Annotated in this window: 46 protein-coding genes, 1 tRNA gene, 1 riboswitch and 1 other annotated feature (1 of these 49 only partly in view); of the genes, 11 read left to right on the top strand and 36 right to left on the bottom strand. The window is 37.0% G+C overall.

Going from position 1 to position 43,741, the window contains the following annotated elements:
- Positions 1-32 precede the first annotated feature (32 nt).
- The 3 genes from ATZ35_RS08940 to ATZ35_RS08930 all read right to left on the bottom strand — a co-directional run bounded on the left by ATZ35_RS08940 (position 33) and on the right by ATZ35_RS08930 (position 1,442).
- A complete protein-coding gene (locus ATZ35_RS08940) occupies positions 33-179 on the bottom strand; it encodes a hypothetical protein (protein WP_208926945.1) in 147 nt (48 codons plus the stop codon).
- A gap of 233 nt (positions 180-412) precedes the next feature.
- A complete protein-coding gene (locus ATZ35_RS08935; protein WP_086280063.1) occupies positions 413-817 on the bottom strand; it encodes a pyridoxamine 5'-phosphate oxidase family protein in 405 nt (134 codons plus the stop codon).
- Between the two features lie 148 nt (positions 818-965).
- Complete coding sequence (locus tag ATZ35_RS08930; RefSeq protein ID WP_208926944.1) at positions 966-1,442, bottom strand: DUF2798 domain-containing protein; 477 nt, start codon at positions 1,440-1,442, stop codon at positions 966-968.
- 221 nt (positions 1,443-1,663) lie between these two features.
- On the opposite strand from ATZ35_RS08930, the gene ATZ35_RS08925 reads away from it, so the two are divergent.
- Positions 1,664-1,918, top strand: a complete 255-nt coding sequence (locus ATZ35_RS08925) for a hypothetical protein (protein ID WP_244148136.1) — start codon at positions 1,664-1,666, stop codon at positions 1,916-1,918.
- A gap of 81 nt (positions 1,919-1,999) precedes the next feature.
- Here ATZ35_RS08925 and rpmA read toward each other — a convergent pair whose 3' ends face one another.
- Genes rpmA through rplU form a run of 3 tightly spaced genes read right to left on the bottom strand, consistent with a single transcriptional unit; the run spans position 2,000 to position 2,986 of the window.
- A complete protein-coding gene (rpmA, locus tag ATZ35_RS08920) occupies positions 2,000-2,287 on the bottom strand; it encodes a 50S ribosomal protein L27 (RefSeq protein ID WP_010764016.1) in 288 nt (95 codons plus the stop codon).
- Between the two features lie 12 nt (positions 2,288-2,299).
- Complete coding sequence (locus ATZ35_RS08915; protein ID WP_208926943.1) at positions 2,300-2,644, bottom strand: ribosomal-processing cysteine protease Prp; 345 nt, start codon at positions 2,642-2,644, stop codon at positions 2,300-2,302.
- A 33-nt stretch (positions 2,645-2,677) separates the two neighbouring features.
- Positions 2,678-2,986 (bottom strand): 50S ribosomal protein L21, encoded by a 309-nt coding sequence (gene rplU, locus ATZ35_RS08910; RefSeq protein ID WP_010762829.1) that lies wholly within the window; start codon positions 2,984-2,986, stop codon positions 2,678-2,680.
- A 19-nt stretch (positions 2,987-3,005) separates the two neighbouring features.
- Positions 3,006-3,085 (bottom strand) — a sequence feature (ribosomal protein L21 leader region).
- 171 nt (positions 3,086-3,256) lie between these two features.
- On the opposite strand from rplU, the gene ATZ35_RS08905 reads away from it, so the two are divergent.
- A tRNA-Arg gene (locus tag ATZ35_RS08905) sits at positions 3,257-3,330 on the top strand.
- Between the two features lie 83 nt (positions 3,331-3,413).
- On the opposite strand, the gene ATZ35_RS08900 is transcribed toward ATZ35_RS08905, so the two are convergent.
- The 14 genes from ATZ35_RS08900 to ATZ35_RS08835 form a co-directional block, all read right to left on the bottom strand.
- On the bottom strand, positions 3,414-5,300 hold the full coding sequence (locus ATZ35_RS08900; RefSeq protein ID WP_208926942.1) for an ABC transporter ATP-binding protein: 1,887 nt from the start codon (positions 5,298-5,300) through the stop codon (positions 3,414-3,416).
- Complete coding sequence (locus ATZ35_RS08895) at positions 5,293-7,029, bottom strand: ABC transporter ATP-binding protein (RefSeq protein WP_208926941.1); 1,737 nt, start codon at positions 7,027-7,029, stop codon at positions 5,293-5,295. The genes ATZ35_RS08900 and ATZ35_RS08895 overlap by 8 nt, the downstream gene beginning before the upstream one ends.
- Positions 7,026-7,490: a MarR family winged helix-turn-helix transcriptional regulator gene (locus ATZ35_RS08890; protein ID WP_208926940.1), complete on the bottom strand. Its 465-nt coding sequence runs from the start codon at positions 7,488-7,490 to the stop codon at positions 7,026-7,028. The genes ATZ35_RS08895 and ATZ35_RS08890 overlap by 4 nt, the downstream gene beginning before the upstream one ends.
- Before the next feature lie 162 nt (positions 7,491-7,652).
- Positions 7,653-8,219 carry a hypothetical protein gene (locus ATZ35_RS08885; protein WP_010762825.1) on the bottom strand — a complete coding sequence of 189 codons (567 nt, stop codon included), beginning with the start codon at positions 8,217-8,219 and terminating at the stop codon, positions 7,653-7,655.
- Complete coding sequence (locus ATZ35_RS08880) at positions 8,219-8,548, bottom strand: collagen-like protein (protein ID WP_208926939.1); 330 nt, start codon at positions 8,546-8,548, stop codon at positions 8,219-8,221. The genes ATZ35_RS08885 and ATZ35_RS08880 overlap by 1 nt, the downstream gene beginning before the upstream one ends.
- On the bottom strand, positions 8,545-8,775 hold the full coding sequence (locus ATZ35_RS08875) for a hypothetical protein (RefSeq protein ID WP_208926938.1): 231 nt from the start codon (positions 8,773-8,775) through the stop codon (positions 8,545-8,547). The genes ATZ35_RS08880 and ATZ35_RS08875 overlap by 4 nt, the downstream gene beginning before the upstream one ends.
- Positions 8,775-9,650: a phage baseplate upper protein gene (locus ATZ35_RS08870; protein ID WP_208926937.1), complete on the bottom strand. Its 876-nt coding sequence runs from the start codon at positions 9,648-9,650 to the stop codon at positions 8,775-8,777. Before ATZ35_RS08870 ends, ATZ35_RS08875 begins: the two co-directional genes overlap by 1 nt.
- Positions 9,651-9,675: 25 nt before the next feature.
- On the bottom strand, positions 9,676-12,444 hold the full coding sequence (locus ATZ35_RS08865; protein WP_208926936.1) for a phage tail spike protein: 2,769 nt from the start codon (positions 12,442-12,444) through the stop codon (positions 9,676-9,678).
- Positions 12,441-13,208: a distal tail protein Dit gene (locus tag ATZ35_RS08860; protein WP_208926935.1), complete on the bottom strand. Its 768-nt coding sequence runs from the start codon at positions 13,206-13,208 to the stop codon at positions 12,441-12,443. The genes ATZ35_RS08865 and ATZ35_RS08860 overlap by 4 nt, the downstream gene beginning before the upstream one ends.
- A gap of 13 nt (positions 13,209-13,221) precedes the next feature.
- The gene (locus tag ATZ35_RS08855; RefSeq protein WP_208926934.1) at positions 13,222-15,399 is read right to left on the bottom strand and encodes a phage tail protein; all 2,178 of its coding nucleotides are present in this window, start codon (positions 15,397-15,399) and stop codon (positions 13,222-13,224) included.
- Positions 15,400-15,414: 15 nt separating this feature from the next.
- Positions 15,415-15,699: a hypothetical protein gene (locus ATZ35_RS08850; protein ID WP_086444995.1), complete on the bottom strand. Its 285-nt coding sequence runs from the start codon at positions 15,697-15,699 to the stop codon at positions 15,415-15,417.
- Positions 15,700-15,755: 56 nt separating this feature from the next.
- On the bottom strand, positions 15,756-16,097 hold the full coding sequence (locus ATZ35_RS08845; protein WP_208926933.1) for a tail assembly chaperone: 342 nt from the start codon (positions 16,095-16,097) through the stop codon (positions 15,756-15,758).
- A gap of 386 nt (positions 16,098-16,483) precedes the next feature.
- The gene (locus ATZ35_RS08840; protein ID WP_086280013.1) at positions 16,484-16,993 is read right to left on the bottom strand and encodes a phage major tail protein, TP901-1 family; all 510 of its coding nucleotides are present in this window, start codon (positions 16,991-16,993) and stop codon (positions 16,484-16,486) included.
- Between the two features lie 22 nt (positions 16,994-17,015).
- Positions 17,016-17,189, bottom strand: a complete 174-nt coding sequence (locus ATZ35_RS08835; protein WP_244148135.1) for a hypothetical protein — start codon at positions 17,187-17,189, stop codon at positions 17,016-17,018.
- Between the two features lie 244 nt (positions 17,190-17,433).
- On the opposite strand from ATZ35_RS08835, the gene ATZ35_RS08830 reads away from it, so the two are divergent.
- The 4 genes from ATZ35_RS08830 (at position 17,434) to ATZ35_RS08815 (ending at position 20,042) form a co-directional block, all read left to right on the top strand.
- Entirely contained in the window at positions 17,434-17,787 is a 354-nt protein-coding gene (locus ATZ35_RS08830; protein ID WP_244148134.1) for a hypothetical protein, read from the top strand.
- A gap of 128 nt (positions 17,788-17,915) precedes the next feature.
- A complete protein-coding gene (locus tag ATZ35_RS08825; protein WP_208926931.1) occupies positions 17,916-18,437 on the top strand; it encodes a GNAT family N-acetyltransferase in 522 nt (173 codons plus the stop codon).
- Between the two features lie 18 nt (positions 18,438-18,455).
- Entirely contained in the window at positions 18,456-19,250 is a 795-nt protein-coding gene (locus ATZ35_RS08820) for an alpha/beta fold hydrolase (RefSeq protein ID WP_208926930.1), read from the top strand.
- Between the two features lie 39 nt (positions 19,251-19,289).
- Positions 19,290-20,042: a MurR/RpiR family transcriptional regulator gene (locus ATZ35_RS08815; RefSeq protein ID WP_208930452.1), complete on the top strand. Its 753-nt coding sequence runs from the start codon at positions 19,290-19,292 to the stop codon at positions 20,040-20,042.
- Positions 20,043-20,067: 25 nt separating this feature from the next.
- Here ATZ35_RS08815 and ATZ35_RS08810 read toward each other — a convergent pair whose 3' ends face one another.
- The 5 genes from ATZ35_RS08810 to ATZ35_RS08790 form a co-directional block, all read right to left on the bottom strand.
- Positions 20,068-21,396 (bottom strand): 6-phospho-beta-glucosidase, encoded by a 1,329-nt coding sequence (locus tag ATZ35_RS08810; protein ID WP_208926929.1) that lies wholly within the window; start codon positions 21,394-21,396, stop codon positions 20,068-20,070.
- Positions 21,397-21,572: 176 nt separating this feature from the next.
- The gene (locus ATZ35_RS08805) at positions 21,573-22,094 is read right to left on the bottom strand and encodes a GNAT family N-acetyltransferase (protein ID WP_208926928.1); all 522 of its coding nucleotides are present in this window, start codon (positions 22,092-22,094) and stop codon (positions 21,573-21,575) included.
- Positions 22,091-22,564, bottom strand: a complete 474-nt coding sequence (gene tsaE / locus ATZ35_RS08800) for a tRNA (adenosine(37)-N6)-threonylcarbamoyltransferase complex ATPase subunit type 1 TsaE (protein ID WP_208926927.1) — start codon at positions 22,562-22,564, stop codon at positions 22,091-22,093. Before tsaE ends, ATZ35_RS08805 begins: the two co-directional genes overlap by 4 nt.
- A 125-nt stretch (positions 22,565-22,689) precedes the next feature.
- Positions 22,690-23,670, bottom strand: a complete 981-nt coding sequence (gene pta / locus ATZ35_RS08795) for a phosphate acetyltransferase (RefSeq protein ID WP_208926926.1) — start codon at positions 23,668-23,670, stop codon at positions 22,690-22,692.
- A gap of 153 nt (positions 23,671-23,823) precedes the next feature.
- Complete coding sequence (locus ATZ35_RS08790; RefSeq protein WP_208926925.1) at positions 23,824-24,507, bottom strand: uracil-DNA glycosylase; 684 nt, start codon at positions 24,505-24,507, stop codon at positions 23,824-23,826.
- A gap of 196 nt (positions 24,508-24,703) precedes the next feature.
- Between ATZ35_RS08790 and ATZ35_RS08785 the strand changes: the two genes are divergently transcribed.
- Positions 24,704-25,573 carry a Cof-type HAD-IIB family hydrolase gene (locus ATZ35_RS08785; protein ID WP_208926924.1) on the top strand — a complete coding sequence of 290 codons (870 nt, stop codon included), beginning with the start codon at positions 24,704-24,706 and terminating at the stop codon, positions 25,571-25,573.
- 40 nt (positions 25,574-25,613) lie between these two features.
- Positions 25,614-26,132: an LURP-one-related/scramblase family protein gene (locus tag ATZ35_RS08780; protein ID WP_208930451.1), complete on the top strand. Its 519-nt coding sequence runs from the start codon at positions 25,614-25,616 to the stop codon at positions 26,130-26,132.
- A gap of 24 nt (positions 26,133-26,156) precedes the next feature.
- On the opposite strand, the gene ATZ35_RS08775 is transcribed toward ATZ35_RS08780, so the two are convergent.
- From ATZ35_RS08775 to ATZ35_RS08765, 3 genes are all read right to left on the bottom strand, one after another.
- A complete protein-coding gene (locus ATZ35_RS08775) occupies positions 26,157-26,726 on the bottom strand; it encodes a GNAT family N-acetyltransferase (protein ID WP_208926923.1) in 570 nt (189 codons plus the stop codon).
- A gap of 147 nt (positions 26,727-26,873) precedes the next feature.
- Positions 26,874-28,049 (bottom strand): 3D domain-containing protein, encoded by a 1,176-nt coding sequence (locus ATZ35_RS08770; protein ID WP_244148133.1) that lies wholly within the window; start codon positions 28,047-28,049, stop codon positions 26,874-26,876.
- Positions 28,050-28,277: 228 nt separating this feature from the next.
- Positions 28,278-29,123 carry a putative ABC transporter permease gene (locus tag ATZ35_RS08765; protein ID WP_208926921.1) on the bottom strand — a complete coding sequence of 282 codons (846 nt, stop codon included), beginning with the start codon at positions 29,121-29,123 and terminating at the stop codon, positions 28,278-28,280.
- Positions 29,124-29,905: 782 nt separating this feature from the next.
- Here ATZ35_RS08765 and ATZ35_RS08760 point away from each other — a divergent pair.
- Positions 29,906-31,630: an ABC transporter ATP-binding protein gene (locus tag ATZ35_RS08760; RefSeq protein WP_208926920.1), complete on the top strand. Its 1,725-nt coding sequence runs from the start codon at positions 29,906-29,908 to the stop codon at positions 31,628-31,630.
- On the top strand, positions 31,627-33,390 hold the full coding sequence (locus tag ATZ35_RS08755) for an ABC transporter ATP-binding protein (protein WP_208926919.1): 1,764 nt from the start codon (positions 31,627-31,629) through the stop codon (positions 33,388-33,390). Before ATZ35_RS08760 ends, ATZ35_RS08755 begins: the two co-directional genes overlap by 4 nt.
- A 53-nt stretch (positions 33,391-33,443) precedes the next feature.
- Here ATZ35_RS08755 and ATZ35_RS08750 read toward each other — a convergent pair whose 3' ends face one another.
- Both ATZ35_RS08750 and mgsA read right to left on the bottom strand, forming a co-directional pair.
- A complete protein-coding gene (locus ATZ35_RS08750; protein WP_208926918.1) occupies positions 33,444-33,980 on the bottom strand; it encodes a folate family ECF transporter S component in 537 nt (178 codons plus the stop codon).
- 37 nt (positions 33,981-34,017) lie between these two features.
- A riboswitch (THF riboswitch) is annotated at positions 34,018-34,159 on the bottom strand.
- A 72-nt stretch (positions 34,160-34,231) separates the two neighbouring features.
- Complete coding sequence (mgsA, locus tag ATZ35_RS08745) at positions 34,232-34,654, bottom strand: methylglyoxal synthase (RefSeq protein ID WP_086279968.1); 423 nt, start codon at positions 34,652-34,654, stop codon at positions 34,232-34,234.
- 188 nt (positions 34,655-34,842) lie between these two features.
- Between mgsA and ATZ35_RS08740 the strand changes: the two genes are divergently transcribed.
- The gene (locus tag ATZ35_RS08740; protein ID WP_086279964.1) at positions 34,843-35,952 is read left to right on the top strand and encodes an ABC transporter ATP-binding protein; all 1,110 of its coding nucleotides are present in this window, start codon (positions 34,843-34,845) and stop codon (positions 35,950-35,952) included.
- Positions 35,953-35,996: 44 nt separating this feature from the next.
- Here the strand turns inward: ATZ35_RS08740 and ATZ35_RS08735 are convergent, their stop codons facing one another.
- From ATZ35_RS08735 to gcvPA, 6 genes are all read right to left on the bottom strand, one after another.
- On the bottom strand, positions 35,997-36,629 hold the full coding sequence (locus ATZ35_RS08735) for a hypothetical protein (protein ID WP_208926917.1): 633 nt from the start codon (positions 36,627-36,629) through the stop codon (positions 35,997-35,999).
- Between the two features lie 100 nt (positions 36,630-36,729).
- Complete coding sequence (locus tag ATZ35_RS08730; RefSeq protein WP_208926916.1) at positions 36,730-38,394, bottom strand: formate--tetrahydrofolate ligase; 1,665 nt, start codon at positions 38,392-38,394, stop codon at positions 36,730-36,732.
- 35 nt (positions 38,395-38,429) lie between these two features.
- On the bottom strand, positions 38,430-39,617 hold the full coding sequence (locus tag ATZ35_RS08725) for a M20 metallopeptidase family protein (RefSeq protein WP_208926915.1): 1,188 nt from the start codon (positions 39,615-39,617) through the stop codon (positions 38,430-38,432).
- Positions 39,618-39,785: 168 nt separating this feature from the next.
- On the bottom strand, positions 39,786-41,168 hold the full coding sequence (gene lpdA / locus ATZ35_RS08720; protein WP_208926914.1) for a dihydrolipoyl dehydrogenase: 1,383 nt from the start codon (positions 41,166-41,168) through the stop codon (positions 39,786-39,788).
- A gap of 188 nt (positions 41,169-41,356) precedes the next feature.
- Positions 41,357-42,802, bottom strand: a complete 1,446-nt coding sequence (gcvPB, locus tag ATZ35_RS08715; RefSeq protein ID WP_208926913.1) for an aminomethyl-transferring glycine dehydrogenase subunit GcvPB — start codon at positions 42,800-42,802, stop codon at positions 41,357-41,359.
- Positions 42,802-43,741: the 3' portion of an aminomethyl-transferring glycine dehydrogenase subunit GcvPA gene (gcvPA, locus tag ATZ35_RS08710; protein ID WP_208926912.1), read on the bottom strand. The gene runs 374 nt beyond the window's last position; only the last 940 of its 1,314 coding nucleotides appear in the window; the start codon falls outside the window, past its right edge; its stop codon occupies positions 42,802-42,804. The genes gcvPB and gcvPA overlap by 1 nt, the downstream gene beginning before the upstream one ends.

Here is a 43,741-nt window from a genome sequence, read left to right as displayed (position 1 = left end):
AAACTCTACTCGTTTCCTGTTATTGTCTTCATTTAGCTAAGTATTTTTACTCGACCGCCGATTTTATCGGCAAATTTTTCTGCATAATGTTTATTTGGAAAGATTCGAACACGATTTTTATCCCTTGTACGTTGCCCGTCCTTACCAATATATCCATGTAATACTTTTACAGCGTACATGACCATTCCCCCTTTGCTTTATTATTAAGTGATGATAAAACTATACCCAAAAGAACTTAACTCAAACATAAAAATCTGCGAAGAATGTATGAAGATGTATTAAGAAAAAGCGAAGAACCTCTATATTTGTTTAAGAAGGACGCTTGCACTGGAACAATAGAAAAAGAGTTGAGCTATTACTCCTCTCAACTCTCTATATAGCTTATTATGTTAGACCTGCTCTTTTTCATTCTTTAAACGATAATGTCTTTTGTTTTTTTATCCATATGTATCCTAGCTGTCCATGTTTCAAAATTGACCAGTACAGGTTTTACATGATTCAATTCTTTCTGATATGCTGACAACTTGGGTTCGATTTCGTCTAATGACTCAATCTCTTCAATTATAAATTTCCCTTTTAAAAGCAAGCTTTCATGTTCAATTTCTTCATAGCAACAGACAGAGCCGTTTGGATTACATCGAATATTTTTAACTGTTTCACCATTTCCATCCAAATAAAATTGTAGCTTTAATAGCCCTTCTCTCCATAACGGTTCAGAAACAGTAATCACCGTTGGAAAATCACGCTGATCAATTGTTGAAATCAAAAATACTGTACTTGAATTTAATAACCTGACAATTCTCTCATGTATTTCCATTGCTGAGGTCCTCCTATTGATCAAGATTCTACTAATTATAACAATATTATTGCTTTATTGGAAAATTATACCCTTTTCCTTCTGATTTTTTCTTTTAAAACTCAAAAAGCAGAACAAAACGAAGTTCCATTCTGTCCTACTTATTAATTTAGTCATTCAATTCATTGCTCTCTTGTAACCAATTACTTTGGCGACTTACACTTAAAATCATTCTACAAACCGGTCCAACTACAAGTAGTTGTAAAGGTAAAGCCATAATCAAATTTTTAGCAAACGCACCAAGATAATAATTCAAGAAATTTTCTGTAAAGCCAAACTGCATAAGGACACCATACATTGACATAAAAAAGACCATTCCTAAAACCATACAGCTAGAAACAGCAATGATCAGATGGATTTTTTTCTCTTTATTAACAGGTAAAGCAAACGCAATTTTCTTCGCAGGTGATGAAACGACTAAAACATCTAATAGAAATGCTACGATAAATCCTGGCACTAATCCACCGAATAAATTACTTAACGAAAATTGACCATGTAATAAAAGATTGTAAGCACTCATTATAATCACCATAGAAAAACAGACAATCGTCGTGAAAAATAATCCTTCTTTTTTGTTTTGCGGCATAAAACACTCTCCTTTAATTTTTGTAGCAGAGTTTATGCTATCATAAAAAAAAAATTCTCGTAAGTTAAATTTTTTTAATTTTAGAGAAAAATCCAAAAATAATTTTTGAAGAAGACGAAATAGAGAACAAATGAACTATTCCAATCTATTAAAAACCATTATCCTTGATTTATTCCAGCTATTTTGTGATAAAATAAAGTTAAAATGATTGGAGAATAAAAATGATGTATGTAGGTTTTACTTTTATAAATGATATGCGTTTACAACAAGGACTTATTATGGAAATAGTATTGATTGCAGTTTTAATTTTAGTATTATTTTCAATTTTTGGTGGTAGGTCTAAAAAAGCGACTTATAGTTGGGAAAAGAAAAAAGGAGCAACTGTTTTCCCACTTATACTATCGCTGATTTTAATTGTGATTCTGATGGTTTATGTCTTTATTTCAATGTTCAATGGTTCTGTTATATCTTTTTGATTATATTTTAAGCATTTTTTATATGAAATAAAAAAGCTCTATCTCTTGTTTAACAAGAGATAGAGCTATTAAGTTCAATTATTATTGAGCTACTGGGTAAACAGACACTTGTTTTTTGTCGCGGCCTTTACGTTCGAAACGTACTACACCGTCAACTTTAGCAAATAAAGTGTCGTCTCCGCCGATACCTACGTTTGCTCCTGGGTAAATTTTAGTTCCGCGTTGACGGTATAAAATTGATCCACCAGTAACAGTTTGTCCATCAGCACTTTTAGCGCCTAGGCGTTTAGATTCTGAATCACGTCCGTTGGAAGTAGAACCTCCACCTTTTTTGTGGGCGAATAATTGTAAATTCATAGTTAATAACATAGTCTGCACCTCCTATTTTTCATTTATGGTTTTGACTTGAATAAATTCAAGACTTTCTTGCTCGATCGCTTGTAAACCTAATAAAAGATTTTCCAAGAGAATTTGGGCAATGTTGGTTTGTTCCTGATTGGCATTTGAAATCATTTCAACATAAAGGTAACCACCTTCATCTTCGTTAGTTTCAACAATCGGTTCAAATCCAGCTAGCGCATCAATTCCATTGACAGTACTGATCGTTAAAGCAGACACAGCTGCACAAACGATATCACTGCCATATGGACCAGATTCTGCATGCCCTGAGACTTCAAAAGAAACGATTTGACCTGCGTCATTTCGCTTAAAAGAACTTTTAATCATTGATAGGCCTCTTTCCTATGCAACTTAAAAGAATTATGCGTTGATTGCGTTGATTACAACTTTTGTATATGGTTGACGGTGACCTTGTTTGCGGTGAGTGTGTTTTTTAGGTTTGTATTTGAAAGTTACGACTTTCTTTTGTTTGCCGTGTTTTTCTACAGTTCCTTCGACAGTTGCACCTGCTACAGTTGGAGCTCCTACTTTCGTAGATTCGCCACCCACTAAGATAACTTCGTCAAAAACAACTTTTTCGCCAGCTTCTACGTCTAATTTTTCAACGTAAATTGCTTGACCTACCTCAACTTTTACTTGTTTACCACCAGTTTTGATAATTGCGTACATGCTATACAGCACCTCCTTCTTCTAGACTTAGACTCGCCATCCCAAGTGACAACAAGATTGTCATGCTTAAAAACTTGTTCTGTGCGGTTGTAGCTGTGGAGTCCACAATTACAACATTAATATTGTATCAAAATAAGAATACTGAGTCAATGAAAACTTGACTTTTCTCTTCTATAAACTTCTTTTCAAATTTTTTTGTTGTTATTTCTAATTTATGATTGACTTTGTTATGTATGTTCATTATAATAAATTCTGTTGCGTTAACATTTTGCGCCAATAGCTCAGCTGGATAGAGCACTCGCCTTCTAAGCGAGCGGTCGGGAGTTCGAATCTCTCTTGGCGTATTATTTTAAACGTTTATATCAAGAAAACACCAACTATTAGAATTTTTCTAACAGTTGGTGTTTTTTTATTTTCTACTTTCAAGCTATGAAAGCTCTACTTTGCCTGTATAGAGTTGATGGTAAATGCCTTTTTCTTCAAGTAAATCTTCATGACTGCCCCGTTCAATAATCCGGCCATGATCCATCACCATAATCGCATCTGAATTTTGAATCGTCGATAAGCGATGAGCGATAACAAATACGGTTCTGCCTTTCATCAAACGGTCCATTCCAGCTTGCACATGCTTTTCTGTTCTAGTATCAATACTAGATGTTGCTTCATCCAAAATCATAACAGGTGGATCTGCAATAGCTGCTCGTGCGATAGACAATAACTGGCGTTGCCCTTGTGACAAACCTTCGCCATCACCCGTGATCACCGTATCGTATTTATTCGGTAGATTATTAATGAAATCCTCGGCATTGGCCAGTTGTGCTGCGTTAATCACATCACTATCTGATGCATCTAGCTTACCATAACGAATATTTTCCCGAATCGTTCCGGTAAATAAATGAGTGTCCTGCAAAACAATCCCTAACGACCTTCTCAACGAGCTCTTTTTAATCTTTTTCACATTGATTCCATCATAGCGAATTTTGCCTTCTTGAATATCATAAAAGCGATTGATCAAGTTGGTGATTGTCGTTTTACCTGCCCCGGTAGCCCCAACAAAGGCGACTTTTTGTCCTGGTTCTGCATAAAGATTGATATCTTTTAAGACACGATTTTTTTCTGTGTAACCAAAAGAAACATCTTCAAACCGCACATCTCCAGTTAATTCAGTATAGGTGACAGTACCGTCTGCATGAGGATGCTTCCAAGCCCAGATTCCTGTTCTCGCTTCACTTTCAACAAGATCTCCAGCTTCTCGCGTTACATTCACCAATGTTACATAGCCATCATCTACTTCTGGTTTTTCATCAATTAAACTAAAGATACGATCGGCTCCTGCTAAAGCCATGATCACAAAATTGATTTGTTGAGAAACTTGACTGATCGGCATATTCAATGAACGACTTAATTGAAGAAAAGACGCAATCATCCCAATGGTTAGACCTGAAACACCGTATACTGAAAAAATTCCGCCAACAACTGCTAAAAGTACATACTGTATATTTAGCAAGTTCATCATGATCGGCATTAAACTATTCGCGTATTTATTCGCTTTAGTCGCACTTTGCCGTAATTCTTCATTGATTTCTTTAAATTGTTTGATCGTTTGTGGCTCATGATTAAATATTTTCACTACTTTTTGACCATGCATGATTTCTTCAATATAACCATTAACACTGCCGAGATCTCTTTGTTGTTTGCCAAAATAACGGCTACTACGTCCGGCAATCATCCGAATTGTCACGATCATGATCGAAACAGAAACAATCACAACCAAAGTCAAGGGAACACTGATCGTAAACATCGCAATAAATACACTGACAAAACTAACCACGGCCATCACTAAATTCGGAATACTTTGAGAAATCATCTGCCGTAAGGTATCTGTATCATTCGTGAAATGACTCATGATATCACCATCAGAATTTGAATCAAAATAACCAATCGGCAAGGTTTCAAGATGGGTAAACATTTCATCTCGAATCGTTTTTTGGGTCCCTTCACTGATCCGCACCATGATCAAATTAGAGCATAGATTCGATATGATCCCAACAACATAAATCAGCGCCATCGTTGTGATTGCTTTTAACAATCCAGAGAAATTGGGGTTACTTTGTCCAAGTAGCGGAGTAATGTAATCATCGATCACTACTTGTAAAAATAAAGAACCTCGAACATTGGCAAACGTGCTTAAAAAAATGAGTAGCAGCACTAGTACCAGAAGAAACTTATTTTGTCTAAACATGTAGGCAAATAAGCGTTTCAACGTTTTCAAAGGATTTTGATTTTTACGAATTCCTTGTTGTTCATCACGCATCCTCTTCACCAAATCCTTTCGCTTGAGATTCATAAACTTCTTGATAAATCTGATTATTCGCTAATAATTCATCATGCGTTCCAATTTCATTGATCAAGCCTTTATCCATCACAATGATCCGATCAGAATCTTGAACAGACGACACTCGTTGTCCGATGATAAACGTTGTTGTCCCTGGAATCTCTTGACGCATTCCTTCACGGATCAACCGATCTGTTTTAGTATCAACCGCACTTGTTGAATCATCTAAAATCAAAATTTTGGGTTTCTTCAATAAGGCTCTGGCAATACATAAACGTTGCTTTTGTCCACCAGAAACGTTATTTCCTCCTTGCGAAATCAACGTATCATATTTATCAGGAAATTCTTGGATAAAACTATCCGCTTGCGCAATCTTACAGACTCTGATTAAATCTTCATCTGTAGCATCTTCATTTCCCCAACGTAAATTTTCTTTGATCGTTCCTGTAAATAGCACATTATTTTGCAACACCATGCTGACTTGATCACGCAATGATTTCAGATCATAATGCCGTACATCGTGTCCGCCAACTTCGACTGATCCTTGAGTAACATCATATAGTCTTGGGATCAGCTGAACCAATGTTGATTTAGAACTCCCCGTTCCACCAACGATTCCGATAACTTCACCCGATTTGATTTCCATATTCGCATGCATCAAGGCTAGTTTTTCAAGATCATTGGCATAGCTAAAACAAACATCATGAAAGCGAACCGAACCATCTGGAATTTCATAAAGTGGGTTTTCATTATTTTTTAAATCACTTTCTTCAGATAAAACTTCTGTGATTCGCTCAGCTGAAGTTCGTGCGATAAGAACAATCACAAAAACCATTGATAACATGTTTAAACTCATTAAAATCTGCATTGTATACGTAAACATGCTGACCAATTCACCAGTAGTCAACGTACTGCCAACGACAAATTTTGCTCCCAACCAAGAAATCAACAACATACAGGTATATACGGCAAACTGTAAAATCGGATTATTGAAGGCAACAATACTTTGGGCTTTTGAGAAGGTTTTGTAAATATCTTTAGAAACCGTTTTGAATTTCTCGTCTTCATGGTCTTCTCTTACATAAGATTTAACGACCCGAATTCCTTGCAAGTTTTCTTGAACTACGTTATTTAATTTATCGTAAATACGAAAAACTTTATTGAAATTAGGATGAGCAAAATAAATAACGAGCGCTAAACCGATCATCAAAAACGGTACAACACCTAAATAAATCAAAGACAGATCCTTGTTGATACTATACGCCATCGCTAATGAAAAAATCATGATCAATGGACTACGGACTAAAAGTCGAATAATCATTTGATACGCGTTTTGGACATTCGTCACGTCTGTTGTCATTCGTGTGATCAAACTTGAGGTAGAAAAACGATCAATGTTTGAAAAGGAAAAACCTTGGATTCGAACAAACAATTGATCTCGTAAATTTTTCGCAAATCCAGCCGAAGCAACAGCCGCATAACGACCTGACATCGCACCAAAAAATAACGCAATAATTGCACAAATAAATAAAATCGCTCCATACATTAAAATCGCTTTGGTGTCCCCTTTTTCAATCCCACTATCGATCATCATTGCCATGACTAAAGGGATAATGATGTCTAAAATAACTTCCCCAGTTACGTACAATGGCGTAATGATACTTTCTTTCTTGTAAACGCCTATATTGGCGATCAGTTTTTTTATCACGTAATCAACTCGCCTTCTTTTGATATTTTTTTACTGTTCTCAGAAAGTTTGTCCAATAATTTAAAAAAGATTACCAGTTCTTCTTCTGGGATCCCTTGAACGAGTAACTCATCGAATTTATGTAGCTTCACGATGTTTTCTTTGACCTTTTGTTGACCGAGTTCAGTCAATATGATTGTTTTGTAGCGATTGTCTTCTTTGCAACTGCTTCTTTCGATAAATAAGCGTTTTTCCATTGTTTGTAAAACGCCTGTAGCAGTGGAGCGCCGAATGTCAAATTCTTGTTCTATGTCTTTTTGGTAGACCGGTACTTGTTGGCTGTTGCGACGGTGGATAAAATTGAGGATGCGCATTTGGATGCTTGAGGATGCTTCGCCATCGTCTTCTTTTAAAATTTCTGCTGCTTTTCGGTTAAGTTCGTTGGCTAATATTCTGATTTTTAGACCGATTTTTCTGTCCATGATTTACCTCCTTTTTTAATAGTTCGGTTCCTAACTATAGTACGACAGGTATCGTGAAGTGGTCAAGAAAAATTTTTATAAAAAATATTCTAAGAAACACCATTCTTTACTAAAAAAAATGACCCAACTATTAGATTTCATCTAATAGTTGGGTCGCCTCATTTATACAAACTTATCATCAATCGGGTACGGATCATTTGTAATCCAAGTTGCTTCAACGTAAGAATTTCCGGTATTTACATCTCCAGTAAAAAATCGTAAACCGCTATCACCTTTATTCCATTCGACAAATCCCCAAAGTTTAGAACGGCTAACTGTATTCCACATTATACAACTACATGGCGTAATATAAAAATTTTCTGCATGTTGATCTATCATTTTGTATCCTTTAGGTAGTTTGTAAATCATTTGCCCATCATTGTTATTGCTTATCAAATTAATTCTTAGTTGTAATTTGACTAAATTGCCTACTCTATAAATATTACCGTATAAATTACCAAACGAAGCTGCATTACCTGTTCTATCAGCATTAGTAATTTCTTTAAAATAAGTTTTATTAACTATCTCACGGTTATTCACTTGTATACCATCTTTAAAATTCTTAACTCCTGCAATATCTTCATTCCCAGTCTTTTTCACCACTGTCTCATCAAAACCATCAATCGCACTTGTATGCGTCTTCGGGTAAAGTAAATTTCCTTTTTCTTCTAATTGTACAATATCTGCCATTATACTGCTCCCACCTTACTAAATGTTATTGTTGGTAATGTATCTAATTTTTTCTTATCCGCGGCACTCATTAGTCCATTGACTGTTTGTGTTGCTGCAGCTGTTGTTGTTGCGTTTGTTCCAGCTGGACCTTGAGGACCTGTAGCTCCAGTAGCACCTTTTAAACCTTGTGGACCAACCGCTCCTGTTGCTCCAACTGCACCTTGTGGCCCTGCAGGACCTGTATCTCCTTTTTCACCTTTGATTGTTGTGATCCCTTCAACTGCACTGACGTGTGTTTTAGGATAAACAACAGCTCCATCACTTTTTAATTCAACGATATCTGTCATACTGTTCCCACCTTATCTATTGTGATATTTGTGCCTTTAACTCCTAAATCCTTGGCCGTTAATGTAATATCGCCCGTTTTTCCGTTGATCGACGTTACGCCGGCTCCTACTGTTTCGATTTTATCTAAACCGAGGATTGCACTAACATGCGTCTCGGGAAATACTTGACGTTGTACGCCTGCTTCATCTGTTTCCATGACTTTTTTGATCTCTACTTCATGAGCCATTATACTGATCCCACCTTTCGAATAAAGAACGTATTTTGCTTTTGACTGTCGATCTCAGCTATAACCAAAGCCGATGTTTCTTTTTTATGAGTAACGGTTCTTACTTTAGTTACAGTATGATTCAAGCTAAACTTATCATCGCGAATTGTTCTAAGAACACCTGTCTCTCCACTTTTCAACGTAAAATGCGCTTGTTTTAGCTCTTCAATCAAATTCAAAAGGTTTCCTGCAACATTTTCGTCTAAAATCCCTTTGATTGTAGCAAACCATTGATCAAATGTAGCTCGTTGAACTTCCGTCCATTGATCATAGCGCTGTTGACTGGTTGTGATCCATGTCTGAAACTCTGCAATGATGCGCTGTAGCTCTTCTTGTGCGACTAGATACCAGTCATCATAAATCTCTTGGCAGGTTTTCACCCATTCTGTGAAATAGCGTAAAATCTCTTCAAATGTCCAAATGTAGTTACTGTCTTTGATCCCCTCATCGTAAATACTTTCTTTAACTTGGTAAGCAAAATCTCGAGTGGAAAATTGTTGTCGCCAACTGAGGTCTTTTTGAAGTTCCCTAAAACTGAAGTAGGCTGTATTTTCTCCTGTATTTTGCATATCATAATTGGTTAATGTGTATTGTAGTTTACCTTTTTTTGCATCAATGATTTTCGTGACTTTTTGCTCAGACAAACCAAGTCCGGCATGGTGTCCTTGTTTGACGCAGAAAAATGGGGTTAAATTTGAAATGTCTTTTGGTTTACCGTGTTCCGTGATCGTCACATCCAAGACTTGCGTTCCTTCGTCAAATTGGCGAATCATGATTGATGGAATATTGTCGTTTGGTTGTGTGATCGATAAAAAAATTGGATATATAATTGACATTTACTCACTCCTTTCTAAAAATTGCTTATTTTGGCGGGATGACGATCGAACTGATTTCGCTTGCCCCGATCCATGGACGTTCGTATTTTCCAACGACTTGCCCTAATCCTATATTTTGTTCATAAGTTTGAAAGCCTTCATTTGTTATCCCACGAATAACACCTGTATGACCATACCTACTGTCGACTGTAAAACCTCCGATATTTCCGCCGCGTCGCCAATTGATGATTGCTCCTGTTACTAATTGTTGATGTGTTGGGTTAAAAATAACTTTCCAACCAACTGCACCCCAAGCATAGCCACTACCAATTTCTGCAGCTGCTTCGGTATCACCAATTACATGACTTAATGGGTAGCCAGTGTTAGCACCTAAGCCACAACCACCTAAAAATCCAGAATACTCTGCGGATACAGCGTAACATTGCCCATTGCCCAATGGTTGTTTGTATAACGTTTCTAAATGAGCTAAACCAGCAGCACCTGTAGTTGATCCTGGTTTTAAGTTTCTTAATTTGTCATACCAGTATTGGGCTTGCTGCGCTCTAATTGGTTGATTTGGGTATTTAGGATGTTCATAAAATGCAATAAAATATTCTGCTGCTAGTCTAACATCTGACAATTTTGTAAAGTCTCTAAATGATATAGTTGATAAATCTGGACGTTCATAATTTGGAAACCATTGTTGATTATTTTCCATTTCCCATTGAATTCGTCGGCATTGAGTATCAAGCGTTCGATGGTCCAATCCATGTTCATTACACCAATTAACAAGCTTAGATTTAGGTGTCCATTGTGTCAGACCATAGCCACCGCCACCACTCAATTCATCAATATCAGGTATAATTCCCGATTCTGATTGGATATTCCCAAGCATTCCAGCGATAGATTGCTCCGTCCAGCCTTTATTTTTAAAGAATTGCCAAATACCCCAAGCATTTTTTTCTTGATCTGTTGTCAGTTCGGGTGGTATGCCACCGCCACCACCAGAGCCACCACTACCGTTTCCTGTGATTTCTTTGCCATTGAGGAATAGTTTTCCATTTATATTTAGCTCGCCTTTTAGGGCAACTTTTCCATAAATTTCTAACTTAGGATTAGCTGCTGTGCTATCTGGTGGAATACTAATTACATTGGCATGATTTTTTGCATCTGTTGATTGAGTCGCAATATTGATTGAATAGCCAGATTTTTGGATAATGGTGTATCCTTCTAATTTTCCATTTGAAAATGCTGGACTGATTGCGCCTAGTTCTTTGCCTGTCTTTGAATCAAGAAACCGAATCTTGCCATCAATGATATGAACTTTAAATCCATTACTATCTGACTCAAATTGAGAACCGTAAATATTAACACCTCTGATATCAATTGCCCTCAATGTTCCTGTGTTGATATAATCTGCATTAAACTTACCATCAATCGTCCAAGCAGTTTTAGGTTTGTTACTAAACTTATCTTTAACAAAGCCAATTCCTTCAGAATTCATTACTAAAAAATGCTTACTATTTTCCAATGAGTTTCCATCCATGAATACTTGTTGGTATGGCTCACGACTATTAGATTTTCCAGTTTCAATCCCGTTCATCAGCTTTATCGAACCACCTTTAGCACCACGAATAATGTCATCTTGCCATTTAGAAATTTCCTCTGAATCATAAAAAGTCATCTTTTTCTCTTCTAAAGAATCAACATTTCCTTTTAAATCAGAAGTCGCTTTTGAAATGCTTTTCGTGATATTATCGCCTAGTCCTGTTTCAACTTTTCCTGTTAAACGATCGATTTTGACTTTGAAAATACGGGTTTGATAATGATAATTTCGATCATGTCGATGAATCGTTACGGTATTCCCGATCGTATCACCACCTAAAACCTCTGTTTTAAATTGAACAAGTGGACGAGAATACTCGACAAGTGAGTCATAGGTTTTTTGTAGGAGTTTTGCTGGATCTTCTTCATCATCAAATGTAATAACTTTTTCCCGTCTCCGCATCCCACCATTTTTTAGCGGAATACCATATTGTTTGGTCATCTCGGGAAATTCTAGCCAATTTTGTCCTTTGGGTTTATTCAAAGGCTTGCCATTCGCTTTTTTCCACTCTACATTCGTGAATTCGATCCGTTTGCCATTACCATCACCAACTTCTTCGCCGCGGCCACGTCCAATCAAACTTGTATAAACTTGATTCCGATCTTGTTCTTTCACAATACTTAACGCTTTTTCACCATACGTAAAGCGTTGCTTGCTTTGTTCCCCAATTTCACGATAGACTTCTAGCCATTTATCGGTAATGCCGATACCGTCAATCTTATATTTGAACAAGATTTCGCAACCTTGTGCTTGAATATTTTTTAAGGCATCCCGCACAGACAGAGAACGAAAATCTTCTGTTAGTAACGGTAAATTGGACTCAATTTTCCCCAAGCGCCATTCGGTTTCTGTCAACAATTTTTGAATCGTATTTTTGATCGATTCATTTTTAACTTGGACATTTTTAACCACGTAGGAATCTAACTCATCAGGTGCAAAGCTAATTCCCACAAAAGATAACAAGTTTTCCTCTTCACTATCTAAAATAATTCTATATAAACTATATGAAGCGGATTCTTCCTTCACAGCCATATAAGCTGCTTGCTTTAATTCTTCGTCATAGATGGTTGATACATTCAGCGTATCATTCATCAATTCAGCTTTATTTGAAGTAATTTCTTTTTCCTGAATCACTTCGACTAATTCATTTTCTTTAACGATTCGAAGCAAATGTTGCCGCTCATCAAAAAAATAAACGCTCTTGTTCATAGTTGTACCTCCCGATAAGAAAGAATCATTTTACCGTTATTACAGTGAACGGATTGACCTTCTTTAATCCTAAAGTTTTCAAAGTCACTTTCTAAATCGAGTAAAAAAGTTTGATCCAATTCATTTACAAAAACTTTTCCTTTTAAGAAATCAAACACAACTTGATCACCTGCGCTTAAATTGTAACTAGTGATTTTGATTGTTTGGTCGCCGTTTGTAATCTTTAAAGGACCAAAAGCGGCAATCCTTACTGTGATTTTTTCTGGTGTCGTTTGATAGGGTAAATAGGTTGTGATGGCTTCATCGGTTTGCAACAAAATAGAGTATTTTTTCGGATCTGTGCACAGAATTTCAAAGCTTGCAATAATACTATTGGTATCTCCTCGCACCTCATCTGTCGTCATATATTGTCCATAATAGTGATAATCCAATTCATCTTTAAAACGAATCTCAATCGCAGACTCTTTATAAAGTAAACGCATCAATTGATGGTATTTTTTCTGAACATCTTTAGCGTCTTTTCCAATCAATTGATAGGTTACTTTAAGCGTTCTGGCAGGTAATTTTTGATTTAGTTTGATACTTCCAACCTGGGTTTCTTGCGTGTCTACCGTAAGTGACAGCATTTCTCTACCTGTTACCGCTAAAGTACGATAACCATCGATCATTTTTTCGAGATAAACACCGTCATACATCATCGCAGAAGAAGGAAGGATCAAATCATCTTTATGGACTTTTTTAGTTGTGTCTTCAAAATAATACATTTTTTCCCTCCTTCTAAAATGCTAGATTGATAGCAGAATCTTGTCCCATTGCTTCTGAAATATCGGAAACAAAGGCTTTGAATTGTTGATTGCCGAGTTTGATGTTGAAGGTTGCAGGTTGTTTGCTCTGGATCATCATTTGTTTACTACTTGATTGAATCGATACATCTTGAACTGTTTCTAACTGTTGATCTAAACTGTCTAAGCTTGGCAGCATGATTTGAGAAGCTAATTTATCCATTGGTTGGTCAACTACATGAGCATTTCTTTCAATACCAATAGCTAGACCGGCGGGTAACATCGCTCCGATTTCATCTCGCATCCAACGTGATGGTGAATGGATTTTGAAAAGACCTTTAAATGCATCTCCAATACTTTTACCAATGTTCATAACTGCGTCCAATGCATCTTTAGCCATACCTTTAATACCGTCAATCAGTCCTTTAATCATATTTTCTCCAGCTTTATACAATTCTACAGGAGCCTTTATCAATGCTCCCAAGATTTCACCTATAATTTGTCCTCCAGCGACTACAATTTTAGGTAAATTCGTTACAATTCCTTTAACAATTTCAAATATTAATGACGCAGCTGCCGCTAAAATTTGCGGTAAGTTAGCCAATAATCCTTCACAAAGCTTACCTACGATTTCAACTGCTGCATCTAGCAATTTCGGTAAATTTTCAGAAAGTGTTTGAACTAGGGTAGTGATTGCCTTTAGTGCCACTGGTACTAAAGCTGGTAGTACTGAAGCAATTCCTTCTGCAAATTTTGTTAAAATTTCAATTCCCTTCTCAATGATCATCGGTAAGTTATTCGTAATGTTTGTCGTAAATGCTTCAATTATATTGGTGACCGTATCAATTATTTGATCTTTATTTGCTAAAATACCGTCTACTAATGCTAGTAGTAAATCTAACCCTGTATTCAACAATTGAGGTGCAGCTTCTAACAAACTAATCGCCAATGATTCAATAATCATTAGTGCAGAGCTAATTAATGTTGGTAAATTCTCAATTACACCTTGAACCAAAGTATTGATTAAATCAACAGCACTTTGCATAATCACAGGTAAATTCACAGCAATTGCTTCTGCAAATCCTGCTATCAATTGTGTGCCTGATGCCATTAAATCAGGCAATTTTGAAATAATTCCATTTACAAAACCAGTAATGATTTCTGGACCTTTTTCAATTGCAGTAGTAATCATCCCCTGTAGCTCGTCGCCAAATTGGCTATTAGCTAGTCCAAGTCCTGCTAAGGCAAGCCCAATTATTGTTGCAGGTGCTAACGCTTTTATGGCAACACCCATAACAGAAGTCAGTCCCTGAACCATACCTCCTAATGCCTTTGTTCCCACATTAAACGACGCTCCCAAGTGATCACCAACACCACTACCAACTTTTACAATTGTTCCTAAAGCCGTTTCTGAATTTTGAGCTGCATCTAACACTTTATTACCAAATGTTTCAACAATCGGAACTTTGTCCATAAACGCTAATCCAAAAACGTTCATTTTCTCTTTAGCATCTGAAACAAAAGCACCATATTTTTCCTTTGTACCAGCAATGTTTTCAACAAATCCCTGCATCCCGTCATCAAGTTTTTTGAATGCCGAATCATCAACTTCCATTTTTCCTGCCATCACTTGTTTTGCCAAAGAGTATTTTTCTTTGACATCACTGATTGATTTGCCTAGTTGTCCATTCTTAGATATAAGACCTGAATATGTTGTACTAACGCCCATAATTATTTCTTTTAAATCACTTAAACCACTTGCATCAGCTAAATCCTGAAATGCTTTAAAGCCATTAGAGAGTGAATCAAAATCTTTACCTAGAACAGATGCTTCTTTCAGTCTCTGTGTAACTCTTTCTAAACTAGTAGATAATTCATTTGTAGCTTCAGATGCATTATCCATTGTGCTTTGAATTGGAATAATATCCTTTTGTGCATTGGCTAAAATAATATATTGAGAGATGATTTGGCTCAATGATGCACTTAACGCGGTTGCCGAATCTGCAACTGCAACAAAAGTGACAGTTCCACTAGAAATTTTGGCTACACTTTCTGTAAGCATGTCTGCTGATAATTTAACTCTATCTAGTAAACTTAAAACATTCGATAAAGACTTGTTAAACTCTTTATCCACAGCTGTTAAAACTGCTATCACATCAATCTTTTTTTCCATCTTCCTCCTCCTTTCCTATGAATTAAAATTGGCGATCCAATTTTGAAGTTTTTCTTTATCAGGAGAAGTACGTTTTTGTCTGCCTAATAATCGCTCTTCTGCTTTACGATAATCGAAGAATTTATCAAAGGTTCTAAAAACAGGTTTGCCTTTTCTTGTTTGACCAGCCATAACCGTTGCCCAAGCTTGTAGATGAATCTCATATTGTCGATCCAACTGTTTTAATTGATAGGCCTTCATACGTAGTTCGTAATTTGGAATCGTCAAACGATCTATTTCATTAAAATCCTCGATCTTCAAGAAACGTAAACAGTTTAAGCGAACTTGCTCGTATACTTCATCAAAATCTACGGTGGTTACGCTTGTGCTTCTTCTAACATCTTGCTGGTCATCACCCCGGTATATTCCGACTTTTTTAGCTCATCAATCACTTCTTCAAACAAATTTTTTGTACCATTTTGTTCAACGTAATCTTCTAAAAATTTAACCGTCATCCGAGGTTTCTCTGTCATATTTGCAATCAATAAAACTTCAAAAAGAGTATCTACATCAGATAAAAGTAGATTTGAAACAATTGCACCTACACCTAATTTCAACTGCATCCCACCACGTTCTACTGAATAACGTTTATTGATTTCTTTTAAAAAGCCATAGCCAAATTTACAAGCAAATGTTTTTTCATTCATCATTAATTCCATATTTTTTCCCTCCTAATTTTAAAAGCGGAACAAATCGGTTAATCCTGTAGAAAATCAGGAAATTGGCATTGAAACGTTCCTATGTTTCACTGACGATTTATCTATCTTCCTAAGGTAACAACGTTCCGCTGCACTCCACCTTGTACTTTTCAACATCAGCTCATTTTATTCACTGTGTTTCAAAGCAAATGCTGAACAGGATCTTTCAGCTCTGACTGAAAAATAGCTTGAGACTCTTTTTGTCTCACTTAATTTTTATCTTTTTTTCTGAAAAGCTAGCCTGTGAAGCTAAATAACCTTTAAAAACTATGTTAATTGTCTCACTCTATAAAATGTGAAAGAGGCTAGAAATTAACCTCTTTCATAATAGTTATAAAATGTTGCGATTACGCTTTTGGTTCCACTTTTACAGTGTCTTTAAACTCATAATCGCCACCTTCTGATGTATCCAGCTCTAATGCCGCAAAACCATTCTTACCTGCCCCTTCGATTGCCCACTCCAAAGAGTATTCAACTTTATTTTCTGCTGAATCAGTTTCTTCAAATGAAGTAAAATAGCCTTCAAAATATTTTGCTTTAAATTTGCCTTCATCATTGCCAGTACCAATTTCCTTGGTATTAATACGCCAAATCTGAACACGTTTGTTTTCATCCATTGCTGTTTCCAATTTGTCGATTTGAGTTGAACCGATTTTATACAATGTTGTTGCCGTCACTGTTGTTTCAGTCGCTCCTGGTGTGACCACACTGCCATCTTTCGTAACAGTTGATTCACTTTCTTTTGATTTTGAATAACCATTCTCTGTGCTGTATGCTAACCCCCACGCACGTTCATTTCCTTCATCTTCGGCTAAACGAAAACGCCACACTACATCTACTCCACTTAATGCTGTCATCTGTTCATTTCCTCCTTGTGTTTTACTGCTGCGTTAATTTTTTTAATTGAGATGCCAGTTGATTTTTCCGTCGTTGTTCTGCCTTTACTCTTCGTTGCAGCTTTTCGATAACTTTCAACTGTTGTTTGATTGCCTTATCTTGCTGCTCAAAAGTTAAGTACATCTTATTTTGCAAAGCAACATCCTCTATGTTCACTTTGACATCTCCTCTCATTTAAAGTCACGGGCGACTCTGTCAATCGACTGTTTGCAGCAGTTATTACTTGATGAACCTAGTATACAAAGAAATAGTGAGTTCAAACTCCCAGATGTCTGTTAAAATTATCCCAAGATACTGTTACATTTCTTCCACTATTTAAAGGTTTAAACCTTCTTTTTTTCTGATAAAAGCCTTTACTATGTTAAAATAATAGAAACGACAAAAAAGGATGTGCTGAATCATGTTCTTACAAAAATATACCAACGATTTCTCAAAGATGATCCAGCAATACCAATTAAATGAGGAACAATTGCGCTATACAGGAACGCCAGAAATGCCTATCAAGTTTTCTTTGAAAAATCCGTTTATTTATCCGATAATAGGAATCGCTAATGATCGCTTGACGAATTTTTTTGTCTTAGATGAAAAGAAGGATGTTGCCTTATATACAAGCAATGAGCAAGCACTTTTACTTAGAACCTTCTCCACGAATCAAAGATACCAAGGACAAGGCTATGCGAAAAAGCGCTCCAGTTATTACCGGAATTTGTTCATCTACATTTTCCAAATGCGAATGAAATTATTCTTGCAGTAAATAAACAAAATACAGCAGCGCAACGTCTCTATGAAAAAACTGGGTATCAACGGCTAAACAGAATCGTTGATGGAGAATATGGACCTTTATATATCATGAGTGTAAGATTGGATTAAAGGAGATAAGTAATGCAGAATAGAATAATCGAAAATGACCAACTCTATTTAAGAGAACTCACATCTGATGATTTCGAGGATTTAAGCTTGATTTTACAAGATGAAGAAACGATGTATGCCTATGAGGCAGCTTTTACGAAACAGCAAGTAAGTGATTGGTTAAACTGGAATTTAAAAAGCTATCAAGAATACGGATTTGGTCTATGGGCTATCATCGATCAAAAAAGTAAAGACTTTATCGGTCAATGCGGGATTGTTTATTCTGATGTCGAAGATGAACCGCTCTTAGAAATCGGCTATTTAGTAAACAAGCGGTACTGGAATAAAGGCTATGCAAGTTCTGCCAGCCAACTATGCATGGCTTATGCTAAAGACAAATTAAAAGCTGAAAAAATTTGTTCAATCATTCGAGATACAAACCTGTCCTCTCGAAAAGTTGCAGAAAAAAATGGTATGATCATCATCAAACAATTTGATAAAGATTATTCTGGACGACCAGTCCGACATTTTGTTTATAGTCTTGATCTAAACTAACAATATTGGAGGGATCAAATGCCTTTTTTAAACGTTTCTGGTGCTACTATTTATTTTGAATCGAAAGGTCAAGGAAGTCATATTTTATTAATTCACGCTGGAATCGCTGATTCACGAATGTGGGATCATGAATTTCATTCTTTGGATCAGCAGTTTCAAGTCACTCGATTTGATCTTCCAGGCTTTGGTCAAAGTTCATTTACAGGTGGTTCATTTTCTTATACAATGATCATTAACGAACTTTTAGACCATTTAAAAATCAAACAAACATACATCTTCGCAGCCTCTTTTGGTGGAAAAATAGCATTAGATTTTGTACTTGAAAATCCTAAGCGTTGTTTACGTTTAGCATTAGAATCATCTGCTATTGGAGAATGGGATTTTTCAGAAGAATTGCAACGATATGATGAAAAAGAGGAACAATTATTATCACTAAATCAGTACGAACAAGCAGCTGATTTAAATTATCACACATGGGTTCTTAGGGACCGTGATCCAAAATATTTCGATTCTAACATAAAAAAGCTAATACTTGATATGCAAATGACAGCTTTTACTAAGCCAGAACCACTATCACCCATTGAAGAAATTCAAACCGCTCGGCCACTATCTACAAAATTAGATCAGCTCACATGCCCAGTGTTGATTATTATTGGTGATCATGATGTTGATGATTTTCAAAAAATTTCTGCTTTTTTACATCAAAAAATTACTCATGCTGAAAAAGTAATTATTTCTAATGCTGCTCATTTAGCTAACTTAGAATGTCCAGAATTAGTTGAGCAACTGGTAACTGATTTTTTTCTACACTAAACAACTATTAATTATTCAATAAAGAAAGTAGTGGATATCTTGTTATTCTTAGATCACAGTCCAGATTTGAGTCCTATCGACTTAGAAATTTATAAATATGTTGCGTCTCACCTAGATGAAGTGGTCTATATGCGCATTCGTGAGCTAGCCAAAGAAACCCATAGCAGCACTGCCAGTATTTTACGTTTTTGTCGAAAGTTTGGTTGTGAAGGTTTTTCTGAATTTAAAATCAAATTGAATTTATACCGAAAATCATTGACTGAACCTGTCACAACACACGCTGTAGATGAAACATCATTCACCAATTTTATCCAACGTTCTACAGAAGCTTTTTATCAAGAACGAATTCAAGCCGCGGCGAAACTGCTGTCTGAGAAAGATCTTGTTTTATTTATCGGAACCGGCTCATCAAATATTATCGCTGAATATGGTGCATTGTATTTCTCTTCTATCTTCAGTATGGCCTTTCATATTGAAGACCCAATCAACCATCCAGTCAATTTTTTTAATAAAAGTATGGCGAAAAATGTGTGCGTGATTGCTCTTTCTGTTAGTGGTGAAAATGAAGCTATCATCAATTATCTAAATCATTTTATTACAAATGATAGTTCGATCATCTCGATCACGAATAGTGAGAAGTCACCGATTGCAGCCCTTTCAGATGTAAACATTCCATATTACATTTCAACAGAAAGAATTGGCGATAGCGATATCACTTCACAAGTCCCTGCACTTTACACGGTGGAGTATTTGGCAAAAGAAGTCCAGAAACAAAAACAAGACCACTCATAAAAACGAGTGATCTTGTTTTTTTAGTTTACTTACCTTCTTTAAAAAAGGCTGGTAAATATTGCTTGTGCGCTTCCAATAATTCATCCATTACTTCTTTAGCAACATCGCCACTTGTAATTAATGGATTCATTGTGAAGGCTTGTAACAAGGTACCGTAATCTCCTGTAACGGCTGCCTCAATCGTTAATTCTTCCATTGATTTCATCACTTGTAGTAAGCCACGTTCTTGTGGTTTGAAGCTGCCAAAGTTATAAGGCACTGGACCTTTACCAGTAATTGTGCACGTTACTTCTACTGCGCTTTCAGCTGGTAAATCTGTGATCGTACCATTGTTTCTAGTGCTGACTGTCATTGTTGTACGTTTGTCATTATGAATAGAGTTGATGATTTCACATGCCGCATCACTATAGCGAGCACCGCCACGTTCTGCTAATTGTTTTGGTTTGTAGTCTAAGTTTGGATCTTTATATAATTCAAACAATTCATGCTCGATTTCTTTCACTTTTTCAGCACGTGTTCCATTGTTTTTGAAATCTTCCAATTCTTCTGCCAACATTTTATCTGTATAATAGTAGTAATTGTGGTAAGGACAAGGAACCATGTGTAAGTTCTCTACTTGTTCCCAAATCAAATTATTGTCTTTGATGTTGGCTACGATCGATTTTGCATCGTCTTGTCCGTACATTACTTTAATTAGTTCATCTGTACGGTCTTTCCCGTTTTTATCTGTAATTGTATGCCAATGTAAATGATTGATCCCAGCAAATTGGAAGAATAGCTCACGGTTGTTTTCACCTAATAATTCAGCTTCTTCAAAAACGGCATTAACTGGAATGTTACACAATCCAACAACTTTATCCCAGTTTCCATAACGTAACACAGCTTCTGTTACCATACCGGCTGGATTTGTAAAGTTGATCAACCAAGCGTTTGGACAAAGCTCTTTCATATCTTCTACAATGTCTAAAATAACAGGAACGGTTCTCAACGCTTTAAAGATACCACCGGCACCATTTGTTTCTTGCCCAATCAAACCGTGACTTAGCGGAATACGTTCATCTAAAATACGAGCATCTAAAAGTCCGACACGTAATTGTGTTGTCACAAAATCGGCATCCTTTAATGCTTCACGACGGTCTAATGTTAAATGAACTTCGCAATCCACGCCAGCTGCTTTGACCATCCGTTTTGCCATAGCACCAACGATTTCTAGTTTTTCTTTTCCTGCTTCAATATCAACTAGCCATAACTCGCGTACTGGCAATTCATCATAACGTTTAATAAATCCTTCAACTAATTCTGGTGTATAACTTGATCCTCCACCGATGGTAACGATTTTAATTCCTTTTGACATTTCCTTCAGCTCCTTAAGCATTTTATCTGACTTAAGTATAGCCTTTTACCAAGTCAGAATATATAGAAAAGAAGAAAGTGGTTACATAGTAAAGGAAGAAGTAACCTGTAACATTTGAGTAACGAGGTGTTACAAAAAAAGGATTGAACAAACTTTCTTGTTCAATCCTTTTTAACTCAATCAATCATCATGCTCATCAAATGAACATCTAAAAATTCTCCGTCATCAGTTTTCGCACCTCGAGGCATGATTGCTTCTGTCGTAAAACCAATTTTTTCATAAACATGGACTGCACGTTGATTTCGATGTTGGACAGTTAATTCCAAGCGACGAATCATTTCACTTTCTTGCGCCCATGAAATTAGCTCTTCCATCATCAAACTCCCTAAACCAAAGCCCCAAAAATCCTTTAAAATGCTGATACCAAGCTCTCCGATATGTTCCATACGCTTTTTCGCTGATGCTTTGACAGAAGCCGTTCCTATGACTTTCCCGTCTGCTAAAGCAACCATTAACACGTTATTGGGAGATTCATATAAGTTTGCCAAGTTTTCACTCATCTCGTCTGTCGTCATTTCCATTCCTTTTTCATCCATTACAAGATAGGGCGTCTCTTTTCCAACGATTCTTAAGGCTTCTAAAATATCTGCAGCATCATCTGGAATTGCTTCCCGAATTGTAAATTCAATCTCTGTCATGTACGTTCCTCCATTTTTTGCTCAATACGGTTTAAAAATTGTTCTGATTTTTCCCCAAAAGCTTGAATCAGTAGTTTTCTTTTTTCCATATCTTCTGGATCTTTTTCAATCGTGATATCTAAATAGTCAGCCGGTAAAAATTCTCCTAATAATTTTCCCCATTCAACAACAGATAAGCCATCACCTTCAAAATATTCATCTAAACCAAGATCATCTGCTCCATTTTCAATACGATAGACATCCATATGATACAGTGGCAAACGTCCTTGCTGATACTCACGAATAATAGTATACGTCGGGCTTTTGATCATTTGATCGATGCCCAGACCTAATGCGATCCCTTTCGTCATTGTGGTTTTTCCTGCACCTAAATCGCCAGAAAGAATAATCGTATCTCCTGGATTAGCCACTGAACCGATGATCTTTGCTATTGTTTCTGTTTCTTTTGGATTATTGATCCTACTATCCATTTTTTCACCTACCTATTTAAACGTTTCATGCTTCTATGTAGTGTAGTATACCGAATTTTTGCAAAAAAAACTAGAGAACTAAGACATAACGCTAACCGTTTTGTTTTAGTTCTCTATAGCTTTCATTAGTTCATTAATGTTTGTGCAGCTGTAATAATAGATAATTTGTAAATATCTTCTTCATTTGCGCCACGAGATAAATCAGAAACTGGTTTGTTCAATCCTTGTAAGATCGGTCCAATTGCTTCAAAGTTACCTAAACGTTGTGCAATTTTGTAGCCAATGTTTCCTGATTGTAATTCTGGGAAAACAAAGACTGTTGCTTGGCCAGCGACTGGTGAATTTGGTGCTTTTAATTGAGCAACTGACGCTACATATGAAGCATCAAATTGTAATTCGCCATCAATCTCAAGTTCTGGAGCTAAGCTTTTCGCAATTTTTGTTGCTTCAACTACTTTGTCTACTTCTGGCGCTTTAGCAGAACCTTTTGTTGAGAAGCTCATCATCGCTACCTTTGGCTCGATATCGAATAATTCAGCTGTTTTTGCACTGTCAACAGCAATCTCAGCTAGTTCTTGTGCTGTTGGATTCACATTGATCGCGCAATCTGCAAAGATGTATTTTTCTTGGTCACGGCCACGAACCATAATCATCGCACCACTTGTACGGCTAACACCTGGTTTTGTTTTGATGATTTGTAATGCTGGACGAACAGTGTCGCCAGTTGAGTGGATCGCACCACTAACCATCCCATCTGCAAGTCCCATGTACGTTAGCATTGTTCCAAAATAGTTGACGTCTTTCAAAATCTTGCGTGCATCTTCTTCTGTGACTTTTCCATTACGACGTTCAACAAACGCTGCAACCATGTCTTCCCATCCATCATAATTATCTGGATCGATAATCGTAAAGTTAGATGTCTTGATTCCACGAGCATGTGCTGCTTCTACAATGGCTTCTTGTTTCCCGATCAAGATCGGTTCCATTAATTCTTCTGCTTTCAAGCGAGCTGCAGCCCCTAAAATACGAGGATCTGTTGCTTCTGGGAAAACAATTTTGATGTTACGGCGAATGACTTTAAATTTTAAGCTATCGAATAATTCCACGATATACCCTCCAACTGATTATTTATACAAACTTATCATACACCATTTCGCAAGAAAATAACAGTTATTTATAGCTGTATTAGTGGAAAAAATACTGATTCTGATATTGTTTTCACAAACTGACCTCGCTGCACTATAACAGAACGATCTGTTTTAAGACACTGTATCAGGCAACTGCCAGTTGATTGGCGTTTCTCCTAATTGCTCTAAAGCTTGGTTTGTTTTTGAGAATGGCTTAGAACCAAAGAAGCCTCGGTGAGCTGCTAAGGGACTTGGATGTGGTGATTTAATGATAATATGCTTACTTGTATCGATCATTTTGATTTTTTCTTGTGCAGGTTTGCCCCACAGGATAAACACAATCGGCTTATCACGATCGTTCAACTTCTTAATAATAGCATCTGTTAGAGTTTCCCATCCTTGCCCTCGGTGAGAATAAGCTTGACCATTACGCACCGTTAAAACTGTATTCAGCAAAAGGACTCCTTGCTTTGCCCAGCTTTCTAAAAATCCGTGAGCAACTGGTGGATAACCTAAATCAGCTTGTAATTCCTTATAAATGTTCATTAATGACGGCGGTGTTTTTACACCTGGCTGCACAGAAAAGCTTAAACCATGCGCTTGATTCGGTCCATGATAAGGATCTTGCCCTAAAATTACCACTTTTACTTCTTCATATGGGGTCAACTCTAATGCAGAATAAATGTGGTACATATCTGGATAAATAGTTTGCTGGCTATATTCTTGTTTTAAAAAATCTCGTAAATTCAAATAATATTCCTTCGTAAACTCTTCTTCTAAAACATCTTGCCAACTATTGTGAATAATTGCTTTCACTTGTTCTCCTCCTTTAATTTGATTGGTACGATATTTTTCAATCCTAATTAATTAAAACGTCTATTCTGACAGCTTTCTTTTACACATTAAGCATATCTGATTTTTTAGGTAGTGACAAGAACATTTTTTCTGCACTGAAATGGAAAAAACATGGTAAACTATAGATAAGTTAAATAAACGAGGTGTAGAAAATTTTATGATTAAATTGATTGCTTCAGACATGGACGGAACATTACTCGATTCAAAAATGGGAATTTCTAAGAACAATGCATCTGCTATTCGAGAAGCGGAACGACGCGGTATTGAATTTATGGTCGCTACAGGACGTGCATATACCGAAGCAAAACCCGCATTAGATGAAGCTGGGATCGAATGTGCGATGATTACGCTAAATGGTGCGAAAGTTTTTGACAAAGCTGGGAACTCGCTTTTTACGGCTGGGATCGACAAAATAACCACACTTGAAATCTTAGATATTTTGGATGCACATGATGTATATTTTGAAGTTTCAACGAACAAAGGAATTTACTCTGAGCGCCAAGAAAAAAGAATTGAGAACTTTGCTTCACATATCGCTACAACCATGCCCCATTTGACTTATAAGGTGGCCATCGCAATGGCGGCAGCTCACTTGTCTTTACTAGATATCACTTACATCGAAGACATGCGGACATTGATCCAACAGAGTGATATCGAAGTGCTAAAAATCATTGGTTTCAGTATGGATGGTCCAAAGGTTTTAGGCCCTGCAAGTACTGAAATTCGTCAGTTAAACGATTTAGTTGTTACATCATCTGCCCAAAATAATATTGAAGTCAATCATAAAAATGCTCAAAAAGGAATCGCAGTTGCTCATGTTGCGAAAGATCGCGGAATTTCAGAAAAGGAAGTCATGACGATTGGAGATAATTTCAACGATGTCAGCATGCTGCAATGGGCTGGTGTTAGTTTTGCCATGGGAAATGCTGAGCTAGAAGTGAAAGACCATGCAAAATATGTCACATCAACGAATTTAGAAAATGGTGTTGGCGAAGCGATCATGCGGGCAATCCGAGAAGATCTATAATATCCGAGTAACTAAAAACGCTGAAAAGAGGTGAGATATGGTGTCTGAGTTTTTTATTCAAGAACAACAATTGAGCAATGTCACACGAACCCTTGTCAAAGACGAGGACGGTAAGTCCATTTTCTTACTTGTCGGACGCTGGGGTACTCGTGGTGACGCGCTTTCTCTGTATGCAATGAATGGCGAGCTAGTTGCCAGCATCAGACAGACATCTTTTGCTTTTGGTTCACGTTTTGAATTGTATAAAGGATTTGAAAAAGTTGGTGTTTTAAGAAAAATCTTAAATTTAAATGCTGACTTTTATTATATTCAACACTTGCATTGGACTGTTTTAGGTGACATAAAAAATCATCATTATTCTATTTATCAAGTCAATCACAACAAAATCATGGAGATGAGTAAAGCAACTCTTTTTTCGGGTGATTATTTTAGTTTAGTAGTTGCTAATGACGAGGATGCGCCCCTATGTATTTGTGTTGCTGCTGTGTTAGATTACTGGTTATATAATAAGAAGAAACATCAAAATCATAAACCAATCATCGGTTGGGGAACTTGTTAAAACAAATAAAAAATCAGCGGATGGTTATTCGCTGATTTTTTTCTGCATATGATCGTATAAATGTCCGCTGATCATCATCTCAGCGACATCTTTAAATCCTTTACGGCTATATAATTTTTTAGCATTCGGATTTCCTTTGTCTACACTTAAACCAATCACTTCTTTACCCGATTTTTTAGCCATTTTTGGTAAAGCATCTAATAATTTAGAGCCAATTCCTAAACCACGATATTTCTCATCAACAGAGATCGAATCAAGGTACCATTCACCAGGTAACGTTTCTGGATCGATAAATATTCTGATTTCTTCATCCAAATTGTATTTACGCAATACTTTTTTTAGTGGTTCATCGATGATCGGTTCATCCTCATTAGGGTAGCCAAATGCAATCCCCGCAACCTCGCCTGCTTCTTCATAAACCAGACCACGTTGATAACCATAACGATATGTAGGGTCTGCAACAGCTTCTGCTAAAACAGCCAAAAGAGTGTCTTCTGGTATAATTTCTAATAAAGGTAATTCCATATCTTTTAAAATAACTAAAATCAACGGAGCAATAGCCTCTCCGTCTTCCTTTGTTGCAAAACGAATCATTGTTATTCCTCACTTTCTATTATTGAAGTGTACCATTTATTGTTTATTAATGCATTACATTCCTTTGTTTTTTAATTTGTTTTAATAATCGTTTGAGGAAACAACATATGTAACAAAAAAAGACACTCATCTGAGTGTCTTCGTTTCTTATTGAATCGTAACTTTGACGTTATTTCTACGTCCCCAAGTTAAACATTGGTCAACTGTAGGGAAATGGACGTCAATGATATTTCCGTTGATTGCGCCGCCAGTATCACCGGCAACTGCAAATCCATAGCCTTCTACCTGTACAAGCGATCCTAGTGGAATCACGCTTGGGTCAACTGCAATCACATTACTTTGTGAGCGAAGATCGATTCCTGTTGCTGTAATGAAACCAGAACCTGCTTCTCTCCATGAGTAAGCTGTTGATTGCATGTAAAGAACACGACCATTTGCTCCACCATTCCCCGTTTCTCCACCAGTGCTTGGTACTTCTTCTGGTTGAGATGGCGGTGTAACGACTGGTTGTTCTTCACTGCTAGAACTAGAGCTTGAACTGTCGCTTGATTCACTGCTTGATGAAGAACTGCTACTTGAGCTAGACGATGAAACAATGTCAGCTTTTCTTTGAGCTTCTTTTGCTGCCTCTTGCTGTTTGCGCGCTTCAGCTGCTTTTTTCTCATCTGTGATTCGTTTTTCTTCTGTTTGTTTTTGACTAGCAATTTGTTGTAACGCTGCCTGATTATCAGATAATTGCTGTTTTAATGTTACAACTTGCTCATCCATTGCTGATGCTTCATCCTGTAATTTCGTTTCGTTGGTTTGTAATTCTTCTTGTTTACTTTTTACAGTTTCTTGAAGGTCAGACAATTTTTCTTTATCTTGAGATAGTCTATCGATTTTTTCTTTTTCTGCATTTTGTAAGATCGTCATCGCATACGCTTTATTAAAGAAATCTGATACACTTTCAGCATCTAATAATACTTGCCATGTACGCTGTTCCCCACTTAGCTGGACATCTTTCATACGATTTCCAACGACTTCTTTACGGCGTGCAATACTTTGCTCTGTCACTGTGATTTCGGCTTCAGAGTTCTTGATTGTTTCTTCAGCTTTTGAAATGTCTGCTTTAAGTTTCTCAATTTCAGCGTATTTTTCATTAACATCATTCAGAGCTGTATTGATATCTTCGCTAAGAGATGCTCCTGTTTGTGCGGCTTGTGCTTCTTTGTCCTTCAGCTCATCTAATGATTCTGCTGCGGCGCCGATTGGTAGAGCAACATTTATTAGCAAGACAGCAGCTAAAAATGGTATCAATTTTTTTACTTTCACTGAATCCAACACCTTTCCTAACTAAATCCAACTCCACCTATTATACTAATCTATAACGCTTATTTTATTTCAATAGCGTTACAATTTATTACGTTTTAACGAAAACAGCCCATTTTCTGTAACATTTTCGGGTTCTATCTGGTTTCTTCTATTTAAAGCAAACCTTTAAAAACCTTTATATAATAACGTTTATAACTCCTATAAGACACTACGAATGACTGTTATACTTTATAGATATTATTTACTATTTTTCTTGTTTTTATCGATGATTTGTTGAACTTCAGAAGGGTTTTTGACATTTTTCAACTTCAAATTAGGATAATTTCGGATCCAACGTTTTTGATTGTAACTCATATGACCTACTAATTTTTTAATTGATGGTGTATTTTTAAACTCTTCTATCAAGGAAGCTCGTTCCATTTTTTTTGATTGTTTTCGCTCGTTGATTTCATCAGAAACAGATTCTTTAAGCTCAGAAATACTTGCTGATAACTCATCACGTTTTTCATTTAAGGTTGCAGCCAATTCTTGTTTACGTTCTTCAACGGCTGCACTAAGTTGAGTTGTGACCTTTTTGAATGATTGCATATTAACTAATGTATAAACTAAATCGCTAGTAATCAGTAATAATAAAATAATCGGCAGAAGCAAGCCAAATTTTTCAGATAAAAAGTGCTCTAACAACATCACTTTAGGATGGATAACACGGACGATCAGCACACAGCCGACACCCCAAAAAAGTGACACAGGCAATGCGACTCGGCCATTGATATTTAATGGTACATCTTTATAATCCCACCAAGAAGCATGGAACAACTTTTCCAATCCATAACTTGTAATGTACTCTAGAATCGTAACCAAAATCGTCGATAATAAGTATAAAACAACAATATTTTGTCTAAGCGGCTCTAAAAAATACAGGACACCTATTATCCCAAAACCATAGATTGGACAATATGGACCGACTAAAAAGCCACGATAGACGAATTTTCTGGCTTTCAATGAGCAATAAATAGTTTCCCATAGCCAGCCGATAAACGAGTAAATGAAAAATAGTAAAACGATTTTAATAAATTCATTCATATCTTTTCTCCTTAAAATAGCATTTACTAGCTATTGTATCAAATAACCACAGTTTTATGCGAGTATCTTTATTCTGTTGGGAAAGTGATATACAATAGAAGAAAAGTTTTTGATTTGAAATATGCTAAGGAGCATGCCTTGAAACATGCCATGAAACACAACGAAAACTGAGTTGATGTTGAATGCTCCTGCGATTACTCGTCGCACGAAAGGACTTGGTACAGGGTGACTGAAAGGAATGTTGCTTCCTTCTGTTATTAAGATATTAAAAAGTACAAGATGCAGTGTAACGGAACGTTGTTACCATGTGCTATCTAGCTGCATGGGCTAGTCTCTCGGAAAAAAGATAAATGATAAATGAGGCAAAAAACACCTCAGTCATCATTTTCTATTTTTCTGTCAGAGCTGAACGAGCCCGCTACGCTTTTGCTTTGAAACATGCCAAGAAATACAACGAAGTCATGAGTTGATATTGATTGGTACAAGGTGACTGAAAGGAACGTTGCTTCATTCAGTTATTAAGATGTTGAAAAGTACAAGGTGTAGCGAAGCGGAACGTTGTTACCATATGTTATCTAGCTACGCAGGCTAGCTCTTCGGGAAAAAGATAAAATCTGCCTGTGGCAAAAAACGCCACAAACATATTTTCCTATTTTCCTGTCAGAGCTGGACGAGCCTGCTATGCTTTTGCTTTGAAACACAGTGAATAAAATGAACTGATGTTGAAAAGTACAAGGTGTAGCGAAGTGGAACGTTGTTACCTATATATTAAGGAGGATCTCATGATCAATTTACTCAAGTATGCAAAGAAATACCGCAAGCAAATTATTCTTGGGCCATTTTTCAAGTTTTTAGAAGCTTGTTTTGAATTAGTGCTACCCTTATTTATGGCACGTTTGGTTGATCAAGGAATTCGTAATGGTGACCGAGCTTACGTGATCCAAATGGCCGGCTGGATGTTTTTAATGTCTGTTATTGGTCTGATCTGTGTCATGATTTGTCAGTATTATTCTTCAATTGCCTCCCAAGGTTTTGGAACAGAGTTAAGGAATCAGCTGATGAAAAAGATCAATCAACTTTCTCATGCCGAGTTGAACAGCTTTGGAACAGATACATTAATTACCCGTATGACAAATGATATCAATCAACTTCAGTTAGCTTTGGCAATGTTGATTCGACTAGTGATTCGGGCGCCTTTTTTAAGCATTGGTTCTGTCATTATGGCTTTTTATATTAATGTACAAATGGGCTTTATTTTTCTTCTTATGTTGCCAATTTTTTGTATTATTCTTTATTTTATTATAAAAACAACCGTGCCATTATATAAAAAAGTTCAAGAAAAACTAGATCTACTAAATCGTCAAATCAGTCAAAATTTAAGCGGTGTTCGTGTGATTCGAGCTTTTGCTAGGAAACAGACAGAAGAAAAACACGTCAACAAAGTAACGGACGATCTATCTTCTATCTATATTCGAGTTTCAAATATTTCAGCTTTACTGACGCCTGCAACGACTTTAGTCATGAATCTTGGGATTTTAGCACTCCTTTATCTTGGCGGAATCAAAGTAGAGATCGGCGGGTTGCAACAAGGTGAAGTCTTAGCTTTGATCAATTATATGAATCAAATGTTGCTTGCCTTGATCGTTGTCTCAAACTTAGTTATTATCTTTACGCGGGCCTCAGCATCGGCTTCAAGAGTTAGTGAAGTTCTAGCTGTCGTTCCAAGTATCCAGTCAAATGACACAAAGATCCCTCACAAGGAACAAACAAAAGGAATCGTATTCGATCATGTCTCTTTCCGCTATCAACCAGAGGCTGGGCTGGCTTTAACCGATATTTCCTTAACGATTCCAGCAAGCTCAGTCTTAGGCATTACAGGTCCTACAGGTGGTGGAAAAAGTACCTTGACTCAACTGATTCCCCGTTTTTATGATACAAGCCAAGGAAATCTATTCGTTGATGGTATCAATGTTCGTGACTGGTCTATAGATAAACTACGCAAAAAAATCGCCATTACACCTCAAACTGCCGTTTTATTTACAGGAACGATTCGAGAAAATCTTCAGTGGGGAAAAGAAGATGCCACTGATGAAGAATGCTGGCAGGCTTTGGAAACCGCTCAATGTAAAGATTTCGTTGAAAATCTAAGCGACGGTTTGGACACACAAGTCTATGAGGGCGGGAAAAATTTTTCTGGCGGTCAAAAACAACGGTTGACGATTGCTCGCGCTTTGATTCATAAGCCTGATGTTCTAATCTTGGATGACTCGTTAAGTGCTTTGGATTATCAAACAGACTTAAACTTGCGAACAGCTCTCCAACAAGACTTAAAAGAAACGACACTGATTCTAATTTCTCAACGAATCAGTTCGATTCAACAAGCTGATCAAATTTTAGTTTTAGCAAGTGGAAAGCAAGTTGGTTTAGGAACCCATGAAGAATTATTGCGACATTCTCCAGCCTATCAAGAAATTGTCGCTTCACAAGAGGAGGAGAACGAAAAATGATGAACAAAAAAGTGACAACTAACTCATTTAATCGTTTCATGCCTTATCTGCTTCGCTATCCAAAAGAAATGCTTGCTGCTATTTTTCTCGGCATTTTGAGTGGATTGACTACCGTTTTGATGACTTACTATATGGGGAAATCGGTTGATACAATGATTGCTAAAGGAAATGTTGAGTTTATACTTCTTGTGCAGCTGCTTAGCACATTAGCCGGTATTTTAGTTATTACCGTTATTAGTCAATGGCTGATCCAGCGCTTAGGCAATCGAGTTTCTTATCTTTCTGTTGCAGAACTACGCAAAGATGCTTTTGCTCATTTAAATCGTTTACCTTTAAATTATTACGACCAAACGTCACATGGAAATATCGTCAGTCGTTTTACAAATGACATGGATAATATTTCTGTCGCTTGTTCGGCTGTTTTCAATCAGCTGTTTTCAGGATTATCTGTTGTGATCTTTGCCTTTTTCTTTATGCTAAAACTCAGCCCGATTCTTACAGCAGTTGTTCTGATCGCTACACCCATTATTTTTTTAGTCAATTGGTTGGTTGCGAAATCATCTCAGAAAAATTTTTCCGCTCAACAAAAAATCGTAGGGGAAATTTCAGGTTTTGTTTCTGAAATGGTTGGAAATCAAAAAATCGTCAAAGCCTTTCAACAAGAAGATGCTTCTCAACAACGGTTTGAAGCTTTGAATCAAGAATTGTATGTTCGTGGTCAAAAAGCCCAATTCTCTTCTTCATTAACAAATCCATTATCTCGTTTTGTTGATCATTTAGCCTATTTATCGATTGGTCTTGTTGGTGGATTGTTATTATTAAGTGGTAATCAGACGATCACAATTGGCGTGATTTCAAGTTTTACGATCTACTCTAGCCAATTTTCTAAACCATTTATTGAATTATCAGGAATCACTACGCAAATCCAAACGGCCTTAGCTGGATTAGATCGCACCTTTGAAATTATCAGTCAGACTGAAGAAAAACCAGATGGCCAACATGCGTTTGTTTTAAATGATGTTACAGGAGAAGTGATTTTTAATCATGTTGATTTTGCTTATACGCCTTCAAAACCATTGATTCAAAATTTTAATTTAACCGCATTACCTGGTGAAACAATTGCAATCGTTGGAAAAACTGGGGCTGGTAAATCAACTTTAGTCAATCTATTGATGCGTTTCTATGAAGTAGATAACGGTCAAATTTCGATTGATAATCATAATATCACCCAAGTCACACGAGATAGTTTACGAAAAAACTTTGGGATGGTGCTCCAAGATACTTGGTTGTTCGATAGTACGATCCGCGATAATCTAACCTATGGCAACCCAAACGCTACCGATGAACAGATTGAAACAGCTATGAAAAAAGCCTATATTTTTGATTTTGTGACTCGTTTGCCTAAAGGCTTGGATACATTGATCGGCGCTAGTGGTATTATAATCTCTGAGGGACAAAGGCAGCTAATGACCATTGCTCGGACCATGATCAGTGATCCACCGATGTTGATTTTAGATGAAGCAACTAGTTCAGTCGATACATTGACCGAGAAAAAAATTCAAGATGCCTTTTTACAAATGATGGATGGCCGGACAAGCTTTGTGATTGCCCATCGCCTTTCCACCATTAAAAATGCAGATAAAATTTTAGTGATGGAACAAGGTTCTGTCGTTGAGATTGGTAGTCATGATGAACTGATCGATAAAAAAGATGGCTATTATCATGCGTTGTATGAAGCGCAATTCAAAAATCAATTGTAATATAGAAAAAACCTCAACTTTCCATGGGATGATAGAAAGATTGAGGTCTTTTTTTATTTTAAATTGGTCAATGATTTATTTAAAAATTGTTTATAAGGAACTTTATTTCCTAAATAGTATGTGCCAATTACTTGTACCGGGAAAAAGACGATATTTTTCACGATTCTAGGCGCCCACCAAGCAAGGTTAGAGATATTTACACCGTACATCAATCCTAGCCATAGCGGTGTTAAAAACATATGAATAATCAATGTAACAGACAATGTCGCCAAAATTACTCGTTGCCAAGTTAGCTCCTTTTTATAATAGAAAAACCCATAAATGGCACCAGAAATAAAGGCATTTAAGGTAAATCCAGGAAAATAAGGCCCTTTTGGAAATAACAGCATACCGACTGTATCAGCTACCGCACTCCCGATCCCCGTCCAAAATGGACCAAAAAGAATCCCCATCAATGACTCTGGAATAAACGTCAAACTAACTCGTAAAAATTGAGTTTCAAACGAAATAAAACGCGTAAAAACCACCATCAACGCAATCAGTAAACTCATCAACGTAATGGTTCGTGTATCAATTTTTCTTTTCTTCATTTCTAGCATCTCCTCTAAGAGCTGCTACACAAAAATATGCAGCGAATGCGAAAACAAAACCGCGAATATAAGAAAAGCGGAACGAACTGTTCAAACTATTTCACTACTCTCATATATTCTTCGTCCAAAAGGCAACATCCCATCCTTTCAGCACTTAACGCTTTATTTCCTACTCTGTTTTTATTAGGCCTAAGCCTAAATGAAATATAACATACTCCTTACCCAGCCGCAACAAACTTTAATCGGAATAATCAAAACGATAGCGGTTTATTATCCGTTTCATGAACCACATTTCTAAAGTCCGCAAAACCAGCCTGTAAGCCTCTTAGTAAAATTTCAGCCGTCCCAATATTTGTAGCTAAAGGAATCTCATAGACATCGCTCAAACGAATCAATGCTGTCACATCTGGTTCATGTGGTTGTGCCGCTAAAGGATCTCGTAAAAAAATCACCATATCTAACTTATCCTCGGAAATCATCGCTCCGATTTGCTGATCCCCACCTAATGGTCCTGATTTAAATCGATGCACGGGTAATCCAGTTGCTTCTGATATTTTCAATCCTGTTGTTCCAGTTGCAAATAGTTCATGTTTTTTTAAAATCGGTTGATAGGCCAATGTCAATTTAACCATCAACTCTTTTTTCCGATCATGCGCAATCAATGCAATTTTCATCCTGGCTCCCCCAATTGAGTTCTTTTCCTCATTATAACAAAGTCTTTCACTATAGAGTAAAAAGAATGACTGGGTCTTTGTCACTTTGACGAAAAAAAGGATTTTTTCTTGTGCAACCTTCCGTTGAAGATGTATAGCGCTTTCATTTATACTATGGTTACACTAAAAAAAAGAAAAGAGTGACGATAATGGTAGAAATGGCATTAAAACATATCTATAAAAAATACGACAATGCAGAGAATTATTCTGTAACAGATTTTAATTTAGAAATTGCCGATCGGGAGTTTATCGTTTTTGTTGGACCATCCGGTTGTGGTAAATCAACGACGCTACGGATGATCGCTGGTTTAGAAGATATTACAGAGGGTGAGCTTTCGATTGGTGATAAAATAATGAATGATGTTGCACCAAAAGATCGTGATATCGCGATGGTATTCCAAAACTATGCTTTATATCCTCATATGACCGTGTTTGATAATATGGCTTTTGGGCTAAAGCTTCGTAAATATGACAAAGCAGAGATCAAAAAACGTGTAGAAAATGCAGGAGAAATCTTAGGATTGACTGAGTATTTACACCGTAAACCAGCTGCTTTATCTGGTGGACAACGGCAACGGGTTGCTTTAGGTCGAGCAATCGTTCGTGATGCGAAAGTCTTTTTGATGGATGAACCTTTATCTAATTTAGATGCAAAATTACGTGTAGCAATGCGTGCTGAAATCGCTAAGTTACATCGTCGTTTGGAAACAACTACAGTCTATGTGACGCATGACCAAACAGAAGCTATGACCATGGCAGATCGAATCGTGATCATGAAAGATGGTTTTATTCAACAAATCGGTTCGCCAAAAGAAGTCTATAATACACCAAACAATGTCTTTGTTGCAGGATTTATCGGCTCTCCTGCTATGAACTTCTTTAATGTTACTTTAAATAACGGAATTATCCGTGATGGGCATGGTTTGGAATTGATGATTCCTGAAGGTAAAAATAAATTATTGGTTGAAAAAGGCTATGAAGGAAAATCGGTGATCTTTGGCATTAGACCTGAAGACATTCATAGTGAACAAGTGGCTTTAGATACCATGAACGATGCAGTTGTTCGTTCTGAAGTTGTTGTTTCTGAACTATTAGGTGCAGAAACAATGCTTTACACAAGATTAGGCGATACAGAATTTATTTCAAAAGTTGATGCTCGTGACTTTCATAAACCAGAAGAAATGGTTGATTTAGCATTTAATATTAGTAAAGCTCATTTCTTCGACCCTGAAACTGAACAAGTCATTAAATTACCTTAAACAGTAAAAAAGCTGAGTAGCGTATTTAGACGCTGCTCAGTTTTTTATTGTTGTGGCTCAATCTCTTGGGGAAGAATGTCCGTTTTTACTTGTTCCAATTTTTTAGCCTGACTAAATACTGGAATATCAAATTGTTTGCTTAATGCATTCGCCACAAAATAGGCAATGTTGTAATCAATCAAACTATGGATCAACCCACCAATACCCATCAGCAGAAAGATTGAATACATATATCCTTGCGTGTAGTAGGTTTCCGGCATATTTCCCATCGTATAAAAAACACTTACTACAGCTAATTCTGCCGCAGAATGTATTAAGCCAATAACAAAATTAAACAGTTGAAAACGGCCGTTGAACAAAACAAGTTTATTCTTAGTTAACACGATTGTTGGATATTTCTGTAAATAAAATGCTCCTATCAGTGCAAAAAGTAAATGAGACAATGCTCTTAAGGCAATGATCGGTGTCGCCGACAGAAAGAAACCAAAACCAGTACCTAAACTAACCGCAACAGCTACTCCTGGTGAAAAAAACATTGCTAAAAATAATGGCACATGACTAGCTAAAGTAAAAGAAGCAGGTCCAATCACGATCCTTGGCATAACCATAGGAATGATGATCCCCATCGCTACTAGCAATGCCGCAATCGTTAAGTGCCTAACTGAATTCTTTTTCATAATCTCCTCCGATGTGTCTTGACATATCTGACATCCTCTATTCTACGAGAAAAAAACCTATGTGTCAAGACACATAGGTTTTTTCATTATTTAATGAAACTTAGAATAATCCCGTAATTTTACCATCTGAATCAACATCAATTTTTTCATACGCTGCTTTTTTTGGTAATCCCGGCATCGTCATCACTGTACCAGTATAGGCCACAATAAATCCTGCTCCAGCCGAAATTTTGATATTACTGATTGTTATCGTAAAATCAGTTGGTCTTCCTAGCTTCGTTTGATCGTCTGAAAATGAATATTGTGTTTTTGCCATACAAATCGGTAAGTTGCCAAAACCAAGTTTTTCCAGTTTAGCAATTTCTCTTTCAGCAATCGCTTCATAGCGAACAGCGGTTCCACCGTATACTTTTTCAACGATTGCGCTGATTTTCTCTTTGATCGGTAATTCATCTGGATAGGCAAATGAAAAATTATTTTCCTGATCGGCTAAACGAATAACCTCTCTTGCTAACTCTTCACCACCAGCACCACCATGTGCCCAAACATCAGAAAGGACCACATTTACATTGCGTCTTTGACATTCTTCTTCTACCAGCTTCAATTCTGCTTCGGTATCTGTTGGGAATTTATTGATTGCAACAACCGTTGGTAAACCAAAAACAGTTGTTGTATTTTCGATGTGTTTTAAAAGATTTGGCAAGCCTTCTTTAAGGGCACTGACATTTTCAACACCTAACTGATCTTTCGGTATACCACCATGCATTTTCAAGGCCCGAACTGTCGCTACTACAACAACGGTTGAAGGACGAATTCCAGATTTCCGACATTTGATATCAATAAACTTCTCTGCCCCTAAATCAGCTCCAAAACCACCTTCAGTTACAACATAATCCGCTAATTTTCTAGCCGTATTTGTAGCAATCACACTATTACAGCCGTGAGCAATATTTGCAAATGGCCCACCATGGATCAGAGCAGGATTATTTTCCAAGGTTTGTACCAGATTTGGTTTGATCGCCTCTTTCAATAAAGCTGTCATTGCACCCTGAGCATTTAAATCGCGCGCTGTAACTGGTTGATTTTCATATGTGTAGCCAATAATGATGTTGGCTAGATTTTCTTTCAGGTCATCAAGGTCATTAGACAAACATAGAATTGCCATAATTTCTGATGCAACCGTAATTTCAAAACCGTCTTCTCTTGGAACACCATTAACTCTGGCTCCTAAACCATCCACAATATGTCTCAATTGACGATCGTTCATATCTACAGCTCTTTTCCAAGTGATTCGGCGATTATCGATCCCCAGCTCATTGCCTTGGAAAATATGATTATCAATGATGGCCGCAAGCAAATTATTTGCTGCCCCAATTGCATGAAAATCGCCTGTAAAATGAAGATTGATATCTTCCATAGGAACCACTTGAGCATAACCACCCCCAGCGGCACCACCTTTGATTCCAAAAACGGGTCCTAAAGAAGGTTCCCTCAAAGCAATGATCGCATCCTTACCAATTCGATTTAACGCATCGCCTAGCCCCACAACTGTGGTTGTTTTCCCTTCACCTGCTGGCGTTGGTGTAATGGCTGTCACTAGAATGACTTTTCCATTTTTATCCGCTTTAATTTTTTCAACAGCAATTTTTGCTTTATATTTTCCATAAAGCTCATATTGTTCTTCATTCAACCCAATTTCTTCTGCTACTTTAGTAATTGGCAGCATCGTTGTTTCTTGCGCAATTTCAATATCTGACTTGACCACTTCTTCCCCTCCACTTCACCATATTATGAGCAATATCAGCCTTTTTTCAACCAAGACATTGCTGTATCTGCATAAACTTGGGCACCTTCAATCAAGACAGATTCATCAAAAACAATCGCTGGATTATGAAGATTGATATTTTCTTCAGATGCTACTAATAGAACAGTCGTTGTTGGAATCAACTGACTGATTTCACCAAAATCTTCACTTCCCATAAGTGGTGTTGATGTAGGAATGGTAACGATTCGCTCAGCACCAAATGTTTCCGTTAATGATTCTTTAGTAAATGCTGTCAATGCTGGATCATTCACATTTGTCGTACATCCATTAGTGAAAACCACTTCCGCTTCAGCTCGGAAAGCTTTCGCAATGTTTTCAGCCATCACAGTCATTCGTTCTTTGACTTGTATGCGGACATCTTCTTTTAATGTTCGTAAAGTTCCTTTCATTACGGTTGTTTCTGGAATAATATTTGAAGCCCCAGGAGTTCCACCAGTAAATTCACCGATCGTTAAAACAAAACGCTCTTCAGAACCGATTTCTCTTGCTGAAAGTTCTTGTAAAGCGGTATAGATATGAACGGCTACGTTAATTGGATCGATCGCCGTCTCAGGTTGCGAACCATGTCCGCCTCGTCCTTTGATATTGATTTCAAACCAATCGGCACTGGCCATAAATGTTCCTTCTGGTGTTGGCATGATTTGACCTGCCTTCATTCCTTTAAATGGGAAAACATGGATCATCATTCCTGCATCTACTTTAGGATTTTCTAAAACATGATGTTCAATACAGACTTTTGAACCTGAAAGAATTTCTTCGCCTGGTTGAAATAGTAATTTTACTTGACCATCTAATTCATCTTCAAACTCTTTTAAAAGCTTAGCGGCTCCAAGTAACATGGTTGTATGCATATCATGACCACAAGCATGCATATAGCCATTCTCAGATTTAAACGGTAGGTCGGTCAACTCTCGAATTGGCAAAGCATCCATATCGCCACGTAATAGGAACGTTTTACCACTCTTTTTACCTGCTAATACGGTAATACCAGATTCTCCGCAGGATTGAGGTTCATAGCCATATTCAGTCAATTTTTCTTTTACAAAAGCTACTGTGTTTGGCAAATCCAAGCCAATTTCAGGGTTTTGATGTAGATGTCTTCTAATTTGAATCAGTTCTTCTTCTAGACTTTCGGCAAACCTTTTTTGTTTTTCTGTTAGCATTTATTTTTTCTCCTTTTCTTTTAAAGCTAAGTGACTTGTGACGACTCTGTATCGGTTGATCGACTGTTGCAGTTGCTGAATTTATCAACAGTGCCTCCAAAGCTAACACCCAAGAAACTTTTCTACTATTATAGTACCAAACATTTCAGAAAATTTGCCCTATTTCTGTTATTTTTTTGGAATTGTATGAATGCCAAGTCCGAGAAGATTTTCATAGGCTTCACCCACACCCTCATTATAGGTTGGATGGGGATGAACGATTGAGGTCATGTCATGGATCGATAGACCGTTTACGATCGCTGTTGTAAACTCACTGACCATATCAGTTGCGCGATCACACATTAATTGAGCACCGATAATTTTTTCGTTTTCCGCATCAGCAATCACCTTAATGAAACCTAATCCAGTTCCAGCAATCATTGTTTTTCCATTACCCGCCATATTATATTTTCCAACTTTTACTGAGAGACCCAAATTTTTTGCTTCGGTTTCTGTCATACCAACAGACGCTATTTCTGGGGCTGTATAGACACAAGATGGAATAATCTCTAAATTGTATTCAGCTGGCTGTTGCTTCATCCCTAAAACCGCATTTACCCCTTGAGCTGAAGCTAAATGCGCTAATTGTGTTCCTCGGCTAGCGACATCACCGATTGCGTAAATACCTTTAACAGAGGTTTCAAAGGTTTCATCAACCCAAATTGTCTGATTCTCTAGTTTCAGATTTAATTCAGGCTCAAATAAATCGTCAAAACTTGCTTTTCGACCTGTCGCAATCAAGACCGTATCACTCGTTACAGCTTCTTCCTTTCCTTTAGTAATGTAGGTACAAGTCAACTGTTGATTTTTAGAAATATCGGTAACGATCGACTTCGTTGCTATCTTGATCCCTAGCTTTTTTAGAGTCATTGCTAATTTTTTAGATAGCTCATTGTCAAAATTGGGAAGTAACGTATCGGCTGTTTCGATAATTGTCACAGCACAACCTAGTGCATTAAAAATTGTTGCAAATTCTACGCCAATCACACCACCGCCGATAATAACCAAACTTTTACAATTACTTGGCTTAGCTAAAAGCTCATTACTTGTCACAACACCTGGCAAATCACTACCAGGAATTGGTGGAATCATCGGTTTTGAACCCGTCGCAATCAGAATCTTTTTCGTTTCATATCGTTCCCCAGCTATTTCGACTACGCCAGCTTTGATAATTTTAGCTTTGCCAAAAATCAACTCAATACGATTTCCTTTGACCAATCCTTCAATTCCTTGTACAAGACTATCAACAACTTTATTTTTCTTTTCATAAACCTCTTCCATATTTATCTGCAAATCCTTAATATGAATTCCATCAGTGCTAGCATTTTTTATTTCACGAACAGTTTCTGCAGAATGTAACAACGTCTTCGTCGGAATACACCCACGATTTAAACAAGTACCACCAACACGATCCCCTTCAACCAAAGCAACTTTCATGCCCAATTGCGCTGCTTTAATCGCTGCCACATAACCCCCTGGACCAGCACCAATAACAATTAAATCAAAACTCATACCTTTCCTCCTTTTTTTAAAAACCGAACAGAACCGACTAGTTCCCGAACAAATTAGGAAATCAACTTAAAGTTGCTCTTTAACTTTCAGATGATTTCTCTATTTGTTGAGGGAACTGTTCTGTGAAGTTGGATAAGCTTAAAAGCCGACCAGAACAACTAGTTCCTAATTTCTTTCTCTCCAGAAACCTAGCTATCAGCACTTCCAAAATCATACCGAACAATTGGTTTTCTTGCTGCTCTCACTTCATCGACCCGATGGATTTGAGCATGTAGCGGATAGTCATGAAAGGCTTCTGGATTTTTGTACGCCTCTTCATAAAGGTTACGATAGACTGCGATTGCATCATCCAATCTTTCTTTTGATTCCGTCTCAGGCGGTTCAACCATTAAAGCTTCTGGCACCGTTAATGGGAAATACATTGTCGGTGGATACATTTGATGATCTAAAATCCCTTTAGCCATATCTAAAGCTGTAACGCCCGTTTCTTTTTTTAATTTGTCTAAACTGATGACAAATTCATGCATACAGGTCTCGCCATATGGCACTTCAAAAATATCTTTTAATTCATGAAGCATGTAATTTGCATTCAGTACAGCACTTTTAGACGCTGATGCTATCCCTTCAGAACCTAAAAATAAGATATAGGTCAATGCTCTCAAGAATACTGAAAATTGACCATAGAATCCTTTAACCATTCCAATTGAATGTTCAGGTTTAGTAAATGAAATTTCTGTTCCTTCCTTAACTGGATAATAATTAGGGAGAAACGGTTTTAACAATGTTTTACAACCAACAGCCCCAGATCCTGGTCCACCACCGCCATGAGGTGTAGAGAATGTTTTGTGTAAATTCAAATGAATAATGTCAAAGCCCATATCACCTGGGCGAGCCACCCCCATAATGGCGTTTAAATTTGCACCATCGTAATAGTTCAATCCACCAGCATCATGAACGATTTTTGTAATTTCTAAAATATTTTTATCAAAAATCCCTGCTGTATTCGGGTTTGTCAACATTAGCCCCGCTGTATCTTCATCAACTGCTGCTTTTAAAGCTACAATATCCACACAACCATATTTATCTGAAGGAATATTAACTGTAATCATTCCAGTCATTGCTACACTTGCAGGGTTTGTTCCGTGAGCTGAATCAGGTACAATAATTTTATTTCTTTGCGGCTGACCATTTTTTTCATGATAAGCTTTGATCATTAGTAAACTGGTAAATTCACCATGTGCGCCAGCTGCTGGTTGAAACGTAATGGCATTCATCCCAGTAATTTCTTTTAATAAACTTTCAGCCATCGTGAAAACTTCAAGGGATCCTTGAACCGTATGTTGTGGCTGGAGTGGATGAATATTAGCAAAAGCTGGATAGACTGCCATTTCATCGTTGATCTTTGGATTATATTTCATTGTACATGAGCCTAATGGATAAAAGCCGTCATTGATTCCAAAGGTTGCATTCGCTAACTCTGTATAATGTCTGCTGATTTCTGGTTGAGGCAGTGTTGGTAAATGTAGCTCTTTTTGACGTTTCATGGTTTCTGGAAGTTTAGTAGTTGGCACATCACATGGTGAAATCATTTCATTGTAATAACCATCTACACTGCGTTCAAAAATTAATTTCATTATTCACACGCCTCCTTCACCAATGCAACTACTTCATTGATTTGTTCTTTCGTATTCATTTCTGTCACGCACCATAATAATCCTGCTTCTGTAGGATAACCGCCTAAGATATCGTGCGCTTCTAATTTCGTTAATATAGCTTCATTTGAAACAGGGAAACTCGTAACAAACTCATGGAAAAACGGACTTTCATTGTTTCGTTTTACTCCTTTGATCTGGCTTAGTTGATCCGCTAAATAATGGGCTTTACTATAACATTGCTCAGCTACCTCCTGAATCCCTTGTGCCCCCATCGTACTCATATAAACAGCATTTGTTAATGCGCATAGTGCTTGATTTGAACAAATATTAGAAGCTGCTTTTTCTCTGCGGATATGCTGTTCACGAGCTTGTAAGGTTAAAACAAAGGCTCGATCCCCTGCTTCATCCACCGTTTCTCCAGCAATCCGACCAGGTAATTTGCGCATCATTTTTTCTTTTGTAGCAATAAATCCAATATAAGGTCCGCCAAAAGCTAATGGTAAGCCAAATGGTTGTGAGTCTCCTACTGCAATATCAGCGTCAACTTCACCTGCTGTTTTCAAAACGGTACTGGCTACGGGATTTACACTCATAATAAATTTAGCTTTCGCATTATGAACCAATTCTGCTATTTCCTCGACTGGTTCGATCCCACCATAATAGTTTGGCTGTTGTACAATGAAACACGCACTTGTTTCATCTAATTTTTCTTGTAAGACAGCTAAATCTGTCAGACCATCTTTCTCTGGAACCATGATAAACTCAATTTCTCTAGAACTAAAATAAGTCAATGCCGTTTGGATCGTCATTGGATTCGTTGTTTCTGAAATTAGAACTTTCAACCGTTTTTTCTCTAAACACATATTGATGGCTTCAGCTGCTGCTGTTGGTCCATCGTACACTGAAGCATTGGTCGCA

The organism is Enterococcus rotai, from assembly GCF_001465345.1.
Lineage (GTDB): Bacteria > Bacillota > Bacilli > Lactobacillales > Enterococcaceae > Enterococcus_L > Enterococcus_L rotai.
Note: the sequence above shows the minus strand (reverse complement) of the source record. Positions and strands in the feature narration are given on the sequence as shown.

Bases quoted from the DNA above. Each gene is read 5' to 3' on its own strand.
- ATZ35_RS08825 (WP_208926931.1), top strand. From the start codon at position 17,916: ATGCAGAATAGAATAATCGAAAATGACCAACTCTATTTAAGAGAACTC.
- ATZ35_RS08735 (WP_208926917.1), bottom strand. From the start codon at position 36,629: ATGAAAAAGAATTCAGTTAGGCACTTAACGATTGCGGCATTGCTAGTA.
- ATZ35_RS08875 (WP_208926938.1), bottom strand. From the start codon at position 8,775: ATGGCTCATGAAGTAGAGATCAAAAAAGTCATGGAAACAGATGAAGCA.
- ATZ35_RS08865 (WP_208926936.1), bottom strand. From the start codon at position 12,444: ATGAACAAGAGCGTTTATTTTTTTGATGAGCGGCAACATTTGCTTCGA.
- ATZ35_RS08820 (WP_208926930.1), top strand. From the start codon at position 18,456: ATGCCTTTTTTAAACGTTTCTGGTGCTACTATTTATTTTGAATCGAAA.
- ATZ35_RS08900 (WP_208926942.1), bottom strand. From the start codon at position 5,300: ATGCGTGATGAACAACAAGGAATTCGTAAAAATCAAAATCCTTTGAAA.
- ATZ35_RS08880 (WP_208926939.1), bottom strand. From the start codon at position 8,548: ATGACAGATATCGTTGAATTAAAAAGTGATGGAGCTGTTGTTTATCCT.
- ATZ35_RS08830 (WP_244148134.1), top strand. From the start codon at position 17,434: ATGTTCTTACAAAAATATACCAACGATTTCTCAAAGATGATCCAGCAA.
- ATZ35_RS08855 (WP_208926934.1), bottom strand. From the start codon at position 15,399: ATGGAAAAAAAGATTGATGTGATAGCAGTTTTAACAGCTGTGGATAAA.
- ATZ35_RS08885 (WP_010762825.1), bottom strand. From the start codon at position 8,219: ATGGCAGATATTGTACAATTAGAAGAAAAAGGAAATTTACTTTACCCG.
- rpmA (WP_010764016.1), bottom strand. From the start codon at position 2,287: ATGTTATTAACTATGAATTTACAATTATTCGCCCACAAAAAAGGTGGA.
- ATZ35_RS08935 (WP_086280063.1), bottom strand. From the start codon at position 817: ATGGAAATACATGAGAGAATTGTCAGGTTATTAAATTCAAGTACAGTA.
- ATZ35_RS08810 (WP_208926929.1), bottom strand. From the start codon at position 21,396: ATGTCAAAAGGAATTAAAATCGTTACCATCGGTGGAGGATCAAGTTAT.
- ATZ35_RS08840 (WP_086280013.1), bottom strand. From the start codon at position 16,993: ATGACAGCATTAAGTGGAGTAGATGTAGTGTGGCGTTTTCGTTTAGCC.
- gcvPB (WP_208926913.1), bottom strand. From the start codon at position 42,802: ATGAAATTAATTTTTGAACGCAGTGTAGATGGTTATTACAATGAAATG.
- ATZ35_RS08765 (WP_208926921.1), bottom strand. From the start codon at position 29,123: ATGAATGAATTTATTAAAATCGTTTTACTATTTTTCATTTACTCGTTT.
- ATZ35_RS08785 (WP_208926924.1), top strand. From the start codon at position 24,704: ATGATTAAATTGATTGCTTCAGACATGGACGGAACATTACTCGATTCA.
- lpdA (WP_208926914.1), bottom strand. From the start codon at position 41,168: ATGAGTTTTGATTTAATTGTTATTGGTGCTGGTCCAGGGGGTTATGTG.
- ATZ35_RS08740 (WP_086279964.1), top strand. From the start codon at position 34,843: ATGGTAGAAATGGCATTAAAACATATCTATAAAAAATACGACAATGCA.
- ATZ35_RS08750 (WP_208926918.1), bottom strand. From the start codon at position 33,980: ATGAAGAAAAGAAAAATTGATACACGAACCATTACGTTGATGAGTTTA.
- ATZ35_RS08930 (WP_208926944.1), bottom strand. From the start codon at position 1,442: ATGCCGCAAAACAAAAAAGAAGGATTATTTTTCACGACGATTGTCTGT.
- ATZ35_RS08925 (WP_244148136.1), top strand. From the start codon at position 1,664: ATGATGTATGTAGGTTTTACTTTTATAAATGATATGCGTTTACAACAA.
- ATZ35_RS08845 (WP_208926933.1), bottom strand. From the start codon at position 16,097: ATGGAATTAATGATGAATGAAAAAACATTTGCTTGTAAATTTGGCTAT.
- ATZ35_RS08915 (WP_208926943.1), bottom strand. From the start codon at position 2,644: ATGATTAAAAGTTCTTTTAAGCGAAATGACGCAGGTCAAATCGTTTCT.
- ATZ35_RS08860 (WP_208926935.1), bottom strand. From the start codon at position 13,208: ATGTATTATTTTGAAGACACAACTAAAAAAGTCCATAAAGATGATTTG.
- ATZ35_RS08870 (WP_208926937.1), bottom strand. From the start codon at position 9,650: ATGTCAATTATATATCCAATTTTTTTATCGATCACACAACCAAACGAC.
- rplU (WP_010762829.1), bottom strand. From the start codon at position 2,986: ATGTACGCAATTATCAAAACTGGTGGTAAACAAGTAAAAGTTGAGGTA.
- mgsA (WP_086279968.1), bottom strand. From the start codon at position 34,654: ATGAAAATTGCATTGATTGCGCATGATCGGAAAAAAGAGTTGATGGTT.
- ATZ35_RS08760 (WP_208926920.1), top strand. From the start codon at position 29,906: ATGATCAATTTACTCAAGTATGCAAAGAAATACCGCAAGCAAATTATT.
- tsaE (WP_208926927.1), bottom strand. From the start codon at position 22,564: ATGGATAGTAGGATCAATAATCCAAAAGAAACAGAAACAATAGCAAAG.
- ATZ35_RS08805 (WP_208926928.1), bottom strand. From the start codon at position 22,094: ATGACAGAGATTGAATTTACAATTCGGGAAGCAATTCCAGATGATGCT.
- ATZ35_RS08775 (WP_208926923.1), bottom strand. From the start codon at position 26,726: ATGATTCGTTTTGCAACAAAGGAAGACGGAGAGGCTATTGCTCCGTTG.
- ATZ35_RS08940 (WP_208926945.1), bottom strand. From the start codon at position 179: ATGTACGCTGTAAAAGTATTACATGGATATATTGGTAAGGACGGGCAA.
- ATZ35_RS08755 (WP_208926919.1), top strand. From the start codon at position 31,627: ATGATGAACAAAAAAGTGACAACTAACTCATTTAATCGTTTCATGCCT.
- ATZ35_RS08725 (WP_208926915.1), bottom strand. From the start codon at position 39,617: ATGCTAACAGAAAAACAAAAAAGGTTTGCCGAAAGTCTAGAAGAAGAA.
- ATZ35_RS08890 (WP_208926940.1), bottom strand. From the start codon at position 7,490: ATGGACAGAAAAATCGGTCTAAAAATCAGAATATTAGCCAACGAACTT.